The organism is Curtobacterium sp. ME-Dv--P-122a, from assembly GCF_030209645.1.
Lineage (GTDB): Bacteria > Actinomycetota > Actinomycetes > Actinomycetales > Microbacteriaceae > Curtobacterium > Curtobacterium flaccumfaciens.
Genome location: NZ_JARVRO010000003.1, coordinates 170,761 through 212,348 on the forward strand (window position 1 = coordinate 170,761; position 41,588 = coordinate 212,348).

The following is a 41,588-nucleotide window of genomic DNA, read 5'->3' on the forward strand; positions in this document are numbered from 1 at the left end:
GGCTGTGGGTCGGTCGCGACCCGGGCGAAGAGCGTCATCGACGACCGGAGCTTCACCGAGTCGATGCCCCCGAGCAGGGCGTCGGCGGAGTGGGCGGCAGCGTCGTGTGCGACGTCGGCCGCGGTGAGCAGACGGGGCCCGAGCACCGGGTGCGTCAGGTAGGCGCGGGCTTCGTCCACGCCGGTGATCGCGTAGCGCACGGCCGTGGCGCTCCGCCCCAGACCGGCCAGCTGCGGGAACACGAACCACATCCAGTGCGACGACTTCCGGCCCCGACGGAGTTCGTCGAGCGCGACGTCGTGCACACCCTGCTGGGCCCGGACGAAGCGGTCGAGGTCGAACGGGTCGTCGGCCGGTGCGTGGGGCTGTTCGTGCGTCACCGGACGACCCCGCCCCAGCCGTACCGGACGGTCGTCCCGTCGACCACGAGCAGGGAGTCCGGCGCCCGGTCGAACAGGCCGGGCATGCCGACGGCGTCGGGCAGGTCGCCCTCGAGCCGGTCGAGCGTGGCCGAACGGGTGGTGAGCACCGGGTGCTGCCGCTGCCAGAAGAGGGTCTGCGCCAGGTACCGCGCGTGGATGCCGGCGCGGGTGGTGAGCTCGGCGGCCAGCGGGGTGTCGACGACCTCGCCGGCGGTCACCCGCACCGAGGCCGCGTGCTTCGGCCGCACCGCACCGGTCGGGCGTTCCTGCCGGAGCGACCGCGCCCACCGCACCGGGTGCAGCACGCGGGTCGGGTGCCGGACGGATCGGTGCGCCACCGCGTCACCGCGTCGACGGGAACGTGCATGGGCGAACGTGTACGGCACGCCGAGCAGTGCGTGCGCGGCCACGATGGCAGGCACGTTCGCGGTGTCGACCGTGCGGTAGGTCACCCCGCGCCGCCCCTGGTCGTCCACCGTGAGGACCTCGATCGTGACCTCGGTCATGGTGCCGAGCCGCCCGGCAGAGGGGAACGGTGGCACCCGGGTCTCCCGGAACACGTACGCCGACAGCCCCACCCAGGCGCTGCCGTCGACCACGTCCGGACGGGTCCCGCGGGGGACGAGCCGCTGCAGCGACGCCGGGTCGTGCCGCCAGTGCGCGAACACGATGTCCTCCCAGGCGTGCTGGGTGACCGGGCGGTGCAGGAGCGGCACCGCCGCGCGGGTCCACGACGGCTGGGTCACGGCTTCGGTGCGTGCCGACCGACGCGCATGCTCCAGAGGACCAGCGGCAGCTGCAGGGGGAGCCGCAGGACCCCGATCAGCCGCATCGCCCGGCTCGAGCGGGGATGGTCGAGCAGGTCGTTCGCCATCTTGAGGTTCGCCGGGAACACCGCCGCGAACAGCGCAGCCGCCGCCCAGCCCGAGGCACGCCGGGTGGGGTGGAACGCGAGCCCGGCGGCGATGCCCAGCTCGGCCACCCCGGAGGCCAGCGTGGTCAGCCGCGGGGGCAGGGCCTCCGGCACGATCCGGTCGAAGTGGGTCGGGCGCAGGAAGTGCATGGTGCCTGCCGCGCCGAGGGCCACCGCCAGGATGGTGGCCGTGCGGTTGGCACGTCGGATCCGCTCACGTCGTCGCATGTGCCCCATCGTGCCCGCTCGTCCTCGGAAGCAGCCGGAGACGCTGCTCACGTCAGTGCACATCCACGTCAGTGTGCGTTCACGTCAGTGTGCATTCACGTCAGGGCGGTCGCGACGAGGTCGAGGACCGCCGTCGCCACCTCGGCCTTCGTGCCGGAGGTCTCGCGGACCACCTCGCCACCGGGCACCAGGACCTCGATCGCGTTCTCCTCGCGCTCGAAGCCGGCCGACCAGCCGACGTGGTTCACGACGAGCAGGTCCGCGGGCTTCCGGCTGATCTTGGCGCGTCCGAGCTCGATCCGCGCGTCCCGGTCGGGTTCGGTCTCGGCGGCGAACCCGACGATGATCTGCCCGTTCCGCCGTGCCGCGACGAGGTCGGCGAGCACGTCCGGGTTCCGCACCAGCTCGAGCGTCATGCGCTCGCCCTGCGCGTCCTTCTTGAGCTTCTCGGTGCGTACCTCGGCCGGCCGGTAGTCGGCGACGGCGGCGGTCATCACGACGACGTCCGCTTCGGTGGCGGCGGTGTGCACGGCCTCGGCGAGCTCGAGCGCGGACCCGACGGGCACCACGGTCGCGTCCAGCCCGGCGGTCAGCGAGCCCTCGACGTTCGCGGCGACGAGCGTCACGGACGCGCCACGACGGACGGCGTCCGCGGCGATCGCGATGCCCTGGCGGCCGCTCGAGCGGTTGCCGACGAACCGCACCGGGTCGAACGGCTCGCGGGTGCCGCCCGCGCTGACGACGACGCGGACGCCGGCCAGGTCGCCCTGTTCACCACGGGCCCCGGTGCTGGAGGCGGTGCCGGTCTCCGCACTGCGGCGGCCGGCCGGTGCGGGGTGCTGGTCGAGCACGGCGAGTGCCGCGGCGACGATGTCCTCGGGCTCCGCCATCCGACCGATGCCCGCGTCGTCGCCGGTGAGCGCGCCGACGACCGGGCCCACCATGTGGACGCCGCGCTCGCGCAGCGTGGCGACGTTCGCACGGGTCGCGGGGTGCTCCCACATCTGCGGGTGCATCGCCGGGGCGACGACGACGGGTGCCTCGGTCGCGAGCAGCGTCGTGCCGAGCAGGTCGCTCGCCAGGCCGTGCGCCATCCGCGCCAACGAGTCGGCGGTGGCCGGTGCGATGACGACCAGGTCGGCCCGGCGACCGAGTGCGACGTGGCGGACCTCGGCGACGTCGTCCCACACGCTCGTGGTGACGGGGTTGCGGCTGAGGGCCTCGAGCGTCGGCAGTCCGACGAAGCGCAGGGCGCCCTCGGTCGGGACGACGTGCACGTCGTGGCCGCGCTTGACCAGGTCGCGGACGACCCCGACGGCCTTGTAGGCGGCGATGCCCCCGGTGATCCCCACGATGACGGTCAGGGCGCGCTCTGCTGCTGCGTTCACCTGGCTCACGCTACCGGGGCCACGTGCGAGGATCGACGGCATGTGCACCGTCGTCGTCCGCGTCGGCCCCGGGTCCGCGTGGCCCGTCACCGTGCTCGCCCTGCGGGACGAGTCACCCGAACGCCCGTGGGACCCGCCCGCTGCCTGGTGGCCGGACCGGGACCCGGACCTCCGTGGTGTCCGCGACCGCTCCGCCGGTGGTGCGTGGCTCGCCGCGTCCGACCGTGCCGGCCTGGCCGTGGTGCTCAACCGCGCCGAACCCGTGACCAGCGTCGACGGCACGTGGACGACCCGCGGCGTGGTGCCGGTGGACGCGGTCGCCGACGACCTGCTGCCCGGACACGACGGCACGCTGCCGACCACCCGGGCCTTCAACCTGGTGCGCGCCACGGCCGAGGGCGCCTCGGTGCTGACCTGGGACGGCGAACAGGTCCGCACCACCGACCTCGGCCCCGGCGTCCACATGGTCACGCACGGTGCGGCCGACGACCCCGCGGCGCCGCGCATCGGTCGGTGGCTCGAGGCCTTCCGCGCCGTCGACGCCCCGGCCGGCCCGCCGGTGCTCGGCCCGTTCGACGAACTCCGCACCGTGGACGCCGGTGGCGACGCCGGGGACGGCTGGGGCGGCTGGTTCGGCGTGCTGGCGGAGTCCGCGGCGCTGCCGAGCGACCACCCCGACGCGATCCTCCGCGACGTGCACGAGGCCGAGGGGCACATGACGACCCTGTCGATCGTCGCCGCGGCGATCGCGCCGGGCCGCACTGTCCTGCAGCACGCCCGCCTGACCGAACCCGGGAAGCTGGACGGGTCGGTGGAGCTGCACCGCGCCTGACGCCGGCGACGCGACGGGCCCGACCCGGGCCTCCCGGCCGCGCCCCGCGCCCCAACGCGCACGACGTCCGAGTGGTGCGAGGTTGCGTCCTCGGTGCGACCCGCACCCCCTCGCACCACGTCCGGAACCTCGCACGGGCCGCGGCGCCCCTCGCACCGTGCGAGGGGCGCGGCCAGCGCGACGGCGGCGTCTCGGCTAGAGCGGCGGGCGCGTCCCGGTGAGGTCTTCGGCGACTGCCCAGAGCGAGCGGGCGAGGTCGGCGCTCCGCGCGGACCCGGGGATCGACACGGTGGTGGTCGGACCGGTCATGCCGAACGGACCCGAGGGGCCGTAGTACGCGCCGCCCACGGCGTTCGGCCCGACCGCCGCGTACAGCAGCGGCTCGGTGCCCTGCTCGACGGCCTGGGTGAACGGCAGGGCGCGGTTGCTCGACCGCACCGGCTTCGACCGACCGAGCGAGCGCCCTGCGGCCTGCAGGTTCGTCCGGGTGTAGCCGGGGTGGGCGGCGGTGCTGACCAGGGGCACGTCGGCCTCGACGGTCAGGCGGTGCAGGTGCAGCGCGAGCAGCAGGTCGGCGAGCTTCGACTGCGCGTAGGCGCGCCAGCCGTTGTAGCCGCGCTCCCACTGCAGGTCGGCGAAGCGGATCCGGCCGGGGATCGCGGCGAGGCTCGACATCGTGACGACCCGGGGTGCCTCGGCCAGGGGACCGTCGGCGAGGGGCGTGCGTGCACGCAGCAGCGACGGCAGCAGCAGGTTCGTCAGGGCGAACGGGCCGAGGAAGTTCGTGCCGAACTGCAGCTCGAACCCGTCGACGGTCTCGAAGCGCTCCGGCGGGGCCATCACGCCGGCGTTGTTGACCAGGACGTCGATCGGACGTTCCTCGTCGACGATGCCGCTGGCGAAGCGGCGGACGCTCGCCAGGTCGGCGAGGTCGAGTTCGCGGACCTCCACGTCGGCTGCGGGGTGGGCGGCGCGGATGCCGGCGGCGGCGGTCTCGCCCTTCTCGGTGCTGCGGACGGCGAGCACGACGCTGGCGCCGGCTCCGGCGAGGCGCAGGGCGGCCTCCTGTCCGGTGCCGCTGTTGGACCCGGTGACGACGATGCGGCGTCCGGTCTGGTCGGGGAGGTTCGGCATGCGGGTGACCGTACTCGTGCGGGCTGGCCGACCCCGGTCCGGGCGCGGCCCGGGCCCCGGTGCGCGCGCGCCATCATCGTGCTATGTTGATGCAAACGCATGGAAGTGCGACCAGGAGGACACCATGAGCAACGCATTCGGCACCGACCGTCCCTCGGACGTCCCGCCGCCCGCACCCGACCGGATCGGACCGCTGCAGCTCGGCCTCGACACCTTCGGTGACGTCACCGAGCGCGCCGACGGCAGCCTGCAGTCCGACGCGCAGAGCATCCGCGACGTGGTCGACCAGGCCGTCCTCGCCGACCAGGTCGGCGTCGACTTCATCGGCGTCGGGGAGCACCACCGCGCCGACTTCGTCGTGAGCGCCCCCGAGGTCGTCCTCGCCGCGATCGCCGCCAGCACCGAGCGCATCCGGATGGGCTCCGCGGTCACGGTGCTGTCCTCCGACGACCCCGTCCGCGTGTACGAGCGCTTCGCCACCGTCGACGCCCTGTCGAACGGCCGCGCCGAGGTCATCCTGGGCCGTGGCTCCTTCACCGAGTCGTTCCCCCTGTTCGGCTACGAGCTGAGCGACTACGAAGTCCTGTTCGAGGAGAAGCTCCAGCTCTGGGCAGCCCTGCGCGGCGGCGACGCCGTCACCTGGTCCGGCACGAAGCGCGCGGGCCTGGTCGACCAGGACGTCTTCCCCAAGCTCGAGCACGGCGCCATCCCGACGTGGATCGGTGTCGGCGGCTCCCCGCAGTCGGTCATCCGTGCCGCGTCGTACGGCCTGCCGCTGTTCCTCGCCATCATCGGCGGGCAGCCCGCCCAGTTCGCCCCGTTCTCGCGCCTGTACCGCCAGGCCCTCGCGCAGCTCGACCTGCCGCAGCAGCCCATCGCGATGCACTCGCCGGGCTTCGTGGCCGCCACCGACGAAGAGGCCGCCGAGCGCTACTGGCCGTACCACAAGGCCGTCACCGACCAGCTCGGCCGGGAGCGCGGTTGGCCGCCCCTCGACGTCGCCGGGTACCGCGCGAGCCTGTCGGCCGGTGGGTCGCTCTACGTCGGCTCGCCGGAGACCGTGGCCCGGAAGGTCGCGCGCAACATGCGGATCCTCGGCGCCTCGCGCTTCGACATGCGGTACGCGACGGGTCGCCTGCCGCACGCCGACATGATGCGCTCGATCGAGCTCTACGGCACCGAGGTCGCGCCGCGCGTGCGCGAGCTGCTGGCGCAGCCCGTCCCCGTCGCCTGACGGACGCGGGCCCTGTCCGTGCGGGTGACGGCCGGGAGGCCCGGGGTGGCCGCCGAGATCGGCTCACGGGGGCCGCGGGTACGGTCCAGGGCATGTCGTCACGCCCCGACCACGCCTCCGGTCCCGCTGCTGGTCACGCCTCCGACTCCGTCGTCGAACGGCGGTTCCGCGGCCGGATCATGGGCGTCGGCACCACCTCGGGCGTCCGGATCGTCGTCGGCATGTGGGACCGCTCGCCGTTCGGGCCGTTCACGGACGTGTTCCTCGAGCTCCCCGACGGCACCAGCGTGCTGCTCGCACCCGACGAGATCGTCGCCGCGTACGTCTCCGGCACCTACCGCTTCGACACCGTCTCGGTCGTCGACGTCCGCGCCCGCCGCACCGCCGGCGGCCTCGAGCTGTCCGCCGGGGCGCTGCAGGCCTCGATCGACGTCGGCGGCATCTCGCCGCTCGGCCGGATCCTGCGCATCGTCCCGAAGCCGATCGCCCGCGATCCGCGCTGGCTCGCCGCGATCGACCCGGTGGCACGGCTGCTCGCGCCCGGGTCCGGTACCGCTGGCTCGGCGGGCAACGGTCGCCGCGAGTACTACGGCGTCACCGGGGCGCACGACGTCACCGGCGTGCGGGGGACCTGGGCGGGGGAGCCCCTCGGGGACCTGGCGCCGCTCGACCCGCCCGTGGCGTTCGGTTTCGCCTCGATGCCGAAGATCCCCCAGGTCGTCGACGTCGAGACCACCATCCGCGAACCCGCCTGACCCCGGCTGGCCCGGAGTCGGTTCCGTGCGCGTGCATGTTCCGACGATCCGCGCGTCGATCGACTCGTGTCCGGTCGCTCGATGCACACGCATCCGGGGCGTGTGCATGCAACGACGTTCCACTTGTCGATCGACGCGTGTGGTGTCGCATCCTGCACACGCATGTGCGGCCCGACGGCCGGGATGTGCCCGGCGGGGGCGGCGTGGCGGGCGTGCACCGGGCCTCCAGGCCGACCGCGACCGGACCACCTCGACGCGCGGGGCTGACGCGTCCAGCGCGGGAGGGGCACACTGGTCGGAACGGTACGGCCCCGTGCACCGACGGTCGCACGTCGGCGGAGCGGGGCGCATGACGCAAAGGAGCACCATGACCGACACACAGACGGACCAGCGCGCCGCCATCTCGGACATCGTCCACGGCGCCCACACGGCACTGCTCACCACGGTGAGCGAGGACGGGAACCTGCACGCCAGGCCCCTCGCGGTGCAGGACAAGGCGTTCCACGGGACCCTGCGGTTCCTGGTGCAGGACGGCAGCGAGAAGGTCGAGGACATCGCGCGGAACCCGCACGTCAACGTCTCGATCGAGTCGCAGGGCGGGTACCTGTCCATCGCCGGGACCGCGACCGTGACCCAGGACGACTCGGTCGTCGACGAGCTGTGGTCCCCGTTCGCCGAGGCCTGGTTCCCGGAGGGCCGCCAGGACCCGTCGATCCGGCTGCTGACGGTCGAGGGGGTCTCGGTCGAGTACTGGACCCAGGACACCGGGCCGGTCGGCAGCCTGGTGCAGATGTTCAAGGCGGCGCTCGGCAAGCAGAGTCAGCCGGACACCGGCGACCACGGCACGGTCGAGCTCTGAGGCGCGACGCCTGACGCGCGACGCCGTCGTCCTGTCCGGACGGCGGCGTCGCGTCTTGTCGGGGCGTGTGCGCGGTTCTTGTGCTTGTGCGCGGGGCGCGGGGCACCGTGCCGCCAGCTGCGAGGGCTGCGCGTCAGCCGCTCACGGAGGGCCGAGCAGCCATAGCACCGCGACCAGCACCGGCTGCCCGGCCAACGCGGCCGTCACGAAGGTCCACCGCATCCAGGGCTTCGCGACCAGCTCGGGCGACCCGAACAGCGGCGCGAGCGGCATGAGCAGCCGCGGGGTCGAGGCCATCGGCAGCGACACCGCGAAGATGTACAGCGCGTACGCGGCCGAGTACAGCACCGTCGTGGGCCCGAGCCGCAGGGTCGAGCGGCGGACCAGCCAGATCGGGTACGTGACGAGCAGGAACACCACGATCAGGATCCCGCCCACGCCGAGCCAGCGGCCCGCGATGAGGAACCACGGCGTCAGCGGCACGAAGTCCACCCGGCCGATGAAGTTCACCCACCAGGACATCTCGGTCTCCAGGTAGGCGTTCGGCGTCCCGGTGGCGTGCGAGGCGATCACCGGCCAGGCGAGCCCGGCGAGGACCATGGTCAGGCCCGCGGCGACGACCCGGACCTGCTCGCGGAGCGGGAAGCCCTCGAACACCCGGCCGGTCTCGCGCCGCGCACGGACCCACCGCACGAGTGCGACGACGCCGAGCACGAGCGGGATCGCCAGGGCACCGGGGCGGGTGAAGGCCGCGGCGACGCCGAGTGCCGTCAGGAGCCCGTAGCGCCGACGCTCCAGGGCGAGCAGCGCCCCGAACGACAGCGCGAGGAACATGCTCTCCGCGTACCCGACCTGCAGCAGGAACGACAGCGGACCGCAGCTGAAGAAGAAGACCGCCCACATCGCGGCGGCGTGCCCGGCGCGGTCCCGCACCAGGCGGTGCAGCAGGTACGTGGCGAGCAGCCCGGCGACGATCGCGACGAGCGGTGCGCCGAGTTCGAACGGCACCCCGGTGGAGGCGGTCAGCGCCCGGATCGTGAAGGGGAACGCCGGCAGGAAGGCCCAGGCGTTCTGCGCGACGTTGCCGGCGGCGTCCAGCGGCAGCGCGTCCGGGTACCCGTGCAGCGAGATCTGCTCGTAGTACTGCCCGTCCCAGGCCACCAGGAACGCGCCGAACCCGTGCTCGTTGCCCCAGATCGCGTTGCCCGGCAGTGCACGACCGATGAGCGGGTACGCGAGGGCGAGCCACAGGGTCGACAGGACCCGGCCGCCCGTCCAGACGAGCAGGACCGCCGCCCAAGCCGGCAGCGAGGCCACGGTGTCCAGGACACGTCGTCGACCGCTGGCCGTGCCCGCGGCGACCACGCCGGCACTGTCGGTGCGGCTCACGCGCGAGTTCCTCGGCGTTCGTGTGGTCGGGTCGGCACCCGGACAGGCTAGTCGGCCCGAGCGTGAGGATCGACCGGAACTGCGCCTGGAGGCCCGTCCCGCGTCGTGTGCGCTGCGTCGCGTCCGGTGGGTGGCGGGTGCGGCGTCCGGCGGGTGGTCGGTGTCGCGCCAGGTGTCCCGTCCGGTGGGCGGCCCGTCCGTGACGGCGCGGACGTCCGCGGGCATAGTCTCGGTGGGCGATGACGACGACGGCGACGACACCCAGACGACGGACGCGCAGCACGGCGGTCGCCGTGCTGGTGGCCGGGACCTTCTTCATGGAGCTCCTGGACGGCACGATCCTGGCGACCGCCGCCCCGGCGATGGGGCGTGACCTCGGGGTCGACTCCGCCGCGGTGGGCGTCACGATCACCGCGTACCTCGTGACCCTCGCGGTGTTCATCCCGGTGTCCGGCTGGCTCACCGACCGGATCGGTTCCCGGACCGTCTTCGCCGGGGCCATCGCGCTGTTCACGATCGCGTCCGCCCTGTGCGCGCTGTCCACCGGGCTGGTCGAGCTGACGCTGTGGCGCATCCTGCAGGGCCTCGGCGGAGCGCTCATGGTGCCCGTCGGCCGGCTCGTCGTCCTCCGGAGCGCCGGGCGCGAACAACTCGTCACCGCCATCGCCATCCTGACCTGGCCGGCCCTCGCCGCACCGATCATCGCGCCGTTCATCGGCGGGGTCCTCGTCGAGACGCTGTCGTGGCACTGGATCTTCCTCATCAACATCCCGCTCGGCGTCATCGCCTTCGTCGCCGCCCTGGTGCTCGTGCCGCAGGAGCGTGCGGCGCAGCGGGTGCCGTTCGACTGGTTCGGGTCGCTGCTCGCCTGCTTCGGGCTCGGCTCGCTCGTGGTCATGGCGTCCTTGCTCGCGCTCGACGTCGTGCCGGTCACCGCGGTCGTCGTCTCCGGGGTCCTCGGCGCGGTCTGCTGCTGGCTCGCGATCCGGCACTTCCGCCGGGCTCCGCACCCGATCATGGGGCTCGACGCGTTCCGGCTCGAGACCTTCCGGGTGTCGCACGCCGGCGGCAGCCTGTTCCGCCTGGCGGTGTCCGCGGTGCCGTTCGTGCTCCCGCTGCTGTTCCAGGACGCCTGGGGCTGGAGCGCCGTGCTCGCCGGGTCCGCCGTGCTCTGGGTGTTCGTCGGGAACCTCGGCATCAAGCCGATGACGACCCCGTTCCTGCGCTGGTGGGGCTACCGCCCGGTGATCATCGTGTCGTCGGCCGTCGCAGCGCTGACCGTGGTCGCGATGGCGTTCATGTCCGAGGACACCCCGTTCTGGCTGCTCGCCGTGCTGCTCGTCGTCAGCGGCGCTGCCCGCTCCGTGGGCTTCACGGCGTACAACACCATCGCCTTCGCCGACGTCGAGCAGGCCGACATGACGCCCGCGAACACGCTGTCGTCGACGCTGCAGCAGACCGCAGCGGGCTTCGGTGTCGCCGTCGCCGCCGTGGTCATCCGCGCGGCCTCCGGCCTGGGTGGTGACGGTCCGTACACGGCCGCGTTCTGGGTCATCGCCGCCCTGCTCGTGGTCGCCTGCATCGAGGGCATCCTGATGAGTCGCACAGCGGGCGACACCGTCCGCCCGGTCCGCCGTGTCCGCGCCTGATCCCGCCGCTGTCCGTTTCCGTCACGGTCACACGGTGGAAACCCGGCAGGCGTTACAGTCTCAGCAACCGTCCGCGGTACCCGAGTACGGTGACCGCGGCAGGGTGACCGGAACACCCGGACAGGAAGGCAGCATGGCCGCGCCAGAGCAGCAGAGCACGATCGCATCAGAGCAGACCGTGCAGCCCACGCAGCTCCGTGTCGTCAGTTACAACCTCCGCGAGCACACCGCGAACAGCGAGCTCGCCGCACTCGCCGAGGCGTCCGACGCCGACGTCCTGTGCGTGCAGGAGTGCGACAGCAACGACCTCGCACCGTCGATCGGCGGCCTCTCGCTCGCCGCGTCGACCCGCACCAACCGGCTCGGGCTCGCGATCTACAAGCGCGACGACCGCTTCGAGGTGCAGGACTTCAGCATCCACTCGCTGCAGAAGTCGCTGCACGACCGGGTCCTCGCCCCCGCGCACGAACGGCTCATCGCGATGCACCTGCGCGACACCGAAGCCGATGCCGAGGTCGTCGTCGCGTCGTTCCACGCCTCGCCCCTGACCGCGACGAACTCCCTGCGCCGCAAGCAGATCGAGGCGGCGCACCAGTTCCTGCGCGAGCTTGCGAAGGACGTCCCCGCGGTCATGGTCGGCGACTTCAACTACCCGTGGTTCCAGACGAACCTGCGCCGGAAGATCGAGCAGGGCGGCTTCGCGCTGTCGCTGTCCGACCAGCCGACGTACCTGCGCTACCGCAAGTTCACGGGCCACTTCGACTTCGCGACGAGCGTCGGCCTGCACATCGCGGGCGTCGAGACCCTGCCGGCCGGCATCTCCGACCACCGCCCGATCCTGGTTCGTGCCCACTACGAGCACCCCGGCGAGACCGGCGCGGTCACCACCGTCGAGGCCCCCGCCGCCTGACCCGCGCCGGCGGCTGCTCGTGTCGGCCGCCCAGGTCGCACGACATGCCGCGTGCGCATCGCCGGGTGGTCGCGAACTGTCGGTTGCGGAGACGCCAGCCGACACTTCGTGCGACCTCGCCGGGCGTGAGCGGGGAGTCGTGACCGCTCGGCAGTGGTCCGTCGGGCGCGTCGGCAGCCCGTGCCGAGGTCGCACGACATGCCGCGTGCGCATCGCCGAGTGGTCACGAACTGTCGATTGCGGAGACTCAAGCCGACACTTCGTGCGACCTCGCCGGAGGTGAGCGGGGAGTCGTGACCGCTCGGCAGTGGTCCATCGGGCGCGTCGGCGGGCGTGTGCTGAGGTCGCGCGACGTGTCGCGGGTGTGGCGCCGAGTGGTCACGAACTGTCGGTTGCGGAGACGCCAGCCGACAGTTCGTGCGACCCCGGCGGAGGTGAGCGGGGAGTCGTGACCGCTCGGCAGTGGTCCATCGGGCGTGTCGTTGCCGAGTGCCGAGGTCGCAGGCCATGCCGCGGGTGCGTCGTCGAGTGGCCGCGAACTGTCGGTTGCGGGGGCGTCGGGCGACGGTTCGTGCGACCTCGGCGGAGGTGAGCGGGGAGTTCCGACCGCTCGGCAGTGGTCCGTCGGGCGCGTCGGCGGGCGTGTGCCGAGGTCGCACGACGTGCCGCGTGTGTGCCGCCGAGTGGTCAGGAACTGTTGGTTGCGGGGGCGTCGGGCGACAGCTCGTGCGACCTCGGCGGAGGTGAGCGGGGAGTTCCGACCGCTCGGCGGTGCGTGTCGAGGTCGCACGACATGCCGCGTGCGCATCACCGAGTGGTCGCAAACTGTCGGTTGCGGGGGCGCGCAGCGACGGTTCGTGCGACCTCGGCGGAGATGAGCGGGGAGTCGTGACCGCTCGGCGCACGACGCTGGGCGCGTCCGTCCGGGCGGCGACACACCGGAGGCCCGGAGCCGGTCTCGTGGACCGGCACCGGGCCTCCAGGCGGTTGCCCTCAGAACCCCCGTCAGCGACGCAGCGTCGCCCGCGCCAAGCGGTTGCCGATGAACTGGCCGAGCTGCACGATGACGACGATCGCCGCCACCGAGACGTAGACCACCCACCAGTCGTAGCGCTGCGAGCCGTAGGTGATCGCGTACTCGCCGAGCCCGCCACCACCGATCAGCGCACCCTGCGCCGTCATGTCGACGATGCCGATGTAGATGAACGTGTAGCCGAGGATCAGGGGGCCGAGTCCCTCGGGGATGAGCACGGTCAGCAGGATCGAGACCGGGTGCGCACCCGAGGCCCGAGCCGCCTCGACGACGCCCGGGTCGACCGACAGCAGGTTCTGCTCGACGATCCGGGACACCGCGAAGGCCGCGGCCAACGAGATCGCGAAGGTCACCGCGGGGACACCGATCGTGGTCTGCACGACGACCCGCGACAGCGGCGCGATCGCGGCGAGGAAGATCACGAACGGGATCGGGCGGATCAGGTTCACGAACACGTTGAGCACCGTGTACGCGGTGCGGTTGCCGAGGACGTTGCCCGGTCGGGTCGCGTAGAGCAGCAGGCCGAGCGCGAGGCCGATGACCCCGGCGATGACCAGCGAGATCAGCGACATCACGATGGTGTCTCGGATGGCGGCGAGGAAGACGTCGAACGTGTCGATCACGCTCTGGAACGAGTTGTTGTTCACGCGGCGGCCTCCTCGTCGGTCGTGACGCCGTCGGCGCGGAGTGCGGCGATCGCGTGATCGATGGCGTCGGGCTCGGCGCCGGGCGCGCTCAGTTCGTAGGTGAGCGACCCGATCCGACGCTCCCGGATCTCGCCGACCCCGCCGTAGACGAGCTCGGCGGTGACCCCGGCGGCGCGGAACGCGGCGTCGATGCGGTTCTGCAGCCCGGCCTCGTCGGTGATCTGCACCGTGACGAGCCGACCCGGGTGGCGGTCCCGCAGGCGCCGGAGCGTCTCGGGGGAGGGCCGGTCGTGCAGCGCGGTGCGGACGAAGCGCTGCGCGGCACCGGTCTTCGGGGCCGCGAACACGTCGTAGACGTCCCCGACCTCGACGACCCGCCCCTGCTCCATCACGGCGACCCGGTCGGCGATCTGCCGGACGGCGTCCATCTCGTGCGTGATGACGATGATGGTGACGCCGAGCTCCCGGTTGACCCGGCGGAGCAGCGCGAGCACCTCGGACGTGGTCTCCGGGTCGAGGGCGCTGGTCGCCTCGTCGGCGAGCAGCAGGTCGGGCGACGCGGCGAGGGCGCGGGCGATGCCGACGCGTTGCTTCTGGCCGCCGGACAGCTGCTCCGGGTAGGCGTGGGCGCGCTCGAGCAGACCGACGAAGTCGAGCAGCTCGGCGACGCGACGGTTCCGCTCGGCCTTCGGCACACCGGCGACCTTGAGCGGGTACGCGACGTTGCCGGCGATCGTGCGGGACCGGAACAGGTTGAACTGCTGGAAGATCATCCCGATGTTGCGACGGGCCAGACGGCGGTCCCGCTCGGGGATCGCCGTCAGCTCGCGGCCCGCGACGGTCACCGTGCCGGAACTCGGCAGCTCCAGCGCGTTGACCAGGCGGACCAGGGTGGACTTTCCGGCACCGGAGTACCCGATGACGCCGAGGACCTCTCCCTGGTGCACGTCCAGGGAGACGTCCTCGACGGCCACCACGGTCTCGCCGGTGTCGGCGCGGCGGTAGTGCTTCGAGACGCCGCGGAGTTCGACGAGGACCGGCACTACTGCTTGGCCGCCTTCGCGTCCTGCTCGACCTGGGCGAGCTCGTCCTGCAGCTTCGAGGCGCTCTCGTCGCGGGCGACGGCTTCGGGCAGGTCCTTCGCGAAGGCCTTCTGCACGGCGTCGTCCTGGAACAGCTCGGCCAGCTCGAGGTAGGTCTTGTTGCCCTTGTCCTCGTCGCGGACGGCGAACACGTTCACGTACGGGGCGGCGCTCGCGCTCGAGGGGTCGTCCTGGTAGATCGCGTCCGAGATCGGCAGGCCGGCGGCGGTGGCGAAGTTGTTGTTCACGACGGCCGCGGCGACGGAGCCCTGCTGCAGCGCGTTCGCGGTCTGCGAGGCGTCGAGGGGCTGGACGTCGACCTTCTTCGTCTCGATGTCGTCCGCGGTGGAGAACGCCGAGCCGCCGTCCTTCAGGGTGATCAGGTCGGCCGCCTGCAGGATGAGGAGCGCACGGGCCTGGTTGATCGAGTCGTTCGGGATCGCGACCTTCGCGTTCGCGGGCAGCTCGGACGGCTTGTCGTACTTCGTCGCGTAGAGCGGCAGCGGGTACACGGCGGTCGAGCCGATCGGCTGCAGGTCGTCGTTCGAGGTGACGTTGTAGTCCGCCAGGTACTGGATGTGCTGGAACTGGTTGATGTCCAGCTGGCCGTCCTTGAGGGCGGGGTTCGGCAGCGAGTAGTCCGAGAAGTTCGTCAGCTTGACGGTGACGTTGAGCTTGTCCTTCGCGAGCTTCGTGTACGTGCTCCAGTAGCCGAGCGACTTGTCCGAGACACCGATCGTGACGGTCTTCGGGGCGGCGTCACCGGCGGCACCGGCGTCGTTGCTGCCGGAACGGAGGGCTCCGACGACGACGGCGACGACGATCGCGACGACGACGATCGCGGCCGCGACGATCCAGCCGATCGGGCGCTTGCCCTTCGGCTTCTCGGGCAGTGCGGGGGCTGCGGACATGCTGGTGCTCCTCGTGGGCCGTGCGTGTAGGGGCGCCGCGGTGGTCCGCGGCGTGGAGACGAGTGTGACGTGCGGTCCACCCCCGGGGCGAGTTCCGTTCCGCTGTGTTACATCGCCGCCAGGGCGCGGCCCGCTGAACCGTCACGGGGCACCTCGCGGTCCGGGTTGGTTGACTCGGACCGTGCGCAGCATCGAACTCGTCCTCGGTCCGGAGTCGGACGCCGCCGTGCGGTCCGCCTGGCAGGCCCTGATCGACGCCGACCTGCCGAGCCTCGGTCGGCACCCGTCGCCGTCGAACGCCCCGCACGTCACCCTGGCCGCCGGTGACACGCTGCCCGTGCCGGCCGGGTTCCGCACGTCGGTCCCGACCGCGATCCGGCTCGGCGGGCTGCTGCTCTTCCCCGCGGGTGCCGGTCGGTCGGTGCTGGTGCGCGCGGTGGTCCTCGACGCGGCGCTCACGACCTTCCACGGCGAGGTGCACGCGGTCGCGCCCGGCGGCGTCGAGACGTCACTGCCCGGGCACTGGTCGCCGCACGTCACGCTGGCTCGCCGGGTGCGTGACGAGGACCTGCCGCGCGCCGTCGCTGCGCTGCGCGCCGTGCCGCTGCCGGAGACGCTCGACGTCGGCGGCGTGCGGCACTGGGACGGCGAGACGCGGACGATCACGCCGCTCGCGTTCACGACGCTCTGACCGCTGGAGGGGGCCGCGTCGGGCGCGTCCCCGCACGGGGAACCAGGTTCCGGACACAGCACCGCGCGATCCCGTGGTTCCGTGTCCGGAACCTGGTTCCGACACGTGGGCGCGGGCGCGGGGCGCGGGGCGCGGCCGGGAGGCCCGGGTCAGGTCCCGAGCACCCGCTCGCCGAACGCGGATGCGAACGTCCGCTCTGGGTCGGCCCGGGCGACGAGGTCGCGGAACTCCGCCAGCCGCGGGTAGAGCCCGGCGATCGCGGCGTGGTCGAGCGAGCTCATCTTGCCCCAGTGCGGTCGGCCGCCGAAGGCCGTGAGCCGGGCCTCCAGGTCGGGCAGGAGCGCGGCGACCTCGGTCGGGTGCTTCTTCCAGGTGAACGCGATGCAGAGGACGTCCTCGGCCTGGGTCGGGCTGAGCCAGAGGTCGTCCGCCGCCATCGTCCGGAGTTCGCAGACGTGCAGGTGCGGCTGGATCCGGTCGGCGAGCCCGCGGAGCGCGTCGAGGGCGGCCGCCGCGTGCCGGAGCGGGACGAAGTGCTCGCTCTGCACCTCGGACCCGTGGCTCGGGACGGACCCGATCGGGAAGTGCGGCAGTCGGTCCCACCACGGGCCGACCGAGCCGTCGCGCGCGGTCCGGTGGTCGTCGCCGGGGGTGCCGGGCAGACGGCGTGCGCCGGCCAGGGTCTCCGGGACAGGCACGTCCTCGGCGCCCTCGGGGACGCGCGACTTCACCAGGACCTCGGTGATCGCGTCGCCGAACACCGTGTAGGCGCACACCGAGTACGCGGTGGCGTGCACCTCGGCGACGTTCGCCGTGAAGGTGTCCCAGGGGATCGCTCCGTAGACGTCCTGACGCATCCGGTAGGCAGGTTCCACGTCGAGGGTCACCCGGGTCACGATGCCGAGCAGGCCGAGGTGCAGCACGGCACCGTCGAACGCGGGGTCCGTCCGGTCGATCGTCCGGGCGGAGCCGTCCGGAGCGAGCACCTCGAACGCGCGCACCGCGGTGGCGAGCGACCCCAGTGTCGTGCCGGAGCCGTGGGTGCCCGTCGCGACCGCACCCCCGACCGAGATGTGCGGCAGGGACCCCGTGTTGTGCAGGGCGAACCCGGCACGGTCGATGTCGGCCGCGACGTCGCCGTACCGGGTGCCGGCCCCGAGCGTCACGGTGCGGTGCTCGGCGTCGACGACCAGGTCGGTGGGGATCCCGGTCAGGTCGAGCAGGGTGCCCGGGGTGTCGGCGACGTCGTTGAACGAGTGCCGGGTACCGAGGCCGTGTACCCGATCGGCGTCGGCCACGACCTGGGCTGCCTCGTCGATCGACGTCGGACGGACGACCCGTTCGGCCGTGTAGGTGACCGTGCCGGACCAGTTGAGCTCGCTCGTCGTCGACCGCATGGCGCCCACCCTGCCACGCGGTCCGGAGACGGGCGCGGGCCGGGCGCCGGTCCCGTCACGGGTTCGGCGTCCGGCCCGGCTCGTCGGTCGGTGCGCGAGGCTCGTCGGTCAGTGCACCGGCGGGGGCGTCGGCGCGCCCTCCGGCACCTCGGGCCGGCGGACGAACACCGACGCGAGGATGCCGAACAGCGAGATGATCGCGCCGACCATGAAGGCGGTGCCGACGCCCGCTGCGGTGGCCACCTGGACCCCGCGGGCACCGGAGCCCTCGACGGCGGTGGCCGCACCGATCGTCAGCAGCGTGACGAACAGGGCCGTGCCCGCCGCACCGGCGAGCTGCTGCGCCGTGCCGAGCACCGCGCTGCCGTGCGAGTACAGCTTCGGGGGCAGCCCGCCGAGCGCCGCGGTGAACAGCGGCGTGAAGGTCAGGGCCAGGCCGATGCTCAGCACCACGTGCGCACCGAGGACGAACCACACGCTGGTGTCGACACCCACGGTGGAGAGCGCCCAGAGCACGGCGCTGACGATGATCGATCCGGGGATGAGCAGCACGCGCGGGCCACGGCGGTCGTAGATGCGCCCGACGATGGGGGAGAGCAGGCCCATCAGCAGCCCACCGGGGAGCAGCAGCAGGCCGACCTGCAGGACCTCGAGGCCGAGGACGCGCTCCAGGTAGATCGGCAGCAGGATGAGCGTGCCGAACATCGCCATGAAGCTCAGGCCCATCGCGACGATCGGCACCGTGAAGCCACGGGTGCGGAAGGTGCGCAGGTCGAGCAGGGCGCTGTCGGTGCGCTGCAGGCGGGTCTGCCGGACGATGAACACCGCGAGGGCCACGGCGCCGACGACCAGGGCGGTCACCGGGACGAGCGGTCCGGTCGTGCCGGCTTCACCGATGCTGGACAGGCCGTAGACGATGCCGCCGAACGCGAAGGCGGAGAGGACGACCGAGACGACGTCGATCGGTGCCTTGCGCGGCGTCGAGACGTTCTGCACCTTGACCATGCCGAGGATGAGCGCCGCGATCGCGATGGGCAGCACGAAGCCGAACAGCCAGCGCCACGAGAAGGCGTTGAGGATCAGGCCGGAGATCGTCGGGCCGATGGCCGGAGCGACCGAGATGACGATCGAGATGTTGCCCATGATGCGACCACGGTGCGCGGGGTCGACCAGGGTCAGGACCGTCGTCACGAGCAGCGGCATCATGATCGCGGTGCCGCTGGCCTGCACGATGCGGCCGACGAGCAGGACGGTGAAGCCCGGCGCGAGCAGGGCGATCAGCGTGCCGACCGAGAACAGGCCCATCGCCCAGACGAACACCGGTCGGGTGTTGAAGCGCTGCAGCAGGAACCCGGTGATCGGGATGACGACCGCCATGGTGAGCAGGAAGCCGGTGGTCAGCCACTGGCCGGTCGCGGCGCTGATGTCCAGGTCGTCCATGAGCCGGGGCAGGGCCACGCCCATGATGGTCTCGTTGAGGATGACGACGAACGCGGAGACGAGCAGCAGCCCGATCACGAGTCGGGTCTCGGCAGCGGACGGCTGCGAGACGCTTCCCGTGCGGGGGGCGGAATCGACGGCCTGGGTCATGCGGGTGCTCCTGGTGGGTCACGACGGGTGGAACGGGTGTGGCGCAGGACGCGCAGACAGGCCAACTCCCTGAGTGGATGCGATTATTCCGCTTCGCTCCGACATCCGCAGGTGAACGATCGATGCCGAGCACGCCGAGCACGCCGGTCGTCGGCGCAGCTCCCGTGCACGTCCGCTCAGTGCAGGATCGCGAAGCCGTCGGCGTCGCCGTGCGGCACCACCGACCGCAGGCTGACGTCGGTCACGGTTGCCGACGGTGGCCCGGTGCGCAGGCACTCGACCAACGAGTCGACGGCGACCGAGGGTCCCTCCGCCTCGACCTCCACCGTGCCGTCCCAGAGGTTCCTCGCGTAGCCGACGAGGTCGAGCCCGTCCGCCTTCCGAGCGGTCCAGTACCGGAAGCCGACCCCCTGGACCGTCCCCGACACCACGGCATGCACCCTCGTCACCGTCGTCATGTCCTCCACGCTAACCGCGGCGGCCCCTCGGGAGTTTTCGGCCCCGTGACGATCTGTTTCCGGCTCGTGACGAGCACACCGCGTCGGCAGTGATAGTGTCATCCCAACCCGAACACTTCGAGTCAGATTGACACTATCTCCACCATGGACGAAGCAGGCATCCGCGTCGCGGTCTCCACCGTGATCGTCGCACTGCGCCCGCACCCCGACACCGGGGCCCCGGCGCTGTGGATGCCGCTCGTCCGTCGCGTCGCCGAACCGTTCGAGGGTTCCTGGGCGCTCCCCGGCGGCTGGGTCGGTGACGACGAGGGGCTCGAGGACTCCGCGGCCGCCCGACTGCGCGAGACGACGAACGTCCAGCCGCGGTACCTCGAGCAGCTCTACGCGTTCGGTGACGTCGGACGCTCCCCGAGCCGCGTGGTGTCGATCGTGTACTGGGCGCTCGTGCACCCGGACGAGGCGAACGTCGTGCCCGACGACTGGAACGTCCGGTGGTTCCTGGCCGACGAGCACCCGCCGCTCGCCTTCGACCACGACCGCATCGTCGAGTACGCCCTGTGGCGGCTGCGCAACAAGATGTCGTACTCGCGGATCGCGCAGGCGTTCCTCGGCGACCGCTTCACCCTTGCCGAACTCCGCGGCGTGTACGAGGCGGTGCTCGGCCGAGCACTCGACCCCGCGAACTTCCGTCGGCAGGTCGAGAAGACCGACGCGGTCCTGCCGACCGACGAGACCACGAGCGGGGGCCGGCACCGTCCGGCCCGGCTGTACCGCTCGAACCCCGACCTGGCCTACGCGGACAACGGCCCGCTGCAGACCGGGGCCGATCAGCACCAGCAGCGGAACCGATAGGAAGCCCCGTGTCCATCGCCACGACGATCGAACTCATCTCCAACGGCAAGGCCGGCGGCAGCACCTGCACGCCCGACCTCGCGATGCCGACGTGGGACTTCGACTCCCGCCCCGGGTACGGCCCGGGGTCGTCGATGTCCGACGTCATCCCGACGAGCGCTCCGCGCCAGGGCGTCCTGCCCGACGAGTACAAGACGGCTCCGACCGACGAACTCCACGAGCGCATCGAGCGGGCGAAGGCCACCCTCGGCGACCGGGTCGTCGTCCTCGGGCACTTCTACCAGCGCGACGAGGTCGTCCGGCACGCGGACTTCCTCGGCGACTCGTTCCAGCTGGCGAACGCCGCCCTGACGAAGCCCGACGCCGAGGCGATCGTGTTCTGCGGCGTGCACTTCATGGCCGAGACGGCCGACATCCTGGCGCGCGACGACCAGCGCGTGATCCTGCCGAACCTGGCCGCCGGCTGCTCGATGGCCGACATGGCCGACATCGACAGCGTCGAGGCGGCGTGGGCGGAGCTGACCGCGGTGTACGGCACCGAGCCCGACGCCGACGGCCGCGTCCCCGTGATCCCGGTCACCTACATGAACTCCGCCGCCGACCTCAAGGCCTTCTGCGGTCGCAACGGCGGCATCGTCTGCACCTCGTCGAACGCCGCGACCGTCCTCGAGTGGGCCTTCGAGCGCGGGCAGCGCGTCCTGTTCTTCCCCGACCAGCACCTCGGCCGCAACACCGCGAAGGCGATGGGCATCAGCACCGACCTGATGCCGATGTGGAACCCCCGGAAGCCCCTCGGCGGCAACGAGACGAGCGACCTCGAAGCGGCGAAGGTCATCCTCTGGCACGGCTTCTGCTCGGTGCACCGCCGCTTCACCGTCGACCAGATCGACCAGGCCCGCCGCGAGCACCCGGGCGTGCAGGTCATCGTGCACCCGGAGTGCCCGATGGCCGTCGTCGACGCCGCCGACCACGCCGGCAGCACCGACCTGATCCGGAAGACCGTCGCCGCGGCCACCGAGCCGACGACGTTCGCGATCGGCACCGAGATCAACATGGTGAACCGCCTCGCAGCCGAGTACCCGCAGCACACGATCTTCTGCCTCGACCCGGTCGTCTGCCCCTGCTCGACGATGTACCGGATCCACCCGGGCTACCTCGCCTGGGTGCTCGAAGCACTCGTCCGCGGCGAGGTCCTCAACGAGATCGTCGTCCCCGCCGACGTGCAGGCCGACGCCAAGGTCGCGCTCGAGCGCATGCTCGCCGCCAAGCCGCGCGGCTGACACACGAGTCCGAGCGAACGAGGGAGACCACCGTGCACGTCGTCATCGTCGGCTCCGGCATCGCCGGGCTGACCGCAGCGATCCGCGCCAGTGCCCTGCACGACGTCACCCTGGTGACGAAGGGGGCGCTCGCCGACAGCGCCACCGCGTACGCCCAGGGCGGGATCGCGGTGGCGCTCGGTGCCGACGACTCCGCGGCACTGCACCAGGCCGACACCTACGTCGCCGCGGCCGGCAGCGCCGACGCGCGTGCCGTCGAGGTCCTGTGCACCGACGGCCCGGCCCGCGTCCGCGACCTGCTCGCCCTCGGGGTGCCCTTCGACCGGTCGTCGGACCCGGCGACCCTCGACCGGTACGGCGACGACCTCGCCCGCGGTCGTGAGGCCGCGCACGGCCGGTGGCGCGTCGTGCACGCCGACGGTGACGCGACCGGAGCCGCCATCGAACGCACCCTCATCGCGGCACTGCACCGACGGCACGTCACGATCCTCGAGCGCACGAGCCTGACCGACCTCGTCGTCCGCGGCGGCGTGGTCGTCGGCGTCGACGTCCTCGACCTGCTCGGGGAACCCCGCCGGCTCGACGCGGACGCCGTCGTCATCGCGTCCGGGGGAGCCGGACACCTGTACCGCGAGACGACGAACCCCCTGGTCGCCACCGGCGACGGGGTCGCCGCCGCCTGGCGCGCCGGTGCCGTCCTCGCCGACCTGGAGTTCGTCCAGTTCCACCCGACGCGGCTGGCCGTCCCCGGTGGCGGCCTGGTGTCCGAAGCCGTCCGCGGTGAGGGCGCCGTCCTCCGCGACGCCGCCGGGCACCGCTTCATGACCGACGTGCACCCGGACGCCGAGCTCGCCCCGCGTGACGTCGTCGCCCGGGGGATCGCCGCCGCGGTGCGCGACCAGGGCGGCGCACCCGTGCTCCTCGACGCCACCGGCCTCGACGCCGGGTTCCTGGTCACGCGGTTCCCCGGACTCACCCGGGCCACCCGCGCCGCCGGCTTCGACTGGACCCGCGAGGGCGTCCCGGTCGCACCGGCCGCGCACTACTCGATGGGCGGCATCGCGACCGACGCCGAGGGCCGCACCAGCCTGCCCGGACTCCTCGCCGTCGGTGAAGCCGCCTGCACCGGTGTCCACGGCGCCAACCGGCTCGCCTCGAACTCCCTGCTCGAGGGACTCGTCTTCGCGGTCCGCGCAGCGGACGCGGTCGCCGCACCGCGACCCGGCCTGCTCCGCCTGCGCGGGGACGCCGGTCTCCACGTCACCAGCGTGCCCCGAGCGGCCGACGCGATCCGCGCCTCCCCCCACCTGCTCGGCCGTCACGCCGCTCCGCAGGCTCCGCAGCGCGCCGGAACCGGCAGGCGTGGGCCCAGTCCGACCCTGCCTGGAGGCGCGACCCACCTCGCCGACGTGGGTGCCGTCCGGCAGGCGGTCCAGTCCGTCATGACGGACCGCGTCGGGCTGCTCCGTGACGCCGTCGGGCTGGCCAGCGCGCGCCGCGACCTCGACGCGCTGACCGCGCCGACCGGCGGGGGCGTGCGCGAGCACGAGGACCGTGCGCTGCTCGACCTGGCGCGACTCGTCGCGCTCGCCGCCGAGGCCCGCACCGAGTCCCGCGGGGCGCACGCCCGCACCGACCACCCCGACACCGACCCCACCGCCCCGGCCTCGTACGCCTGGGTCGCCGACCACACCGGCGCACACCCCGACGAGCACACGGATGAACGCACGGACGGCTCCGCAGCCGTCCCGCAGGAGGTACCCGCATGACCACCGACCCCGGCACCATCCCGCCGCACGCGCTCCGTCGCGTGATCGAGACCGCGCTCGAGGAGGACGCACCCTGGGGCGACGTCACCAGCGAGACCCTGATCCCCGCCGAGGCGACCGCGACCGCGACCCTCGGCGCGCGCGAGCCCGGCGTGCTGAGCGGCGGGGCGGTGTTCGTCGCCGTGATGCACGCCGTCGACCCGGCGATCCACGCCGTCGTGCACGTCGCCGACGGCACGCGCTTCGTCGCGGGCGACGTCCTCGCGACCGTGACCGGGTCGGCGCGGGCCGTGCTCCGGGCCGAACGGGTCGCCCTCAACCTGGTGCAGCGGATGTCGGGCATCGCGACGACCACCGCGGCGCACGTCGCGGCCGCCGCTGGCACCTCGGCGCGGATCGTCGACACCCGGAAGACGACGCCGGGCCTCCGAGCACTCGAGCGGTACGCCGTCCGGTGCGGCGGCGGACACAACCACCGCACCTCACTGTCCGACGCCGTGCTCGCCAAGGACAACCACCTGGCGGTGCTCCTGGCCGGCGGGATCGGCATCGGCGACGCGATCGCCCAGGCCCGCCAGCGGCTCGGGCACACCGTGCACGTGGAGGTCGAGGTGGACCGGATCGACCAGATCGAACCCGTCGCCGCGGCGGGGGTCGACACGATCATGCTCGACAACTTCACCCCGGACGAACTCGTGGCCGGGGTCGGCATCGTCGCCGGACGCGCGCTCGTCGAGGCCTCGGGAGGCGTGTCGCTCGACACCGTCGCGGCGATCGCGGCCACCGGCGTCGACGTCATCTCGGTCGGGGCGCTGACCCACTCGGCGCGGGCGCTCGACCTCGGGCTCGACATCGACGTCGCGGTGCCCGAGCACGTCGCGGTGCCCGTGCGGGACTAGTCGTGTTCTACCTGGACCGCGCCGCCACCACCCCGGTCCGCCGCGAGGTGCTCGAGGCGATGTGGCCGTACCTGACGGGGGTGTTCGGCAACCCCTCGTCGACGCACGGGGTCGGGGACGAGGCCGCGCGGGGACTCACCGCTGCACGGTCCGCCGTCGCCGGGGTGCTCGGGTGCCGGCCCGCCGAGGTCGTCTTCACCACCGGCGGCACCGAGGGGGCGAACACCGCGATCAAGGGGATCGCCCTCGCCGCGCCCCGCGGTCGGCACGTCGTCACGAGCGCCATCGAGCACGAGGCCGTGCTGGAGAGCTGCGCGTACCTCGCCCGGTTCCACGACTTCGACGTCACCGTGCTGCCCGTCGGCCCGGACGGCCGCGTCGACCCGGCGGTGCTGCGCGCGGCACTCCGCCCGGACACCACACTCGTCTCGATCGCGCACGCCGACAACGAGATCGGCACCGTGCAGGACGTCCCCGCGCTCGCGGCGGTGGCGCACGAGGTCGGGGCGCGGTTCCACACCGACGCCGTGCAGTCCGCGCCCTGGCTGCCGATCGGTCTCGGGGTGCTGGGCGTCGACGCGCTGTCGTTGTCCGGGCACAAGCTCGGCGCCCCGAAGGGCACCGGCGTGCTCGCCGTGCGCGCCAGCGTCCCGCTCGAGCCGCTGCTGCACGGCGGGGGACAGGAACGGGGGCGGCGGTCCGGTACCGAGGACGTGGCCGGTGCCGTGGCGGTGGCGACCGCCCTCGGACTGGCGGCGGAGACGGTGCGGTCGGGGCAGGGCACCGCGACCACCGTGCGCGACGCGGTGCTCGACGGCGTGCTCGCCGCGGTCCCCGGCGCGTTCGTCACCGGGTCGCGGGAGCACCGGCTGCCCGGGCACGCGTCGTTCTGCTTCCCGGGCGTCAACGGCGAGACCGTCCTACTCGAGCTCGAGCGGCGCGACGTGGTGTCGTCGTCGGGCAGCGCCTGCGCTGCGGGCAGCACCGAGGCTTCCCACGTGCTCACGGCGCTCGGGATCCCCGAGGACGTGGCGCGCACCGCGCTCCGTCTGACGTTCGACGCGGCGCTCACGGCCGACGACGTCCCGGTCGTGGTCGGGGCCGTGGCCGACGCCGTGGCGACCGTCCGCGCCCTCGGCTGAGGTGTACTAGACGTTCTACTCCATCTCTGGGTACGTGTCCCCCCTTCTGCGGACAACCGATCTGCGTCAGAGTGTCGTCATGGCAAACGCGATGATGACCCGGACACGACGGGACGAGCGCTTCCGAGCGGTGCAGCTCCTGCCGGCGCCGGCCACCCTCGTCGCGCTCGCCCTGGCAGCGCAGCACGACCTCGGCACGGCCCCGCTCGGGGTCATCGCCGTGGTCGGAGCGCTCGCGACCGCCGGGAGTGCCCTGCTCCCGATGGTCCGGCCAGCCGCCGCCCACCGGTCGATGCCCGCACCGACCGAGACGGACCGGTACCGAGAGGACACCGAACACCCTTGAGGTCCACCACCGTGCGGTTCCCCTGAACCGAGCCGCGCGGTGGACCCAGACCGGATGTCGACCCCCTGATCGACGTCCGGCGCGGGGCGCGACGTTCCCCCTGTCGTCGTGTCCCGCCGTACACCGCGATCCCGCCGTGGGTCGACGTCCGCACCCCTGAGCGGCGTCGGTTCCCCTGCAGCCCACGGCGGGATCCGGTTCCCCGGTAGCGTCGTCGCATGCCCTCGTACCGTGCGACCCTGGCGATCGGCGCCCTCGCGCCCGGCACCGCCCCGGACGCCGTCCTGCCCGCCGCGGCCGCCTTCGTGCGCGAACACGCCGTGGTCGAGGCCGAGGACGTCCGGCTGCTCCGAGGTGTCCCCTGTGCCGTCGTGCGCTTCGAGGCCGAGGACGACCGTGCCGCCGCGGCCGTCCGCGACGCCGCAGTCGACGGGCTGCGGGACGTGGTCGAGATCCGCTCCGACGTCGTCACCCGGCGCGAGGGCGGTCGCTGGATCCCGGTCGCCTGAGAGCCGGGCAGTCGCCTGACCGCCGGGCGGTCGCCTGACGGTCAGGCGGTGTGCGTCGCCGGTTCGGGTGTCCCCGGCCAGACGTAGTCCAGGTCGTCCGGCACGTCCGGGAACAGCTCCCGGTAGTGCTCCGGCGCCTTCTGCACGAGCTTCGAGCGGTGCGAGACGTGCAGGGCCTCGTCGTCGTTCCACGGCGGGACCGGCACGTCGCCGCGCTCGTACGCCGCCAGGTCCTCCGGCACACGGCCCAGGTCGAGCAGGGTCTTCTCGAGACAGGTGTCGGCGTACCCGCGCTCCGCCCAGACGCGGCACGTGGCCTCCTGGTAGGCCATCAGCGCCGGGCGGTAGCCGCGCCACATCGCCGTCACCGGGTGGTGCTGCCAGCCGTAGTCGGGGAGCGTCAGTGCGCGCATCACCTGCAGGGTCTCGACGCGCTGTTTGCCGAGCCGCCGGTCGTCGAGGACCTCGGCGGATGCCCGGAAGTCGGCGTACGGCAGGAACGTCTGCATGGCGCGGACGCTACCCCGACCGACTGGCACCCGACACATGTCGTCACGAACGTGCCGCCCGCCCCGGCAGCGTGTGAGCATCGACCGCATGAGCGGAGAACTGGTCGTCGGCGTCAGTGGCAGCCCATCGGACCCCTCGCGGACCTCGACCCTGGTCGCGGCGACGGTGGCCCGGTTGGCCGAGGAGATCGACGGTGCTCGGACCGAGACGATCGAGATCGGTCCGCTGCTGGCCGACCTCGGAGCGGCCTCGGGTCGCGAGACCATGTCCGACCGCACCCGCCGGGCCCTCGAGACGGTGGAGGCCGCGGACGTGCTCGTCGTGGGCAGCCCGGCCTTCCGGGCGGCCTACTCCGGCGCCTTCAAGCTCTTCTTCGACTGGGTCGGCCAGTACGACCTCGTCGACACCCCGGTGCTCCTGACCGCCACCGGCGGCAGCGACCGGCACGCCCTGCTCGTCGAGCACCAGATGCGTCCGCTGTTCGGGTTCTTCCAGTCCACGACCCTGCCGCTCGGGGTGTTCGGCAACGAGCGGGACTTCACCAAGCGCGAGGGTGGCTACGACATCGCGAGCGTCGACCTGGAGCTCCGCATCGACCAGGCCGTGCGCCGCGCCGTGCCGCTCATCCGCGGAGGCTTCGCCACCGCCGGCCTGACCGACGTGCGGCGCCCCGCCGAGTTCTGATCGGCGTGCGCGCGCCCGGTGCTTCCGGGCGTCCCTGGTGCTTCCGGGCGTCCCGGGTCGGAACTCCTCATTAGGTACGCCCGAAACCACCTGGCATCGCGCGTGCAGTGGGAAGGAACGGGCGCGACCCAGCGTGACCAGCAGGCGGACGGGAGGCCCGTGGCGACGCTGCCACGGGCCTCTCCCCACCGGCACGGCCGGTCGGCCGCTGGCGCGTCCGCCCGGTACCGGCGGCGTGGGCCCAGTCCGGTCGTTGGCTCAGCCGAGCAGGGACGCGACGTGCGCGACCGCCAGGCGGTAGCCGTCGGCGCCCGCGCCGGCGATGACCGCCGTCGCGGCGGTGGCGACGTGGTCGACGTGGCGGAACGGCTCGCGCTTCCACGTGTTCGACAGGTGCACCTCGACGACGGGGACCCACAGGGCCTCCACCGCGTCGTGCAGCGCGACCGAGGTGTGCGCGTAGGCGGCGGGGTTGATGACGACCGCGGCGAAGTCGTCGAGGGCCTCGTGCAGCCACTCGACCAGCTCGCCCTCGCGGTTCGTCTGGCGGAAGTCGGCCTCGAGCCCGTGCACGGCCGCCTCGGTGTGGACGATCGCCTCGATCTCGGCGAGCGTCACGGTGCCGTACTGCTCCGGGTCGCGGCGCCCGAGGATGTCGAGGTTCGGGCCGTTGAGGACGAGGATGCGCGACGCGTCGGTCATGGGCCGAGCGTAGCGAACCGGGGGAGCGCTGCGCGGCTCGGACGATGCATGCGCTGGCTATGTGAACGGTCACAAATCGGTGTAACGTCTCCGTCCGGGTCGGCAGAGTTGTCGACTGCAACACACTGACGTGGAGATGTGAATGGTTCTCGCTGCAGCGAACGAAGGGATCCGGCTCGATTTGGGCTGGGTCGACTACCTGATGATCATCGTGTACTTCGCGGTCGTCATCGGGATCGGGTTCACCGCCCGCAAGCAGGTCCGGACGAGCATGGACTTCTTCCTGTCCGGGCGCTCGATGCCGGCGTGGATCACGGGCCTGGCGTTCGTGTCCGCGAACCTCGGCGCTACTGAGATCCTCGGCATGGCGGCGAACGGTGCCCAGATCGGCATGGCCACCCTGCACTACTACCTCGTCGGCGCCGTGCCCGCGATGGTGTTCCTCGGCCTCGTGATGATGCCGTTCTACTACGGCTCGAAGGTCCGCTCCGTGCCGGAGTTCATGCTGCGCCGCTTCGGCAAGGCGCCGCATCTGGTGAACGCGATCGCGTTCGCGGTGTCGAACGTGCTCATCGCGGGCATCAACCTGTACGCGATGGCCATCGTCATCGAGGCGATGCTCGGCTGGCCGGAGTGGCTGGCGATCATCGTCTCCGCCGGCTTCGTGCTCGTCTACATCACCCTCGGCGGGCTCTCGAGCGCGATCTACAACGAGGTCATGCAGTTCTTCGTGATCATCGCCGGGCTCATCCCGCTGACGATCGTCGGTCTGCACCGCGTCGGCGGCTGGGACGGCCTGTCGAAGGCCATCACCGAGACGCAGGGCGTGCAGCACCTGCAGGCCTGGGCCGGCACCGGCTTCGGTGACGTCACCAACCCGATCGGCGCCAACTGGCTCGCCATCGTGCTCGGCCTGGGCTTCGTGCTCGGGTTCGGCTACTGGACCACGAACTTCACCGAGGTGCAGCGCGCGTTCTCGGCGAAGAACATGTCCGCGGCCCGCCGCACCCCACTCATCGCCGCGATCCCGAAGCTCTTCATCCCGGCCATCGTCGTGATCCCGGGCCTCATCGCCGCGGCCGTCGTGGGCAACCAGTTCGCCGACGGCACGCTGACCTACAACGACGCGATCCCGAAGCTCATCCAGATGTACCTGCCGACCGGTGTGCTCGGCATCGCGGTGACCGGCCTGCTGGCGTCCTTCATGGCCGGCATGGCGGCGAACGTCTCGTCGTTCAACACCGTCTTCACCTACGACATCTGGCAGCGCTACATCCGCCCGAACATGCCCGACCTGCACTACCTGAAGACCGGCCGCTGGGTCACCGTCGTCGGTGTCGTGGTCGGCATCGCGACCGCGTTCATCGCGGCCCAGGCGTCGAACATCATGACGTACATGCAAACGCTGTTCTCGTTCTTCAACGCACCGCTGTTCGCCGTGTTCATCCTCGGCCTGCTGTGGAAGCGCATGACGACGCAGGGTGCGCTCTGGGGCTACGTCCTCGGCATCGTGACCCCGACGATCACCTGGATCGCCTACCTGGTCAACCCGGACCTGTTCGCCACCGCGACCGCGGAGACCCTGTACGGAGCGATCATCTCGTTCGTCACCGTGCTGGTCGTCGGCTTCGTCGTCTCGATGCTCACCAAGCCGAAGGACGAGAAGGAGCTCGGTGGACTCGTCTACGGCGTGGGCAAGATCGACCTGCACGGCGACTCGGTCGCGACGGACACCGCCTGGTACCGCTCGCCCGCACTGCTCGGCACCGTCGCGCTCGTCCTGTGCGTCGTCCTGTACCTCCCGTTCCTCTGATCCGCGAAGGAGACCACTTCTCATGAGTGACACCACCACCCCCGGCGCGATGACCGAGGAGCAGAAGGCAGCCCTCGTCCGCTCCACCCGCCGACTCGACCTGCGCCGCATCCTCGGCGGCCTGTTCGTCCTGTACGGCGTGATCACGACCATCGTCGGCATCGTGCACTGGAACACCGACCCCGAGAAGACCGGCGGGATCCACATCAATCTGTGGGTCGGGATCTCGCTGCTCGTCGGCGGCGGCCTGTTCTTCCTCTGGGACCGCCTGAACCCGGTGCCCGCCGAGGACATCATCGGCCAGGCCGAGGCCGAGTCGCACCAGCGTGCCGCGGGCGAGGGGCGCGAGCTGGCCTGAGGCCGCTCGGGTCGGGCGTCCCCGGCCTGACGCAGAACGACGAAGTCGCTGTCGGACGACAGCGACTTCGTCGTTTCCGGCCGCGGCGGCCGGCGCCTTGACCGGGGCCGAGCATGGCGGGTAGCATTGATATGTCGATCGGGTGCTGCTCGGTCGAAAGTGAGCCCCGGAGCATCCTGCAGCCAGCGCGGGACCGGGGTTTTGCGCTTTCGGGGGCTTCCGTCAGGAGACCAGGATCGGGCTCGTCGGCTCGTCCGTCCACCACCGGGTTCTGACTCGTCCACGCACGCCCGCATCCGGCCAGCATATTGTGTACCGGTTGGTTCCCCCACGAAACGGTTGCGCGCTGGACCGGGTGGGTCCAGGTTGAGCGTGACGAAAGGAACCGCCATGGACACGATGGTCTTCATCAACCTGCCCGTCACGGACCTCGAGCGCTCGAAGGCGTTCTACGAGGCACTCGGGTACTCGATCAACCCGGCGTTCAGCGACGACACCGCGGCGTGCGTGGTGGTGTCCGACACGGTCTACGTCATGATCCTGACGACAGCGAAGTTCGCCGAGTTCACGGACAAGACGATCGCCGACGCCGACACGATCGAGGTCATCAACTCACTCAGCGCCCCGTCGAAGGAGGATGTCCACCGCATCGTCGACGCCGCGGTCGCCGCCGGCGGCATCGAAGACCGCCCGGAAATGGACCTCGGCTTCACGTACCAGCGGAGCTTCACCGACCCGGACGGACACCGCTGGGAGTACGTGTGGATGGACGAGCAGGCGACGCAGGACGGCCCGCCCGCCGAGTGAGTGATCGGCTGTCGGCGGCGCCCGCCAGGATGGTCGCATGAGCACCGAGCCCGTCGACGCCCCGCCCGTGCCCGACCTCGTCACCGGCGACGACGGCCTCGCCCGGCCGGTCTGGGCGTCGTCGGACGAGCTCCTCCGCGAGTACTACGACACCGAGTGGGGCATGCCCGTCCGCGACGAACGCGGGGTGTTCGAGCGGCTCTCGCTCGAGGCGTTCCAGTCCGGTCTGTCGTGGCGCACGATCCTCGCCAAACGACCGGCGTTCCGGGCCGCCTTCGCCGACTTCGACGCCGACACCGTCGCGGCCTTCGGCGAGGACGACGTCGCACGGCTGATGGCCGACGCCGGGATCGTCCGGAACCGCGCGAAGATCCTCGCGACGATCACCAACGCGAACGCCACCATCGCCCTGCGGCAGGACGGCGGGCTCGCCGACTTCGTGTGGTCGTTCCGGCCGGCGACCACGCCCGAGCCACGGTCGTCCGCCGAGGTCCCGACGAAGTCCGACGAGTCCCTCGCCCTGTCGAAGGCGCTGCGGAAGCGCGGCTTCGCCTTCGTCGGACCGACCACGATGTACGCCCTGATGGAAGCGCTCGGCATCGTCGACACCCACCTGATGGGCAGCCACCGGCGCGGGACCTCCGGCGTCTGGAGCTGACGGGCAAGCCCAGCCAAGCTGAGCCCCGCCCACGGACACGAGCAGGCCCGAGAACGAGAACGAGAACGAGAACGCCGGGACTATGGTCACGACATGGCCGACGACATCCGGATCGCGTTCCTGCTGTTCCCGCACCTGACCCAGCTCGACCTGACCGGTCCGGCGCAGGTCCTCAGCCGCGTGCCCGGCGCACGCGTCGAGTACGTCGCGGCGACGCTCGACCCGGTGCCGAGCGACTGCGGCCTCGCGCTCGTCCCCACCGTGACGATCAGGGATGCAGGCCCCGCGGACGTGCTCGTGGTGCCCGGTGGTGACGGTGCCTTCGACGCGATGCTCGACCCGGACGTCGTGGCCTTCGTGCGGCGCCAGGCCGAGCACGCGGCGTGGATCACCTCGGTGTGCACCGGTGCCTTCGTGCTCGGCGCCGCGGGGCTGCTCGCCGGCAGACGCGCGACCACCCACTGGGCCTCGAAGCCGATGCTCGAGGCCTTCGGCGCGCAGCCGGTGGACGCCCGGATCGTCCAGGACGGTGTCGTCGTCACCGCCGCCGGGGTGAGCGCGGGCATCGACATGGCGCTGTGGCTCGCCGCCGAGCTCGCCGGACGGCCCGCTGCCGAGGCGATCCAGTTGCAGATCGAGTACGACCCGCAACCGCCGTTCGACCACGGATCGGCCGAGCGCGCCGACGCCGTCGTCGTCACCCGGGCCCGCGCAGCGGCCGAGGAATCGCGCGGCGCGAGGGTGACCCGCGCCGCCGCAGCCGTCCTGCGCTGACGCGGACCTTCACACGGTCACAAATCCCCGCTGGTCTCCGCCGAGTGGTCACGACACGTCGTTCCGGGCGCGGCCAGTCGACACTTCGTGACCGCTCGGGGCCATGCACGCGGGGTGTTGTGACCGGGCAGTGACCCGAGCCCCCGCGCCCGAGCCCCGCTAGACCAGCGGCTTCCGCATCTGCGCCGACGTCACCTGGTACCCGAGCGCCGCGTAGAGCTCCTGCGCCCCCGTGTTGTAGCCGAACACGTTCAGCCCGATGCTCGTCGCACCGTGCTCCGCAGCGGCGCGGTGCCCGAGCTCGAGCGCCCGCCGTGCGTGCCCGCGGCGCCGGTGTGCCTCGTCGATCTCGACGTTGAACACCCACCAGTCGGTGCTGCCCGGCGTGAGCGGTCCGATCCACAGGTACCCGATGACGGTGTCGTCCTGGTCGGTGACGTCCCACACGAGGTGCCCGTCCGCGGGGGACCCGCCCGGGAACCAGCGGTCCCGTGACTGCTGCTCGTTCGCCTCGGCCTGCTCGCGGGTCTCGCCCGCCTGCATCCGCGACTCGACGTACTCGGCCATCGTGCGCTGGAGCCAGGCCGGGAGGCGCGTGGCCGGCATCAGTGCCAGCCGCGTGTCCGTCACCGGTTGCCCTTGGAACCCCGGCTCGGCTTGCCGCGCATCTTGCCGCGTCCGGGTGTCGGCCCCTTGCCGGTGTTCGACTTCTTGCCGGCGCCGGACTTGCCGCTGCCGGGCGACTTGGCCTTGGCCTTGCCGCCGGCGCCCGCGGCGCCGCCCTTGGAACCCGACGCACCCGACCCGCCGGACCCACCGGACGAACCCTTGGCACCCGACCCGGCCTTGGCGCCGCCACGAGCCGGACGCGAGTCGTCGTCGGCGTCGCGATCCGGGCCTCCTGGCTGGCGCGAACTGTTGGCGGTCCGCCCGCGCACCACGCCGATGAACTCCTCGGTGGTCTCGGTGGCGTCCTCGTCCCGCCAGACCAGCGCGATGCGCGTGCCCTCGGCGTCCATGAGCGGACGACCCACCAGGTCCTTGCGGCTGGCGGCGCGGAACAGTGACTGGGGGAGCACGACGACGCCGACGTTCGCCTCGACCAGGTCGAGCGATCCGTCGATGTCGGCCGGCACCGGGCCGGCGTCGATCACGTGGACCTCGGCGTCGGCGAGGTCGACCTCGGCGAGTTCGGCGAGGGGGGAGTCCTTGGGCATCGCGACGACGGCCGTCTCGGTCCAGAGCGGGATGGCGTTGTGCTGCTCGGACACGGGCATACGTGCGAAGACCATGTCGGCCTCGCCGGCCAGCGTGTCGTCGACGTCGTCGGCGCCGATCGGCCGCAGCCGGAGCTCGATGGAGGGGAAGCGTTCCCGCCAGACACGGGCCCACTTTGCGGGGGAGACCCCCGGCACGAAGGCGATGGTGAGAGCCGCGGTCATGCAGACGAGCATAGGGGCCGTACCCTTGTCCTCATGGCGCAGGAACAGACCATGAAGCCCGAGACGGCTGCGAAGAAGCTCGGCATCTTGCTGACGGCGGCTCCGGAGTCCTTCCAGAGCGCTCCCCTCACGCGGACCGCCTTCGACGAGCTCCGCACCGAACCCCCGACCTGGCTCGAGGACCTCCGACGCGACGGCCCGCACCCGCGACCCGTCGTGGCGCAGAAGCTCGGCATCTCCATCTCCGGCCTGAGTCGTGCGGGGATCGACGACGCCCTGACGACGGCGGACATCAAGACGCTGCTCGAGCAGAAGCCCGAGTGGCTCGTCCGCGAGCGTGCGACGCAGGCCGCCGTGCACGCCGAGAACGCCCGCGTGAAGCAGGAGCGCGCAGCCAAGGCCGCTGCCCGCGCCGAGGACTGACCCCACCCCGCACCACTCCGCCGCACCGAGGACGCCCCACGTGCACGAGACCGTCGCCGACGCCATGCTCGTCGTGCCGCAGTTCGCGTCGGTGTGCTGCATCGTCGGTGACCGCTACCGACCGCGCCCGGGCGTGATCGTGCCGGCGGGCGTGATGCTCGTCGCGATGCTCATGCCCGTCGTCGACGCCGGAGCGGTGTGGACCCTGTTCGCCGCGACCCTCCTGCTCCTGCTCGCGCCGCTGCCCGTGATGCGTCGCCGCCGCGCCGACGGTCGCCGCGCGGAGCCGATGGACGTCCACCGCGCGCTGTCCGCCGTCGTGATGGCGGGGATGCTGCTGATGGGCCACGCCTCGGGCGTCGCCGGCGACCACGCAGGGCACGGCATCGCACTGTCCGCGGTGCTCGGGGCCGGCGTGATCGGCTACTGCGCGTTCAGTGGCTGGCTGCTCCGGTACGAGTGGGGTCGTGAGGACCGGCGGGCCGTCCGCAGCGGCGAGGTCTTCGCGATGACCGTCGCCGTGGTCGGCATGACCCTGGCGATGTAGCGGAGCCCGCGCTGGCGGTCGCGGCCCCCGCAGCCGGTCCGCCGGGTCCGTCAGTCGCGAGCGGCGCTGTCCGCCGGGGCGTCCGCCGCGTGCGTCACCCGCTGCTTCGCCGCCTGGATCGTGTCCTTCGGCACCGGCGGCACACCCCGCCGGATCCCGCGCAGTCCGACGACGAACAGGATCGCGGTCACGATCGCGAACACGACGAACGTGATCCCGGTCGCCGCCCACAGCGGCAGCGCGAGGGCGAGCAGCGCCACCGCGAAGCCGGCCAGCGCGACCAGGGTCGTCAGGGCGAACCCGACAGCGACACCGGTGAGCACCAGCCCGGTCTTCGCACCGCTCGCGCGCTCGCCGATCTCGCGCCGCGCCGAGGCGACCTCCTCGCGCACGGCGCGCAGCACCGGCTCGAGGGCCTTCTGCACGAGTCCGGCGGTCACGGTGTCGCGGAACGACGGCCGTCCGGGAGTGGTGATGTCGTCGTGGTCGGTGCTGCTCATGGGGTCTCCTGTCCGGGCGCGGCGGTCCGCGTCCCCTGACAGGACGCGACCGGTCCGATGATCGTCACGCTGACTGGCGTCTGCCCGGTGCGTTCCCAGGTTGTGCAACGGACTGGAGGCCCGCCCCGCGTCGACGACGCTGGACGGGCCTCCCGGGTGGTCGGGCCGACGGCCCTACTCGGCGACCTCCTCGAGGTCGTCGATCCCACGGGCGGCGGCCGCTGCGCGGCGGGCACGCATGGACGGCGCGGCGACGGCGGCGAGCACGGCCACGACCGCCACACCGGTGCACGCCCAGAACCCGATGGTGAAGGCGTCGTCGGTGGGCAGTCCCTGCGGCGTGCTGTGCGAGGTGATCAGCGCGGCGATGACTGCGGTGCCGACGCTCGAGCCGATGGTCCGGACGACCGTGTTGGCGCTGATGGCCTCACCGGTCTGGTTCGCGGGGACGCTCTCGATGATCGCGTTCGAGCAGGCGGCGAGGGCCATGCCGATGCCGATGCCGGTCAGGACGCCGGAGGCCACCACCTGCCACAGCTCGGCGTGTGCGATCGCCGGCAGCACGAACGCGGCGACGATGGCGAACCCGCCGATGAGCATCGGCGGCTTCGGGCCGACCTTGCGTACCAGGATGCCCGCGATCGGCCCGGCGACGACCATCATCACGACGGTCGGCAGCAGGAAGAGACCGGCCTGGGTGACGTCCTTGCCGAAGCCGTAGCCGAGCGCCGTCGGGAGCTGCAGCAGTGTCGGCACGAGGACGAAGGTGCCGAACATCGCGAACCCGAAGACGAGTGCGACGACGTGGGCGGTCGAGACGCCACGGACCGCGAAGAGCCGGACGTCGATGAGCGGCTCGGCGACCCGGAGCTCGACCAGGACGAACACGGCCAGTGCGACGGCGCCGAGGACCAGCAGACCGATGGTCTTGCCGTCACCCCAGCCCCAGGTCTCGCCCTCGCTGACGGCGAGCAGGATCGCGACGAGCGACACCGCGAGGACGAACGTGCCGGCCATGTCGAGGCGACCGGGCTTCCGCACCGGGGACTCCGGCATGCCGAAGACCGCGCCGAGCAGGGCGATGACGACGAGCACGGCGGGGAGCCAGAACAGCCAGTGCCAGGACAGGTGCTCGACGATGGGCCCGGCCGCGACGATGCCGACACCGGCGCCGATGCCGAAGATCGCCGACAGCAGGCCGATCGTGACGCTGACCTTTTCCTTCGGCAGCTCGTCACGCACGATGCCGATCGACAGCGGCATCACGGCTCCGGCGGCACCCTGCAGCGCCCGTCCGACGATCAGCACGCCGAGGTTCGGTGCGAGGGCGGCGAGCACGGCGCCGACGAGCAGGATCGACAGCACGACGATCAGGACCTTGCGCTTGCCGATCATGTCGCCGAGGCGACCGAGGATCGGCGTGAGCACCGAGGCGGAGAGCAGGTAGGCGGTGAGCACCCAGCTCGTCGCGCTGGTGGAGGCGCCGAGGTCCTGCCCGATGGTCGAGAGCGCCGGGGCGACCAGCGACTGCAGGACCGCGAAGGACAGGCCGCCGAGGGACAGGTAGACGATGATCGCCGTGCTGTTCGGGCGGCGTCCGTCGGTGGTGGGGTGCGAGCCGGTCCGTGGGCTCTGCATGGTGTCGGTCATCGTGCTCCGTGTCGTCGTGGTCGTCGATGTAAACAATTGCTGACATGCCGAGGGTACGCGTTCGAGCGAGCATGTCAACGCTTGCTTACATCCCTGTGAGGACCGCTAGGCTGCGCTCCATGAGCAAGGACGCCGCGGCCACCCGACTCCTGCTCGTGCAGGCCGCCCGCCGTCGGTTCGCCTTCGACGGGTACCGCGCGACGACGGTGCGCGACATCGCCGGGGACGCCGGGGTGAACGTCGCACTGATCAACCGGTACTTCGGCTCGAAGGAAGGGCTCTTCCGCGCCTGCCTCGACCGGGTCGTCCGCGACCTGGGGGCCGAGGAGACGAGCGAGCAGGGCCTCGAACGGGCGCTGACGGGCATCATCACGCACATCGTGCGCGCCCCGACCGACGACGACTCCCTGCAGCTGATGCTCCTGCTCCGGTCCTCCGGCGACGACGGCGCCGATGCCATCCGCCGTGAGACGCTGCGCCGGTACGCCGAACGGCTCGCGGGCACGGTCGGCGGCGCCGGGTCCGAGGAACTGCTCGTCCGTGCCGAGATCGCGCTGGCGGTGGTGCTCGGGATGTCGATGCTCCGGCAGTCCACCGCGGTGGAACCGCTGGCATCCGCCGACGACGCCGTCGTGTCGGCCGCGCTCGAGGACGCCCTCCGCGCCCTGCTCGCGCCGTCGCGGTAGCGTCGAGCCGTGTCCGACCGTCCCGCACGTCGCCCCGACCCCGCTCCGCGCCTCGACGAGGTCGACGAGCGCATCCTCTGGACCCTGTCGGCCGATGCCCGGATCCCGAACAACCGCCTCGCGGCCGCCGTCGGCATCGCGCCGTCGACTTGCCTGGCACGGGTCCGTGCGCTCGAGGACGCCGGGGTGATCCGCGGCTACCGGGCCGAGGTGGACGTCGCCCGGCTCGGGTTCTCGATCGAGGCGATGGTGTCCGTCCGGGTGCACGCCGCGGCCCGCCACGAACTGCGGGACTTCGCCAAGCGCCTCCTGCGGGTGCCTGTCGTGCAGGACGTTTCGTTCCTGGCGGGGGACAAGGACTTCCTCGTGCACATCGCGTGCGAGTCGACCGAGCAGCTCCGCGACTTCGTCGCCGACGAGCTCAGCGGCGACCCCTCGGTGGCGACGACGCAGACGAACATCGTGTTCGAACGCCTCGTCGCCGACCGGGCCACGCAGGGCCGCTCGTTCGACGAACTCCGGCGCTGGCGGGCCTGACGCGCGGAACCCGGGTCAGCGCTTCCGGGTCATCGGGATGTGCGGGATGCGGTCCTCCAGGTACTCGTCGCCCGAGCGCACGAAGCCGAAGCGGCCGTACCACTGCTCCAGGTGCGACTGGGCGCCGAGGGCGATGCTCGGCGAGCGGGACTCGGCGATCGCTGCCTCCATGAGCTGCGCGCCGAGCCCCTGGCCGCGGGCGTGCTTCGCGGTGGCGACCCGGCCGATCCGCTCGGTGCCGTCGGGCTCGCGGAGCAGGCGGAGCGTCGCGTCCACCGAACCGTTGCCGGCCCAGAACTGCACGGTGCCGGGCTCGAGGTCACGGCCGTCGATGTCGCCGTACGCGGCTTCCTGCTCGACGACGAAGACGTCCTGGCGGAGCCGCAGGATCTCGTGCAGCGTGACGATGTCCAGGTTGCGGGTCGGAGCGTTGAAGATCGAGACCACGGACGGCCCTTCCTGAGAATTTCTTCCGAAACGGGGTGTGTTCCGGACCGGATCGGCGTACATTGCCGGTCAACCACTCTACGTGCGCAGCCGAGATCAGGAGGTGAGCGCATGGACCACCCGTTGCGCGCACCCTGGCGCGCCGCACTCCGCATCGTCCTGCTGGGCGTCGGGACCCTCGCCGCCCTCGTGCTGCTGTCCCTGCTCCTCGGCGCGCGACCGGCCTCCGCCGCGACGACCTCTGCCGCACCGACCTCCGCCGCACCGACCGAGCAGCGCGGACTCGTCGGTAGCGTGGTCGACGGCGTCGGTGGCACCGTGCAGGGCGTGACCGGCGAGGTCGGCAAGGTCGTCGGCGGCGTGACGGATCCCGTCCGCAAGGCCGTGGCGCCGGCACCGGTACCTGCACCTGCGGCTGCTGCACCTGCTGCGCCCGCTCCGGCCCCCGCGCCCGCACCTGCTCCGGTGCCCGCAGCGCCCGCACCGGCACCCGCAGCCCCCGCTCCGGCTCCCGCAGCCCCCGCACCGTCGAGCCCCGCTCCGGTCGCGACCACACCGGCTGCCCAGCCGACCACGACCGCCCCTGCGGCCCACCCGTCCACGCGCCCGGTGCGACAGGTCGTCGACCAGGTGACCAGTGCCTCCCGGCCGGTCACCGACACCGTCGCGAACGTCCTGCGCCCCGTCACCGGCACCGTGGAACGCGTCACGGACGCGCGCCCCGTGACCGCGGTCGTCGACACCGTCGACGACGTGGTCGGCAGCGTCCCGGTGGTCGGCACAGTGCTCGGCGACGACACCCTCGGCACCGTCACCGGCCCGGTCACGGGCCTGGTCGACGACACGCTCGGCTCGGTCGGCACGACCGTGGGCACCGTCCCCGACGTGGTCGAGGGCATCGTCCCGTCCGTCGGCGGCACGCTGCCAGGAGGCACGGACCCCGTCGTCGACGTCCCCGCGCTCCCGGCGGGCGGCGGCTCGAACCCGTCCGCCGGGCCCGTCCCGTCGGTGCCGGCCGCGAACACACCCGTCCGGCCCGGAACCGTCGCCACGCAGGGCACCACGGTGCCCACCGCATCCGCGCGCGTCGACACGGCCGATGCCGTGGGCGACCGCGCAGCCGGACTCCGCCCGTCGGAGCCCGTCGACGTAGCCGCCACGACGGCAACGGTCGGCCCGGTCGTCTCGGCCGTCGATGTGCAGGACGCGACCCTCGGCGGACACGCGCTGCTCGTCCCCGAGGACGGCGAGGGCCACGGGCTCCCGTTCGGCGGAGCCGACGCCGGCGTGCTCGGTGGCAGTGCCTCCTCGACCTCCGGCGGCGCAGCAGCCGTCGGCATCGTCGGCTCGACCGACGACATCGTCTCCCTCGCCGCGGGGTCTCGCGGCACGCTCTCCGACGACGCGGTCCCCGCATCGGTCGTCGGCGAGCACGACGTCGCCCCTGACTGAGATCGGTGCGCCTGTCCGCCACGGCAGGCACGCACACCTCCCGGCTGCGTCCGCGGTCGGTGACGATCTCGATCAGGGAGTACGACCATGAACAAGTACGTCTTCAGAGGGCTCTGGTTCGCCCTCTTCGTCGGCGGGCTCACGCTCGGCGGCACGGCTGCGGCGAACGCGGCCACGACATCCGGTGCCGACGGCACCGTCTCGGGCACCCAGGTGGCCCCTTCCGTGGACGCTCCGGTGTCCCTCGGCGGCAACGCGATCGCCGTGCTCGGCGACGCGGTGTCCACGGCGACGGCGTCCACGCCCGCCGCTCCGGCCCCGGCACCTGCTCCGGCCACGACCGCTCCTGCCCCCAGTACCTCGGGCCAGGACGGCACGCTCTCGGGCACCCAGGTGGTGCCGGACGTCGCGGCACCGGTGACGGTCGGCGGCAACGCCGTTGCCGTCGCCGGTGACGCGGTCTCGGCCGCCGCGCCCGCGGCTGTTCCGGCTCCGGCGCCTGCTGCCCCCGCTCCGGCTCCTGCCGCTCCCGCTCCGAGCACCTCGGGCGAGGACGGCACGGCCTCCGGCACCCAGGTCGCCCCGACCGTGACCGTCCCCGTGACGGTGTCCGGCAACGGGATCGGCGTCCTCGGCGACGGCACCTCGACGTCGACCGCCCCGGCGGCGACGTCCCCGGCACCGGCTGCTGAAGCCCCGTCGGCGCCCACCACCTCGGGCACCGACGGACTGCTCTCCGGCACCCAGGTGACCGGTCTGGTCGACGTCCCGGTGACGATCGGTGGCAACGGCATCGGTGTCCTGGGAGACGGGACCGCGACGGGTACGGCGCCCGCCGCGGGTTCGGGTACCGGGACCGCTCCGGCGGCCGGTGGTTCGACCTCGGGTTCGGACGGGACGGCTTCGGGCACGCAGGTGTCCCCGGTGGTCTCGATCCCGGTCACGGTGGCGGACAACGGCATCGGGCTGCTCGGGACGGGCACCGCGACGGGCACGGCGCCCGCCGCGGGCACGGGTACGGGTGCCGGGACCGCTCCGGCGGCCGGTGGTTCGACTTCTGGTTCGGACGGCACGGCTTCGGGCACGCAGGTGTCCCCGGTCGTCGACGTCCCGGTGACGATCGGCGGCAACGGAATCGGCGTCCTCGGTGACGGTACGAGCACCGGCGGCACGACGGCTCCGGCAACCGGCACGACGACCCCGACGACCGGCGGTTCGACCTCGGGTTCGGACGGCACGGCTTCGGGCACGCAGGTGTCCCCGGTCGTCGACGTCCCGG

The 41,588-nt window shown here is 72.4% G+C and carries 45 protein-coding genes (1 of these 45 running past the window's edge); 26 read left to right on the plus strand and 19 right to left on the minus strand.

Annotated features, from left to right (window positions below; translation table 11 throughout):
- The 4 genes from QRN49_RS03200 to coaBC form a co-directional block, all read right to left on the minus strand.
- Positions 1-380 carry the 5' portion of a DUF1810 domain-containing protein gene (locus tag QRN49_RS03200; protein ID WP_284753927.1) on the minus strand. 88 nt of this gene lie to the left of the window's left edge, so 380 of the gene's 468 nt are visible here — the first part of the coding sequence; its start codon is at positions 378-380; the stop codon falls past the left edge of the window.
- Entirely contained in the window at positions 377-1,168 is a 792-nt protein-coding gene (locus tag QRN49_RS03205) for a YqjF family protein (protein WP_181440425.1), read from the minus strand. The genes QRN49_RS03200 and QRN49_RS03205 overlap by 4 nt, the downstream gene beginning before the upstream one ends.
- The gene (locus QRN49_RS03210; RefSeq protein WP_284753928.1) at positions 1,165-1,563 is read right to left on the minus strand and encodes a DoxX family protein; all 399 of its coding nucleotides are present in this window, start codon (positions 1,561-1,563) and stop codon (positions 1,165-1,167) included. The genes QRN49_RS03205 and QRN49_RS03210 overlap by 4 nt, the downstream gene beginning before the upstream one ends.
- 95 nt (positions 1,564-1,658) lie before the next feature.
- Complete coding sequence (gene coaBC, locus QRN49_RS03215) at positions 1,659-2,927, minus strand: bifunctional phosphopantothenoylcysteine decarboxylase/phosphopantothenate--cysteine ligase CoaBC (protein WP_284753951.1); 1,269 nt, start codon at positions 2,925-2,927, stop codon at positions 1,659-1,661.
- A 64-nt stretch (positions 2,928-2,991) separates the two neighbouring features.
- On the opposite strand from coaBC, the gene QRN49_RS03220 reads away from it, so the two are divergent.
- Positions 2,992-3,783 (plus strand): NRDE family protein, encoded by a 792-nt coding sequence (locus QRN49_RS03220; RefSeq protein WP_284753929.1) that lies wholly within the window; start codon positions 2,992-2,994, stop codon positions 3,781-3,783.
- A 195-nt stretch (positions 3,784-3,978) separates the two neighbouring features.
- Here QRN49_RS03220 and QRN49_RS03225 read toward each other — a convergent pair whose 3' ends face one another.
- Positions 3,979-4,917 (minus strand): SDR family oxidoreductase, encoded by a 939-nt coding sequence (locus QRN49_RS03225; RefSeq protein WP_027466280.1) that lies wholly within the window; start codon positions 4,915-4,917, stop codon positions 3,979-3,981.
- 124 nt (positions 4,918-5,041) lie between these two features.
- On the opposite strand from QRN49_RS03225, the gene QRN49_RS03230 reads away from it, so the two are divergent.
- From QRN49_RS03230 to QRN49_RS03240, 3 genes are all read left to right on the plus strand, one after another.
- The gene (locus QRN49_RS03230) at positions 5,042-6,151 is read left to right on the plus strand and encodes an LLM class flavin-dependent oxidoreductase (protein WP_111233255.1); all 1,110 of its coding nucleotides are present in this window, start codon (positions 5,042-5,044) and stop codon (positions 6,149-6,151) included.
- Between the two features lie 92 nt (positions 6,152-6,243).
- Complete coding sequence (locus tag QRN49_RS03235) at positions 6,244-6,906, plus strand: hypothetical protein (RefSeq protein WP_214522251.1); 663 nt, start codon at positions 6,244-6,246, stop codon at positions 6,904-6,906.
- A 367-nt stretch (positions 6,907-7,273) separates the two neighbouring features.
- Complete coding sequence (locus QRN49_RS03240) at positions 7,274-7,765, plus strand: pyridoxamine 5'-phosphate oxidase family protein (RefSeq protein ID WP_284753930.1); 492 nt, start codon at positions 7,274-7,276, stop codon at positions 7,763-7,765.
- A 141-nt stretch (positions 7,766-7,906) separates the two neighbouring features.
- Here QRN49_RS03240 and QRN49_RS03245 read toward each other — a convergent pair whose 3' ends face one another.
- Positions 7,907-9,154, minus strand: coding sequence for a putative hexosyltransferase (locus QRN49_RS03245; protein ID WP_284753931.1), 1,248 nt, complete (start codon positions 9,152-9,154; stop codon positions 7,907-7,909).
- A 239-nt stretch (positions 9,155-9,393) separates the two neighbouring features.
- On the opposite strand from QRN49_RS03245, the gene QRN49_RS03250 reads away from it, so the two are divergent.
- Both QRN49_RS03250 and QRN49_RS03255 read left to right on the plus strand, forming a co-directional pair.
- Entirely contained in the window at positions 9,394-10,803 is a 1,410-nt protein-coding gene (locus QRN49_RS03250) for an MFS transporter (RefSeq protein WP_284753932.1), read from the plus strand.
- A gap of 133 nt (positions 10,804-10,936) precedes the next feature.
- Complete coding sequence (locus tag QRN49_RS03255) at positions 10,937-11,713, plus strand: endonuclease/exonuclease/phosphatase family protein (protein ID WP_071405095.1); 777 nt, start codon at positions 10,937-10,939, stop codon at positions 11,711-11,713.
- 1,005 nt (positions 11,714-12,718) lie between these two features.
- On the opposite strand, the gene QRN49_RS03260 is transcribed toward QRN49_RS03255, so the two are convergent.
- From QRN49_RS03260 to QRN49_RS03270, 3 genes are read right to left on the minus strand one after another with little or no spacing between them, the layout of a single operon-like run.
- Entirely contained in the window at positions 12,719-13,393 is a 675-nt protein-coding gene (locus QRN49_RS03260; RefSeq protein ID WP_017888525.1) for a methionine ABC transporter permease, read from the minus strand.
- Positions 13,390-14,436, minus strand: coding sequence for a methionine ABC transporter ATP-binding protein (locus tag QRN49_RS03265; protein WP_282819940.1), 1,047 nt, complete (start codon positions 14,434-14,436; stop codon positions 13,390-13,392). The genes QRN49_RS03260 and QRN49_RS03265 overlap by 4 nt, the downstream gene beginning before the upstream one ends.
- On the minus strand, positions 14,436-15,386 hold the full coding sequence (locus QRN49_RS03270) for a MetQ/NlpA family ABC transporter substrate-binding protein (protein ID WP_111022196.1): 951 nt from the start codon (positions 15,384-15,386) through the stop codon (positions 14,436-14,438). Before QRN49_RS03270 ends, QRN49_RS03265 begins: the two co-directional genes overlap by 1 nt.
- Positions 15,387-15,567: 181 nt before the next feature.
- Between QRN49_RS03270 and QRN49_RS03275 the strand changes: the two genes are divergently transcribed.
- Positions 15,568-16,077 carry a 2'-5' RNA ligase family protein gene (locus QRN49_RS03275; protein WP_259587600.1) on the plus strand — a complete coding sequence of 170 codons (510 nt, stop codon included), beginning with the start codon at positions 15,568-15,570 and terminating at the stop codon, positions 16,075-16,077.
- 149 nt (positions 16,078-16,226) lie between these two features.
- On the opposite strand, the gene QRN49_RS03280 is transcribed toward QRN49_RS03275, so the two are convergent.
- From QRN49_RS03280 to QRN49_RS03290, 3 genes are all read right to left on the minus strand, one after another.
- On the minus strand, positions 16,227-17,474 hold the full coding sequence (locus QRN49_RS03280; protein ID WP_284753933.1) for a D-arabinono-1,4-lactone oxidase: 1,248 nt from the start codon (positions 17,472-17,474) through the stop codon (positions 16,227-16,229).
- 108 nt (positions 17,475-17,582) lie between these two features.
- On the minus strand, positions 17,583-19,064 hold the full coding sequence (locus QRN49_RS03285) for an MDR family MFS transporter (RefSeq protein WP_284753934.1): 1,482 nt from the start codon (positions 19,062-19,064) through the stop codon (positions 17,583-17,585).
- Between the two features lie 176 nt (positions 19,065-19,240).
- On the minus strand, positions 19,241-19,522 hold the full coding sequence (locus tag QRN49_RS03290; RefSeq protein ID WP_071247546.1) for an acylphosphatase: 282 nt from the start codon (positions 19,520-19,522) through the stop codon (positions 19,241-19,243).
- Positions 19,523-19,666: 144 nt separating this feature from the next.
- Here QRN49_RS03290 and QRN49_RS03295 point away from each other — a divergent pair, with 144 nt between their 5' ends.
- From QRN49_RS03295 to QRN49_RS03325, 7 genes are all read left to right on the plus strand, one after another.
- Positions 19,667-20,374, plus strand: a complete 708-nt coding sequence (locus QRN49_RS03295) for an NUDIX hydrolase (protein ID WP_035808830.1) — start codon at positions 19,667-19,669, stop codon at positions 20,372-20,374.
- Positions 20,375-20,382: 8 nt separating this feature from the next.
- The gene (gene nadA / locus QRN49_RS03300) at positions 20,383-21,654 is read left to right on the plus strand and encodes a quinolinate synthase NadA (protein WP_111029343.1); all 1,272 of its coding nucleotides are present in this window, start codon (positions 20,383-20,385) and stop codon (positions 21,652-21,654) included.
- A 32-nt stretch (positions 21,655-21,686) separates the two neighbouring features.
- The gene (locus QRN49_RS03305) at positions 21,687-23,423 is read left to right on the plus strand and encodes an L-aspartate oxidase (RefSeq protein ID WP_284753935.1); all 1,737 of its coding nucleotides are present in this window, start codon (positions 21,687-21,689) and stop codon (positions 23,421-23,423) included.
- The gene (nadC, locus tag QRN49_RS03310; protein ID WP_284753936.1) at positions 23,420-24,322 is read left to right on the plus strand and encodes a carboxylating nicotinate-nucleotide diphosphorylase; all 903 of its coding nucleotides are present in this window, start codon (positions 23,420-23,422) and stop codon (positions 24,320-24,322) included. The genes QRN49_RS03305 and nadC overlap by 4 nt, the downstream gene beginning before the upstream one ends.
- A gap of 2 nt (positions 24,323-24,324) precedes the next feature.
- Positions 24,325-25,464 carry a cysteine desulfurase family protein gene (locus QRN49_RS03315; RefSeq protein ID WP_284753937.1) on the plus strand — a complete coding sequence of 380 codons (1,140 nt, stop codon included), beginning with the start codon at positions 24,325-24,327 and terminating at the stop codon, positions 25,462-25,464.
- Between the two features lie 79 nt (positions 25,465-25,543).
- Positions 25,544-25,810, plus strand: a complete 267-nt coding sequence (locus tag QRN49_RS03320; RefSeq protein WP_284753938.1) for a hypothetical protein — start codon at positions 25,544-25,546, stop codon at positions 25,808-25,810.
- Between the two features lie 218 nt (positions 25,811-26,028).
- Positions 26,029-26,319 carry a hypothetical protein gene (locus tag QRN49_RS03325; protein WP_284753939.1) on the plus strand — a complete coding sequence of 97 codons (291 nt, stop codon included), beginning with the start codon at positions 26,029-26,031 and terminating at the stop codon, positions 26,317-26,319.
- A 41-nt stretch (positions 26,320-26,360) separates the two neighbouring features.
- On the opposite strand, the gene QRN49_RS03330 is transcribed toward QRN49_RS03325, so the two are convergent.
- A complete protein-coding gene (locus tag QRN49_RS03330) occupies positions 26,361-26,828 on the minus strand; it encodes an MSMEG_6728 family protein (protein WP_111029349.1) in 468 nt (155 codons plus the stop codon).
- Positions 26,829-26,916: 88 nt separating this feature from the next.
- Here QRN49_RS03330 and QRN49_RS03335 point away from each other — a divergent pair, with 88 nt between their 5' ends.
- Positions 26,917-27,513: an NAD(P)H-dependent oxidoreductase gene (locus QRN49_RS03335; protein ID WP_027466300.1), complete on the plus strand. Its 597-nt coding sequence runs from the start codon at positions 26,917-26,919 to the stop codon at positions 27,511-27,513.
- A 258-nt stretch (positions 27,514-27,771) separates the two neighbouring features.
- Here the strand turns inward: QRN49_RS03335 and aroQ are convergent, their stop codons facing one another.
- Entirely contained in the window at positions 27,772-28,215 is a 444-nt protein-coding gene (gene aroQ / locus QRN49_RS03340) for a type II 3-dehydroquinate dehydratase (protein WP_027466301.1), read from the minus strand.
- A gap of 142 nt (positions 28,216-28,357) precedes the next feature.
- Here aroQ and QRN49_RS03345 point away from each other — a divergent pair, with 142 nt between their 5' ends.
- The 5 genes from QRN49_RS03345 to QRN49_RS03365 all read left to right on the plus strand — a co-directional run bounded on the left by QRN49_RS03345 (position 28,358) and on the right by QRN49_RS03365 (position 32,625).
- Positions 28,358-30,028: a sodium:solute symporter family protein gene (locus QRN49_RS03345; protein WP_071405106.1), complete on the plus strand. Its 1,671-nt coding sequence runs from the start codon at positions 28,358-28,360 to the stop codon at positions 30,026-30,028.
- Between the two features lie 22 nt (positions 30,029-30,050).
- Positions 30,051-30,386, plus strand: a complete 336-nt coding sequence (locus QRN49_RS03350) for a hypothetical protein (protein WP_027466303.1) — start codon at positions 30,051-30,053, stop codon at positions 30,384-30,386.
- A gap of 390 nt (positions 30,387-30,776) precedes the next feature.
- Complete coding sequence (locus tag QRN49_RS03355) at positions 30,777-31,193, plus strand: VOC family protein (protein WP_284753940.1); 417 nt, start codon at positions 30,777-30,779, stop codon at positions 31,191-31,193.
- Between the two features lie 37 nt (positions 31,194-31,230).
- Positions 31,231-31,851 (plus strand): DNA-3-methyladenine glycosylase I, encoded by a 621-nt coding sequence (locus tag QRN49_RS03360; RefSeq protein ID WP_071405108.1) that lies wholly within the window; start codon positions 31,231-31,233, stop codon positions 31,849-31,851.
- Positions 31,852-31,944: 93 nt separating this feature from the next.
- Positions 31,945-32,625, plus strand: a complete 681-nt coding sequence (locus tag QRN49_RS03365) for a DJ-1/PfpI family protein (RefSeq protein ID WP_284753941.1) — start codon at positions 31,945-31,947, stop codon at positions 32,623-32,625.
- 159 nt (positions 32,626-32,784) lie between these two features.
- Here the strand turns inward: QRN49_RS03365 and QRN49_RS03370 are convergent, their stop codons facing one another.
- Complete coding sequence (locus tag QRN49_RS03370) at positions 32,785-33,255, minus strand: GNAT family N-acetyltransferase (protein WP_111038132.1); 471 nt, start codon at positions 33,253-33,255, stop codon at positions 32,785-32,787.
- Complete coding sequence (locus tag QRN49_RS03375; RefSeq protein WP_284753942.1) at positions 33,252-34,067, minus strand: LysR family transcriptional regulator substrate-binding protein; 816 nt, start codon at positions 34,065-34,067, stop codon at positions 33,252-33,254. Before QRN49_RS03375 ends, QRN49_RS03370 begins: the two co-directional genes overlap by 4 nt.
- A 33-nt stretch (positions 34,068-34,100) precedes the next feature.
- On the opposite strand from QRN49_RS03375, the gene QRN49_RS03380 reads away from it, so the two are divergent.
- Together QRN49_RS03380 and QRN49_RS03385 are read left to right on the plus strand one after the other, a co-directional pair.
- On the plus strand, positions 34,101-34,490 hold the full coding sequence (locus QRN49_RS03380) for a DUF5997 family protein (protein ID WP_017888549.1): 390 nt from the start codon (positions 34,101-34,103) through the stop codon (positions 34,488-34,490).
- 40 nt (positions 34,491-34,530) lie between these two features.
- Complete coding sequence (locus tag QRN49_RS03385) at positions 34,531-35,037, plus strand: hypothetical protein (protein WP_017888550.1); 507 nt, start codon at positions 34,531-34,533, stop codon at positions 35,035-35,037.
- A 50-nt stretch (positions 35,038-35,087) separates the two neighbouring features.
- On the opposite strand, the gene QRN49_RS03390 is transcribed toward QRN49_RS03385, so the two are convergent.
- Complete coding sequence (locus QRN49_RS03390; RefSeq protein WP_284753943.1) at positions 35,088-35,537, minus strand: phage holin family protein; 450 nt, start codon at positions 35,535-35,537, stop codon at positions 35,088-35,090.
- Positions 35,538-35,711: 174 nt separating this feature from the next.
- On the minus strand, positions 35,712-37,187 hold the full coding sequence (locus QRN49_RS03395) for an MFS transporter (RefSeq protein ID WP_284753944.1): 1,476 nt from the start codon (positions 37,185-37,187) through the stop codon (positions 35,712-35,714).
- A 119-nt stretch (positions 37,188-37,306) separates the two neighbouring features.
- Here QRN49_RS03395 and QRN49_RS03400 point away from each other — a divergent pair, with 119 nt between their 5' ends.
- Together QRN49_RS03400 and QRN49_RS03405 are read left to right on the plus strand one after the other, a co-directional pair.
- Complete coding sequence (locus QRN49_RS03400) at positions 37,307-37,873, plus strand: TetR/AcrR family transcriptional regulator (protein ID WP_194623855.1); 567 nt, start codon at positions 37,307-37,309, stop codon at positions 37,871-37,873.
- A 9-nt stretch (positions 37,874-37,882) separates the two neighbouring features.
- Complete coding sequence (locus tag QRN49_RS03405; RefSeq protein WP_027466312.1) at positions 37,883-38,410, plus strand: Lrp/AsnC family transcriptional regulator; 528 nt, start codon at positions 37,883-37,885, stop codon at positions 38,408-38,410.
- A 15-nt stretch (positions 38,411-38,425) separates the two neighbouring features.
- Here the strand turns inward: QRN49_RS03405 and QRN49_RS03410 are convergent, their stop codons facing one another.
- On the minus strand, positions 38,426-38,857 hold the full coding sequence (locus QRN49_RS03410; protein ID WP_027466313.1) for a GNAT family N-acetyltransferase: 432 nt from the start codon (positions 38,855-38,857) through the stop codon (positions 38,426-38,428).
- Positions 38,858-38,968: 111 nt separating this feature from the next.
- Here QRN49_RS03410 and QRN49_RS03415 point away from each other — a divergent pair, with 111 nt between their 5' ends.
- Positions 38,969-40,309: a hypothetical protein gene (locus QRN49_RS03415; protein ID WP_284753945.1), complete on the plus strand. Its 1,341-nt coding sequence runs from the start codon at positions 38,969-38,971 to the stop codon at positions 40,307-40,309.
- Positions 40,310-40,396: 87 nt separating this feature from the next.
- A partial coding sequence (locus tag QRN49_RS03420) for a hypothetical protein (RefSeq protein WP_284753946.1) occupies positions 40,397-41,588 on the plus strand: 1,192 nt, incomplete at its 3' end.

Coding starts and splice junctions, on each gene's coding strand:
- QRN49_RS03210 (WP_284753928.1), bottom strand. CDS start 1,563: ATGCGACGACGTGAGCGGATCCGACGTGCCAACCGCACGGCCACCATC.
- QRN49_RS03220 (WP_284753929.1), top strand. CDS start 2,992: ATGTGCACCGTCGTCGTCCGCGTCGGCCCCGGGTCCGCGTGGCCCGTC.
- QRN49_RS03225 (WP_027466280.1), bottom strand. CDS start 4,917: ATGCCGAACCTCCCCGACCAGACCGGACGCCGCATCGTCGTCACCGGG.
- QRN49_RS03230 (WP_111233255.1), top strand. CDS start 5,042: ATGAGCAACGCATTCGGCACCGACCGTCCCTCGGACGTCCCGCCGCCC.
- QRN49_RS03235 (WP_214522251.1), top strand. CDS start 6,244: ATGTCGTCACGCCCCGACCACGCCTCCGGTCCCGCTGCTGGTCACGCC.
- QRN49_RS03240 (WP_284753930.1), top strand. CDS start 7,274: ATGACCGACACACAGACGGACCAGCGCGCCGCCATCTCGGACATCGTC.
- QRN49_RS03250 (WP_284753932.1), top strand. CDS start 9,394: ATGACGACGACGGCGACGACACCCAGACGACGGACGCGCAGCACGGCG.
- QRN49_RS03255 (WP_071405095.1), top strand. CDS start 10,937: ATGGCCGCGCCAGAGCAGCAGAGCACGATCGCATCAGAGCAGACCGTG.
- QRN49_RS03270 (WP_111022196.1), bottom strand. CDS start 15,386: ATGTCCGCAGCCCCCGCACTGCCCGAGAAGCCGAAGGGCAAGCGCCCG.
- QRN49_RS03280 (WP_284753933.1), bottom strand. CDS start 17,474: ATGCGGTCGACGACGAGCGAGCTCAACTGGTCCGGCACGGTCACCTAC.
- QRN49_RS03285 (WP_284753934.1), bottom strand. CDS start 19,064: ATGACCCAGGCCGTCGATTCCGCCCCCCGCACGGGAAGCGTCTCGCAG.
- QRN49_RS03290 (WP_071247546.1), bottom strand. CDS start 19,522: ATGACGACGGTGACGAGGGTGCATGCCGTGGTGTCGGGGACGGTCCAG.
- QRN49_RS03295 (WP_035808830.1), top strand. CDS start 19,667: ATGGACGAAGCAGGCATCCGCGTCGCGGTCTCCACCGTGATCGTCGCA.
- nadC (WP_284753936.1), top strand. CDS start 23,420: ATGACCACCGACCCCGGCACCATCCCGCCGCACGCGCTCCGTCGCGTG.
- QRN49_RS03320 (WP_284753938.1), top strand. CDS start 25,544: ATGGCAAACGCGATGATGACCCGGACACGACGGGACGAGCGCTTCCGA.
- QRN49_RS03325 (WP_284753939.1), top strand. CDS start 26,029: ATGCCCTCGTACCGTGCGACCCTGGCGATCGGCGCCCTCGCGCCCGGC.
- QRN49_RS03330 (WP_111029349.1), bottom strand. CDS start 26,828: ATGCAGACGTTCCTGCCGTACGCCGACTTCCGGGCATCCGCCGAGGTC.
- QRN49_RS03335 (WP_027466300.1), top strand. CDS start 26,917: ATGAGCGGAGAACTGGTCGTCGGCGTCAGTGGCAGCCCATCGGACCCC.
- aroQ (WP_027466301.1), bottom strand. CDS start 28,215: ATGACCGACGCGTCGCGCATCCTCGTCCTCAACGGCCCGAACCTCGAC.
- QRN49_RS03345 (WP_071405106.1), top strand. CDS start 28,358: ATGGTTCTCGCTGCAGCGAACGAAGGGATCCGGCTCGATTTGGGCTGG.
- QRN49_RS03350 (WP_027466303.1), top strand. CDS start 30,051: ATGAGTGACACCACCACCCCCGGCGCGATGACCGAGGAGCAGAAGGCA.
- QRN49_RS03355 (WP_284753940.1), top strand. CDS start 30,777: ATGGACACGATGGTCTTCATCAACCTGCCCGTCACGGACCTCGAGCGC.
- QRN49_RS03360 (WP_071405108.1), top strand. CDS start 31,231: ATGAGCACCGAGCCCGTCGACGCCCCGCCCGTGCCCGACCTCGTCACC.
- QRN49_RS03365 (WP_284753941.1), top strand. CDS start 31,945: ATGGCCGACGACATCCGGATCGCGTTCCTGCTGTTCCCGCACCTGACC.
- QRN49_RS03375 (WP_284753942.1), bottom strand. CDS start 34,067: ATGACCGCGGCTCTCACCATCGCCTTCGTGCCGGGGGTCTCCCCCGCA.
- QRN49_RS03380 (WP_017888549.1), top strand. CDS start 34,101: ATGGCGCAGGAACAGACCATGAAGCCCGAGACGGCTGCGAAGAAGCTC.
- QRN49_RS03390 (WP_284753943.1), bottom strand. CDS start 35,537: ATGAGCAGCACCGACCACGACGACATCACCACTCCCGGACGGCCGTCG.
- QRN49_RS03395 (WP_284753944.1), bottom strand. CDS start 37,187: ATGACCGACACCATGCAGAGCCCACGGACCGGCTCGCACCCCACCACC.
- QRN49_RS03400 (WP_194623855.1), top strand. CDS start 37,307: ATGAGCAAGGACGCCGCGGCCACCCGACTCCTGCTCGTGCAGGCCGCC.
- QRN49_RS03415 (WP_284753945.1), top strand. CDS start 38,969: ATGGACCACCCGTTGCGCGCACCCTGGCGCGCCGCACTCCGCATCGTC.